Source organism: Micromonospora sp. WMMD734, from assembly GCF_049178975.1.
Lineage (GTDB): Bacteria > Actinomycetota > Actinomycetes > Mycobacteriales > Micromonosporaceae > Micromonospora > Micromonospora wenchangensis.
Genome location: NZ_JBMHMK010000001.1, coordinates 5,914,038 through 5,971,708 on the forward strand (window position 1 = coordinate 5,914,038; position 57,671 = coordinate 5,971,708).

The 57,671-nt window shown below is 68.1% G+C and carries 42 protein-coding genes and 1 pseudogene (2 of these 43 cut by a window edge); 27 read left to right on the forward strand and 16 right to left on the reverse strand.

Features of this window, described 5'->3' with window-relative positions; genetic code table 11:
- The 9 genes from ACN267_RS25735 to gap form a co-directional block, all read left to right on the forward strand.
- On the forward strand, window positions 1-91 hold the 3' end of the coding sequence (locus ACN267_RS25735) for a serine hydrolase domain-containing protein (protein ID WP_421489831.1). The gene continues 1,061 nt to the left of window position 1, outside the view; only the last 91 of its 1,152 coding nucleotides appear in the window; its start codon lies off the left edge, out of view; the stop codon is at window positions 89-91.
- On the forward strand, window positions 88-987 hold the full coding sequence (locus ACN267_RS25740; protein ID WP_421489832.1) for a diiron oxygenase: 900 nt from the start codon (window positions 88-90) through the stop codon (window positions 985-987). Before ACN267_RS25735 ends, ACN267_RS25740 begins: the two co-directional genes overlap by 4 nt.
- Window positions 984-1,835 carry a hypothetical protein gene (locus ACN267_RS25745; RefSeq protein ID WP_421489833.1) on the forward strand — a complete coding sequence of 284 codons (852 nt, stop codon included), beginning with the start codon at window positions 984-986 and terminating at the stop codon, window positions 1,833-1,835. The genes ACN267_RS25740 and ACN267_RS25745 overlap by 4 nt, the downstream gene beginning before the upstream one ends.
- A gap of 78 nt (window positions 1,836-1,913) precedes the next feature.
- Window positions 1,914-2,159, forward strand: coding sequence for a hypothetical protein (locus ACN267_RS25750; protein ID WP_204961871.1), 246 nt, complete (start codon window positions 1,914-1,916; stop codon window positions 2,157-2,159).
- Window positions 2,160-2,171: 12 nt separating this feature from the next.
- Window positions 2,172-2,990 carry an SAM-dependent methyltransferase gene (locus ACN267_RS25755; RefSeq protein ID WP_204961870.1) on the forward strand — a complete coding sequence of 273 codons (819 nt, stop codon included), beginning with the start codon at window positions 2,172-2,174 and terminating at the stop codon, window positions 2,988-2,990.
- 79 nt (window positions 2,991-3,069) lie between these two features.
- Window positions 3,070-4,290 (forward strand): MFS transporter, encoded by a 1,221-nt coding sequence (locus tag ACN267_RS25760; RefSeq protein WP_421489834.1) that lies wholly within the window; start codon window positions 3,070-3,072, stop codon window positions 4,288-4,290.
- 18 nt (window positions 4,291-4,308) lie between these two features.
- Window positions 4,309-5,109: an alpha/beta fold hydrolase gene (locus ACN267_RS25765; protein WP_421489835.1), complete on the forward strand. Its 801-nt coding sequence runs from the start codon at window positions 4,309-4,311 to the stop codon at window positions 5,107-5,109.
- A gap of 148 nt (window positions 5,110-5,257) precedes the next feature.
- On the forward strand, window positions 5,258-5,842 hold the full coding sequence (locus ACN267_RS25770) for a TetR/AcrR family transcriptional regulator (RefSeq protein WP_421489836.1): 585 nt from the start codon (window positions 5,258-5,260) through the stop codon (window positions 5,840-5,842).
- 4 nt (window positions 5,843-5,846) lie between these two features.
- A complete protein-coding gene (gap, locus tag ACN267_RS25775) occupies window positions 5,847-6,857 on the forward strand; it encodes a type I glyceraldehyde-3-phosphate dehydrogenase (RefSeq protein WP_421489837.1) in 1,011 nt (336 codons plus the stop codon).
- A 200-nt stretch (window positions 6,858-7,057) separates the two neighbouring features.
- On the opposite strand, the gene ACN267_RS25780 is transcribed toward gap, so the two are convergent.
- Together ACN267_RS25780 and ACN267_RS25785 are read right to left on the reverse strand one after the other, a co-directional pair.
- Window positions 7,058-7,993: an NYN domain-containing protein gene (locus tag ACN267_RS25780; protein ID WP_421489838.1), complete on the reverse strand. Its 936-nt coding sequence runs from the start codon at window positions 7,991-7,993 to the stop codon at window positions 7,058-7,060.
- A gap of 313 nt (window positions 7,994-8,306) precedes the next feature.
- Complete coding sequence (locus ACN267_RS25785) at window positions 8,307-8,714, reverse strand: PaaI family thioesterase (RefSeq protein ID WP_204961864.1); 408 nt, start codon at window positions 8,712-8,714, stop codon at window positions 8,307-8,309.
- A gap of 149 nt (window positions 8,715-8,863) precedes the next feature.
- On the opposite strand from ACN267_RS25785, the gene ACN267_RS25790 reads away from it, so the two are divergent.
- The gene (locus ACN267_RS25790) at window positions 8,864-10,009 is read left to right on the forward strand and encodes an aromatic ring-hydroxylating oxygenase subunit alpha (RefSeq protein WP_421489839.1); all 1,146 of its coding nucleotides are present in this window, start codon (window positions 8,864-8,866) and stop codon (window positions 10,007-10,009) included.
- 158 nt (window positions 10,010-10,167) lie between these two features.
- On the opposite strand, the gene ACN267_RS25795 is transcribed toward ACN267_RS25790, so the two are convergent.
- A complete protein-coding gene (locus ACN267_RS25795; protein ID WP_421489840.1) occupies window positions 10,168-10,761 on the reverse strand; it encodes a TetR/AcrR family transcriptional regulator in 594 nt (197 codons plus the stop codon).
- Window positions 10,762-10,866: 105 nt separating this feature from the next.
- On the opposite strand from ACN267_RS25795, the gene ACN267_RS25800 reads away from it, so the two are divergent.
- The 3 genes and pseudogenes from ACN267_RS25800 to leuS all read left to right on the forward strand — a co-directional run bounded on the left by ACN267_RS25800 (window position 10,867) and on the right by leuS (window position 14,122).
- Window positions 10,867-11,241 carry a VOC family protein gene (locus ACN267_RS25800; protein WP_204961861.1) on the forward strand — a complete coding sequence of 125 codons (375 nt, stop codon included), beginning with the start codon at window positions 10,867-10,869 and terminating at the stop codon, window positions 11,239-11,241.
- Between the two features lie 206 nt (window positions 11,242-11,447).
- Window positions 11,448-11,546, forward strand: a pseudogene (locus tag ACN267_RS25805) (IS5/IS1182 family transposase); the annotation flags it as partial.
- 110 nt (window positions 11,547-11,656) lie between these two features.
- Entirely contained in the window at window positions 11,657-14,122 is a 2,466-nt protein-coding gene (leuS, locus tag ACN267_RS25810) for a leucine--tRNA ligase (RefSeq protein ID WP_421489841.1), read from the forward strand.
- 134 nt (window positions 14,123-14,256) lie between these two features.
- On the opposite strand, the gene ACN267_RS25815 is transcribed toward leuS, so the two are convergent.
- Window positions 14,257-17,562, reverse strand: coding sequence for a non-ribosomal peptide synthetase (locus ACN267_RS25815; protein ID WP_421489842.1), 3,306 nt, complete (start codon window positions 17,560-17,562; stop codon window positions 14,257-14,259).
- Between the two features lie 845 nt (window positions 17,563-18,407).
- Here ACN267_RS25815 and ACN267_RS25820 point away from each other — a divergent pair.
- Complete coding sequence (locus tag ACN267_RS25820; protein WP_204961858.1) at window positions 18,408-20,507, forward strand: BTAD domain-containing putative transcriptional regulator; 2,100 nt, start codon at window positions 18,408-18,410, stop codon at window positions 20,505-20,507.
- Here ACN267_RS25820 and ACN267_RS25825 read toward each other — a convergent pair.
- Window positions 20,431-21,282: an alpha/beta fold hydrolase gene (locus tag ACN267_RS25825; protein WP_204961857.1), complete on the reverse strand. Its 852-nt coding sequence runs from the start codon at window positions 21,280-21,282 to the stop codon at window positions 20,431-20,433. The two genes, ACN267_RS25820 and ACN267_RS25825, sit on opposite strands and share 77 nt — an antisense overlap.
- A gap of 265 nt (window positions 21,283-21,547) precedes the next feature.
- On the opposite strand from ACN267_RS25825, the gene ACN267_RS25830 reads away from it, so the two are divergent.
- The 9 genes from ACN267_RS25830 (at window position 21,548) to ACN267_RS25870 (ending at window position 37,590) form a co-directional block, all read left to right on the forward strand.
- The gene (locus tag ACN267_RS25830) at window positions 21,548-22,561 is read left to right on the forward strand and encodes an aldo/keto reductase (protein WP_204961856.1); all 1,014 of its coding nucleotides are present in this window, start codon (window positions 21,548-21,550) and stop codon (window positions 22,559-22,561) included.
- Between the two features lie 39 nt (window positions 22,562-22,600).
- A complete protein-coding gene (locus ACN267_RS25835; protein WP_421489843.1) occupies window positions 22,601-23,716 on the forward strand; it encodes an amidinotransferase in 1,116 nt (371 codons plus the stop codon).
- 3 nt (window positions 23,717-23,719) lie between these two features.
- Window positions 23,720-24,715 carry a fatty acid desaturase family protein gene (locus tag ACN267_RS25840; RefSeq protein ID WP_239486424.1) on the forward strand — a complete coding sequence of 332 codons (996 nt, stop codon included), beginning with the start codon at window positions 23,720-23,722 and terminating at the stop codon, window positions 24,713-24,715.
- Window positions 24,712-25,575, forward strand: a complete 864-nt coding sequence (locus ACN267_RS25845; RefSeq protein ID WP_204961854.1) for a hypothetical protein — start codon at window positions 24,712-24,714, stop codon at window positions 25,573-25,575. Before ACN267_RS25840 ends, ACN267_RS25845 begins: the two co-directional genes overlap by 4 nt.
- Before the next feature lie 188 nt (window positions 25,576-25,763).
- Complete coding sequence (locus ACN267_RS25850; RefSeq protein WP_421489844.1) at window positions 25,764-30,275, forward strand: amino acid adenylation domain-containing protein; 4,512 nt, start codon at window positions 25,764-25,766, stop codon at window positions 30,273-30,275.
- Window positions 30,276-30,419: 144 nt separating this feature from the next.
- Complete coding sequence (locus tag ACN267_RS25855; RefSeq protein ID WP_421490501.1) at window positions 30,420-32,288, forward strand: amino acid adenylation domain-containing protein; 1,869 nt, start codon at window positions 30,420-30,422, stop codon at window positions 32,286-32,288.
- Window positions 32,289-32,368: 80 nt separating this feature from the next.
- Entirely contained in the window at window positions 32,369-35,521 is a 3,153-nt protein-coding gene (locus tag ACN267_RS25860; RefSeq protein WP_421489845.1) for an amino acid adenylation domain-containing protein, read from the forward strand.
- A 2-nt stretch (window positions 35,522-35,523) separates the two neighbouring features.
- Window positions 35,524-36,837, forward strand: coding sequence for an MFS transporter (locus ACN267_RS25865; RefSeq protein WP_204961851.1), 1,314 nt, complete (start codon window positions 35,524-35,526; stop codon window positions 36,835-36,837).
- Between the two features lie 9 nt (window positions 36,838-36,846).
- Window positions 36,847-37,590 (forward strand): aspartate/glutamate racemase family protein, encoded by a 744-nt coding sequence (locus ACN267_RS25870; RefSeq protein WP_421489846.1) that lies wholly within the window; start codon window positions 36,847-36,849, stop codon window positions 37,588-37,590.
- A 38-nt stretch (window positions 37,591-37,628) separates the two neighbouring features.
- Here ACN267_RS25870 and ACN267_RS25875 read toward each other — a convergent pair whose 3' ends face one another.
- The 9 genes from ACN267_RS25875 to ACN267_RS25915 all read right to left on the reverse strand — a co-directional run bounded on the left by ACN267_RS25875 (window position 37,629) and on the right by ACN267_RS25915 (window position 52,371).
- Window positions 37,629-43,673, reverse strand: a complete 6,045-nt coding sequence (locus ACN267_RS25875) for an amino acid adenylation domain-containing protein (protein ID WP_421489847.1) — start codon at window positions 43,671-43,673, stop codon at window positions 37,629-37,631.
- A 138-nt stretch (window positions 43,674-43,811) separates the two neighbouring features.
- Entirely contained in the window at window positions 43,812-44,852 is a 1,041-nt protein-coding gene (locus tag ACN267_RS25880; RefSeq protein ID WP_421489848.1) for a serine O-acetyltransferase, read from the reverse strand.
- Window positions 44,853-45,095: 243 nt separating this feature from the next.
- The gene (locus ACN267_RS25885) at window positions 45,096-46,124 is read right to left on the reverse strand and encodes an isocitrate/isopropylmalate dehydrogenase family protein (RefSeq protein ID WP_421489849.1); all 1,029 of its coding nucleotides are present in this window, start codon (window positions 46,122-46,124) and stop codon (window positions 45,096-45,098) included.
- A gap of 25 nt (window positions 46,125-46,149) precedes the next feature.
- A complete protein-coding gene (locus ACN267_RS25890) occupies window positions 46,150-47,370 on the reverse strand; it encodes a pyridoxal phosphate-dependent aminotransferase (protein WP_421489850.1) in 1,221 nt (406 codons plus the stop codon).
- Complete coding sequence (leuD, locus tag ACN267_RS25895) at window positions 47,310-47,936, reverse strand: 3-isopropylmalate dehydratase small subunit (RefSeq protein WP_204961846.1); 627 nt, start codon at window positions 47,934-47,936, stop codon at window positions 47,310-47,312. Before leuD ends, ACN267_RS25890 begins: the two co-directional genes overlap by 61 nt.
- Window positions 47,937-47,945: 9 nt before the next feature.
- A complete protein-coding gene (leuC, locus tag ACN267_RS25900) occupies window positions 47,946-49,343 on the reverse strand; it encodes a 3-isopropylmalate dehydratase large subunit (protein ID WP_204961845.1) in 1,398 nt (465 codons plus the stop codon).
- Window positions 49,340-50,551, reverse strand: a complete 1,212-nt coding sequence (locus ACN267_RS25905; RefSeq protein WP_421489851.1) for a LeuA family protein — start codon at window positions 50,549-50,551, stop codon at window positions 49,340-49,342. Before ACN267_RS25905 ends, leuC begins: the two co-directional genes overlap by 4 nt.
- 414 nt (window positions 50,552-50,965) lie before the next feature.
- The gene (locus tag ACN267_RS25910; RefSeq protein ID WP_281902070.1) at window positions 50,966-51,178 is read right to left on the reverse strand and encodes an MbtH family protein; all 213 of its coding nucleotides are present in this window, start codon (window positions 51,176-51,178) and stop codon (window positions 50,966-50,968) included.
- A 35-nt stretch (window positions 51,179-51,213) separates the two neighbouring features.
- Complete coding sequence (locus tag ACN267_RS25915) at window positions 51,214-52,371, reverse strand: NAD(P)/FAD-dependent oxidoreductase (RefSeq protein ID WP_281903336.1); 1,158 nt, start codon at window positions 52,369-52,371, stop codon at window positions 51,214-51,216.
- Between the two features lie 424 nt (window positions 52,372-52,795).
- Between ACN267_RS25915 and ACN267_RS25920 the strand changes: the two genes are divergently transcribed.
- Entirely contained in the window at window positions 52,796-53,401 is a 606-nt protein-coding gene (locus ACN267_RS25920; protein ID WP_204961841.1) for a hypothetical protein, read from the forward strand.
- 2 nt (window positions 53,402-53,403) lie between these two features.
- On the opposite strand, the gene ACN267_RS25925 is transcribed toward ACN267_RS25920, so the two are convergent.
- The gene (locus ACN267_RS25925) at window positions 53,404-53,571 is read right to left on the reverse strand and encodes a hypothetical protein (protein ID WP_204961840.1); all 168 of its coding nucleotides are present in this window, start codon (window positions 53,569-53,571) and stop codon (window positions 53,404-53,406) included.
- A 276-nt stretch (window positions 53,572-53,847) separates the two neighbouring features.
- Here ACN267_RS25925 and ACN267_RS25930 point away from each other — a divergent pair, with 276 nt between their 5' ends.
- Window positions 53,848-55,929: a serine/threonine-protein kinase gene (locus ACN267_RS25930; RefSeq protein ID WP_204961839.1), complete on the forward strand. Its 2,082-nt coding sequence runs from the start codon at window positions 53,848-53,850 to the stop codon at window positions 55,927-55,929.
- 22 nt (window positions 55,930-55,951) lie between these two features.
- Here ACN267_RS25930 and ACN267_RS25935 read toward each other — a convergent pair whose 3' ends face one another.
- The gene (locus ACN267_RS25935) at window positions 55,952-56,836 is read right to left on the reverse strand and encodes a hypothetical protein (RefSeq protein ID WP_421489852.1); all 885 of its coding nucleotides are present in this window, start codon (window positions 56,834-56,836) and stop codon (window positions 55,952-55,954) included.
- Window positions 56,837-57,027: 191 nt separating this feature from the next.
- Here ACN267_RS25935 and ACN267_RS25940 point away from each other — a divergent pair, with 191 nt between their 5' ends.
- Together ACN267_RS25940 and ACN267_RS25945 are read left to right on the forward strand one after the other, a co-directional pair.
- Window positions 57,028-57,588 carry a hypothetical protein gene (locus ACN267_RS25940; protein WP_204961837.1) on the forward strand — a complete coding sequence of 187 codons (561 nt, stop codon included), beginning with the start codon at window positions 57,028-57,030 and terminating at the stop codon, window positions 57,586-57,588.
- Window positions 57,581-57,671, forward strand: the 5' end (the start) of a protein-coding gene (locus tag ACN267_RS25945; protein ID WP_421489853.1) for a type IV secretory system conjugative DNA transfer family protein. It continues 5,078 nt past the right edge of the window; only the first 91 of its 5,169 coding nucleotides appear in the window; it begins with the start codon at window positions 57,581-57,583; its stop codon lies off the right edge, out of view. The genes ACN267_RS25940 and ACN267_RS25945 overlap by 8 nt, the downstream gene beginning before the upstream one ends.

A 57,671-nucleotide genomic window follows, 5' to 3' on the forward strand; every position in this document is an offset into this window, starting at 1 on the left:
CGACCAGTACACGAGGACCGACGACCGCATGGACCGGCTGGGCCGGCTGGCCCTGGAATCGGCAAGAACCAGGAGGGTATGTCGATCATGACGTCTACGCTCATCGACACCAGCGAGCGGCTCCGAGAAGTCCTGAACCGGCTCAGCTTGAAGTCTGTCGAGGACTACTACAACCCCTACCAGATGTTCGAGTGGCCACAAGCACTCCCGGAGCGTGCGTGGTGGATGAGTCCCGAGCTGACGACCACGTACGACACGGAGGTCGCGCGCGAGCTGAGCGAGGAACAGCTGTACCGGCTCTCGAAGTACGAGAGTCTCAACTTCTACAGCCTCAACGTGCACGGGATCCGCGAGTTGCTCATCGAGGTCACCCGCCGGATACACACCGTCGAGTTCGCTACGCCGTCGGAGTTCTTCCACCATTTCATCGGTGAAGAGAACGAGCATATGTGGTTCTTCGCCCAGTTCTGCCTGCGCTATGGCGGCAAGCTCTACAAGCAGCCGCGTGGTGGTGCCGAGACCATTCCGCCGAGCGACGCGGCGAGTCTGCTCGTCTTCGCCCGCATCCTGATCTTCGAGGAACTGGTGGACCACTTCAACGCCAAGATGGCGCTCGACGACCGCCTGGACGTCACCATTCGGAAGATCAACCAGATTCACCACCAAGACGAGTCCCGCCACATCGCGTTCGGGCGGGAGTTGGTCCGGCTGCTCTTCGACGGGTTCCGCGAGCGGGCTACGCCGGAGGAACTGGCCCAGGTCGCCGACTACCTGAGCCGCTACCTGACCTACAGTTTCGAGTCGCTGTACAACCCGCAGGTCTACAAGGACGCAGGCATCCCCAACCCCCTGGAGGTACGGCGACGCTTGCTCGACGACCCGCGTCGGGCTGAGTTCGAGGCGCAGGTGTTCCGCAAGACCAACTCGTTCCTGACCCGGCACGGACTCGTCGCGGTCGGCGCGGCGGGAACCGGGGCCGTCCGATGAGCGACGCGGGGTGCCACCGGATCACCGGCGGCCGGGCCATCCTGGGGCCTGCCGAGACCGCCCTGCTGCGGCTGCTGGACGACACCTTCCGCGGCTGGGCGACGGAGGAGGGTGGCCTCGAGCTCTCCGCGCCGCCGGTCTATGCCGTGGACGAGCTGGCGAACTTCGACGTCTACACCAACTTTCCGCATCTCGCGCTGGTCGCCGGCGGCCTGCGCGCACCGGTTTCCGGTCCCGACGGTGACCACTTCGCAGCCGACCAGGTCGCCCCTGCCCGGCTTGGGCTGTCCACGGCGACCTGCTTCGGCGCGTACCTCTACTTCCAGGACCGAATCGTGCCGGCGGACACCCTGGTGACGCTCGTCAACCGCTGCTTTCGCAGCGAGGAGCACTTCGATGGCCTACGTCGCCTACTCACCTTCCAGATGCGCGAGATCGTTGCGCTCGGGTCGTATCAGCACACGCAGGAGGTGATCGCCCGTTACCGGAGCAGAATCGAGAAACTGCTCGGCGAGCTTTCGCTGGAGTTCACCGTGGACGCTGCTTCCGACCCCTTCTTCGAGAAGGGCGGCGCTCGCGCCCTGCTCCAGCGGATGCAGCCGGTGAAGTACGAGTTCAGCGTCGACGGCCTCGCGATCGCCTCGGTCAATACGCATCGCAACTTCTTCGGCGAGCGCTGCCGCATCGGCATCGACCTGCCGGATGGCACGACCGGGAGCACGGCCTTCACCGGCTGCGTCGCTTTCGGGCTGGAGCGGTGGGTGAGCGTGCTGACCGATCGGTATAGGTCGGCCGGTCGCGCACACGAGATGGTCGAACGGACGATTCGTGAGCGGCAGTCCGTCTAGCGCCCTGCGGATCGATATGGACATCGTGCTGATCGTCGGTGGCCGCCGCCATGTCGACAGGTGAAGGGAATCTCGGAGATGACCCAGCAGACAACGACCCCGATCAACCGGATCAAGGAATGGATCCTCGCCAAGCACGAGGACCGCGTCGAACTCGCCGCCGACGAGGATCTGATCGACAATCGCCTCGTCGACTCGCTGTCGTTCGTCGAGTTCGTCTTTCTCATCTCGGAGGTAAGCGGTATCGAGATCGACATGGACACGCTCGACATCGGTGAGGTTCGCACCCTCTCCGCCATCCAGAAGCATTTCCTGGCCGCATAGAAAGGTGAACCGGTGGACCAGATCTCCTACACCGCCCAATGGACCGCCGCCGCCCGCGCACAGGAGACGGAGCGGCCCGACGGCATCGTCCGCGACGAGTACGCCCGGCAGTTGGCCGAGCCGCGCGGTTTCGAACTGCTCGAACACTACCGGGGCGCCGGGGTGGTCGACTTCGTCGCCGTGCGCACCCGCTACATCGATGACGCGCTCGTACGCCTACTCGCCGAAACCGGCATCCAGCAGGTCGTTATGCTCGCCAACGGCATGGACGTTCGCACCCACCGCCTCAGGTGGCCGCCCGGCGTCACGGTGTACGAGGTCGACCACGATGCCCTGCTCGACGAGAAACAGCGGCGCCTGGCCGAGCTCGACGCCGAGCCGCAGGTGAACATCGTGTCGATCGGGGCCGATCTGGCCGGCGACTGGCTGACGGTGCTGACGTCGGCAGGGTTCGTGCCCGACGAGCGTACGTTGTGGATCGCCGAAGGGCTGATCTTCTTCCTCACCGAGGCGCAGGCTGGGCGGCTGCTCAGGGGGGTGGCCGGCGCGAGCCAGCCGGGCAGCCGCCTGGTTCTCGATCTGGCCAGCGCAGCGCTGCTGCGCCACCCGATGACCCAGTCGTTCCTGCAGCGTCTGCGCGACGATGGCACGCCATGGCAGTTCGGCACCGACCATCCGGCGGAGTTTCTGGCCGCGCACGGCTGGACCGTCCGGGACCTGCGGCAGCCGGGCGAGCCGGGCGCCGGCGAAGGGCGTTGGCCGTACCCGGTCGCGCCGCGCGAGGCACGCGGCGTCCCACGGAGCTGGCTGGTCAGCGCCGATCTTTCCTGAACGTCTTTCCCGCTGGCCTCGAAACGGCGCGACCCCGAATCTCAGAAAATGACGTTACTTCGCTGAATATGGTAGTGAGATGACCAAGTCTGGAAATAGATCCGGTGGCCTGCCCTGGCAGGCGCGCATGCTGGTTCTGACGCTCGGCACGTTCGTCGTCGGAACCGATGGATTCATCATCGTCGGCCTCTTGCCGGAAATCCACCAAACGCTGGGGATCAGCATTGCGGCGGCCGGCCAGATGGTGAGCGCCTTCGCCATCGCGTACGCGCTTCTGGGCCCGGTCCTCGCCGTACTGACCGGGCGCTGGCCGCGTCGCCGGACCCTGGTGACCGGGATCGCGCTGCTCGCCGTCGGCAACGCCGTGACCGCCTCGGCGCACGCGTACTGGCTGGTCCTCGCGTCACGTGTGCTCGCCGGATGCGGTGCGGCGCTTTTCGTGGCGAGTGCCGTGGCGACCGCGGCGTTCCTCGCCGGCGAGGAACGCCGCGGTCGAGCGATCTCGATGGTGACCGCCGGGGCCACCCTGTCGCTGGTGCTCGGTGCGCCGCTGGGCACGCTCATCGGTGGGGCGTGGGGCTGGCAGCGGGCGATCTGGTTCGTCGCCGGGGTCGCCGCAGTCGTCGCGGTCGTACTCAGCTTCCTGGTTCCGGCGATCGAGCCCGACCGGAGCGCGTCCCTGCGACAGCGCCTCACGCCGCTGACCGACGGGCGGGTGCTGCGGATCCTGGTCGTTACACTGCTCGCGTTCATCGGGGTCTTCCTGCCCTTCACCTACATGAGCGCCGTCTTCGCGCCGGCCCTCGACGGCCACGAATCCCGGCTCGCCCTGCTGCTACTGGTGTTCGGCGTCGCCGCGACGGCCGGCAACCTCACGGCGGGGTGGCTGGCCGACCGGTACGGCCCGCGCCAGGTCGTCATCGGTGCCACCGTGGGCATCGCTGTGGTGTGCCTGCTGATGCTCGCGGTCCGAGACCAGTTCCTCCTCGTGGTGGTCGCCGAGGCGCTCAGCGGCGTCGTGTCTTACTCGGTCATCGGGCCACAGCAGTACCGCATCATCGCGTTCGCGCCGCCCGGCGGGGCACCGTTGGTCACCTCGCTCAACACCTCGACCGGCTATCTCGGCCAGTTCCTGTCCGGCGTCATCGGCGCGGGTCTGATCTCCACCACCGGCGCCGCCACCTTGTTGCCAGCCGCAGCGGGCTTCGCGGGGCTGGCCGCGCTGCTCACGTGGGCGCTGTCCCGGCCGCGATGGGAGGCCGCCGCCGAACCCGGGGCAGTCGCCACCGCCGCGAAGTAGACAACGAGAGGAAAGCGCATGTTGAGCATCACGACGCAACGCAGTGTCGACGTCGCGGGTATCCCGGTTGGCTACCACGTCGCCGGGGAGGGACCGGGCCCGGAGCTCGTCCTTGTGCACGGTGGCACCGGGCACCCGGAAACCAGTTTCGCCAGCCTGCTGGAGCACTTCACCGGGCACCGTCGGACGATCGTGCCGGGTTACTCGGGCAGCAACCTCACCCCGCTCCCCCCGCACGAGCTCACCGTCGACATGCTGGTCGACCAGGTGGCGGGGGCGCTCGAGGCCGGTGCAGAAGGCCCGGCGGACGTCTTTGGAATCTCCACGGGCGCCGTCGTCGCCGCCGCGTTGGCCGGCAAACGGCCGGATCTCGTACGCCGGGCGGTCCTGCTGGGCGGGTTCGAGCACTTCCGCCAGCCCTGGCAGCGGCTGCTCATGCGTACCTGGCTGAGTCTGGCCAAGCTTGACGGGAATGCCTTCGCCGAGTTCACCCTCCTACACGTCGTCTCGGACACGTTCATCGATTCGATGAGCCCCGGCGAGCGGCTGCGGCTACGGTCGGGCCTGATGCCGTCGGAGGGCCTGGTCGCCCTGCTGGAGCTGATCAACAGGCTGGACATCAGCGAGCACGTACGCAACATCAGGTGCCCCACGCTTGTCGTTGGTATGCGGCAGGACCAGCTCGTGCCCGTCCGCTACGCCCGCGAGTTCCGCGACGCCATCGCAGGTAGCGAGTACGTAGAGCTGGACTGCGGGCACGCCGCAGCCATGGAGAGGCCGGCAGAGCTCCTCAAGATCATCGAAGAGTTCCTCGCCTGACTCCGGGTGCTGTCCGGTTGGCGTGTAGGGACGCGCGGACCCCCGGCTGGCGCAACCGCATGGGCCTGACCGCCCTGGCTGGTCAGCGACGACGACTCCGTCGGGCCGTTCCGGAGCATGTGTACCTACTAGTAGGTACACTGGTCCGGTGGGTTCGAGAAAGCTCCTGGTCGACACGATGAGTGAACTCATGTGGGAGCGCGGCTACTCCGACACCAGCCCGCGCGACGTGCGCGAACGGTCGGGCGTCGGCCAGGGCAGCATGTACCACCACTTCCCGACCAAGCGGGACCTAGCGCTCGCCGCGCTTGAGCGTAACGTCGACGACCTGGTGCCGGCGGGGTCCGAACTCGACGGCCCGGGCGACCCGATGGCCCGGATCGAGGCGTACCTGATGCGCCCACGCGACGTCCTCAAGGGCTGCAAGGTCGGCCGGATGACCCAGGATCCGCAGGTCCGGGAGGACCCGGTGCTACTTGCCCCGGTGTCGCGCGCGTTCGCTCAGGCACACGCCAACCTGGTCGGCGTGCTGCGGGAAGCGATCGCCGCCCGCGAACTGCGGGACGACCTCAACCCCGAGCAACTCGCCCACACCCTGATGGCCGTCCTGCAGGGCGGGTACGTGCTCGCTATCGCCCAGCAGGATCCGGGCCCGTTCGACGACGCCCGCGCCGGTGCCATCGACCTGCTCCGGGCCGCGTCGCCTTCCGTGCTCAACCAAGAGAGGAACTGAAGCCATGACGGTACGCATCGGCATCAACGGGTTCGGACGGATCGGGCGTAGCTATCTGCGCGCTGCCCTGGCGAACAACGCCGACGTCGAGGTGGTCGCGGTCAACGACCTCACCGACGCCCGTACGCTGGCTGCACTGCTCGAGTGGGACTCGGTTTCCGGCCACCTCGACGATGTCGCCTTCGACGGCGACGCGATAGTTGTTCAAGGCACGCGCATCAGGGTTTTCGCACAGTCCGATCCGGCCGCCATCCCCTGGGGCGAGGTGGGTGCCGACGTCGTCGTCGAGTCCACCGGCCACTTCACCGACGGCTCCGCTGCGGCAGCCCACCTCAAAGGGGGCGCGAGGAAGGTCATCATCTCGGCCCCGGCCAAGGGGGACGTTCCCACGATCGTGCTCGGGGTGAACGACGACAGGCTCGATCCGGAAGGCCACGACGTCTTCTCCAACGGTTCGTGCACCACGAACTCGCTTGCGCCGTTGGCGAAGGTGCTCAACGACTCGTTCGGCATCGAATCAGGGCTGATGACGACGGTCCACGCCTACACTAGCGACCAGCGGCTCCACGATGGCCCGCACTCCGATCTTCGCCGGGCCCGCGCAGCAGCCCTGTCGATCGTTCCCACGTCGTCGGGTGCGGCGAAGGCTATCGGAAAGGTCATCCCGGAACTCGACGGGCGTCTCACCGGGGCCGCTCTACGCGTCCCCATTCCGGCGGGCTCAGTCACCGATCTCACCGTGGTCCTCCGTCGGAGTGCCGATGTCGAGGAGGTCAACGCGGCGTTCCGCGAGGCGGCCAACTCCCCGCGGCTACGGCACTACCTTCAGTACTCCGAGGCGCCGCTGGTTTCGGCGGACATCGTCGGCAACCCCTGCTCGTCCATCTTCGACGCGCCGCTGACGGCGGTCGTCGGCAACCAGGTCAAGGTGTGTGGCTGGTACGACAACGAGTGGGCATTCTCCAACCGTCTCGTCGAATTCTCCGAGCGGATCGCCGCGACCGCAGTGGCCTGACGCCGAAGACCACACGACGTCAGATCGGCAGGGAGGCAATTGATCGAGGCTGTGAGCCAGGCATCTGGTCTGTCGTCGCCAGGTGGTGAGGTTCCCCGGTTTACCGGACGCTCCGCGGGACCTGGACCGGCACCTGCCTCACCTGCCACCAACCCGTGAAACCCTTGCACCGCAACAAACGCCTCAGAATCTAACAACCGCTACCAGGCATGGTCATACTGCTCCCAAAACCGTGTCCGAAGCTGGTGTCGCACGGCTTCACTCAGATCGACTTCACCGAGCCGTTCCGACAGGTCGGTCAGTAGGGCTTTGTCGATGTCGCGTGGGATCGATGGTTTGCCGGCGGTGAGTTCCGCCAGGGCCTCCGGCGTGGCGGAACTGCGGAAAGTCGTCAGGACGTTGGTGACGACCGAGCCGATCTGTTCGGCGAGGTCAGGAGGATCCTCGTGATTCGTCGTGCCCGTCCTGACATCCAGGGTCCCGCTGGCGGCGGGCGCGGACGACAGGTGGGGTGCTGGTGAGCCGTCCTGTGCGGTGAAGTCCGTCAACGGGGCCTTGGCGCGCTGGTGCCCGCCCAGCGACACCGCCATCGGTGACGGCACCGCCGAGGGTGTCTCCATCTTCGTCACGGCGGTGCCGATGGCGTCCGGGAATATGATCTTGAGCCCGTCGGCCGCCCGGATCAGATGCCGGCTGATGCCATGGGGCCGGTCCTGCCCGTTGGGGACGGCGAGCAGGATGACCTGTACCCCGTGTACCTGGGCCTCCTCCACGGCCTCGGTCAGATCATCGTCGCCCGAGACGAGGACGAAGACGTCCGCAACCCCGTTGCGTGCGTGCATCACCAGGTCGAGCCCAATGCGCAGGTCGACGCCCTTCTGCTGGCCGTCCACGCCGAACCGGCCGAGCCGCAGCTTGACGTTGGGCAGTTCACCGATGAACTGCTGCGAGCCGTCGGGTACACCGTCTCTCGCGGAGTCGTACCAGTGCACGCGCAACATCGGCAGCTCCGACAGCGCCTCGGACTGCTGGACGAGCGCGTCGATCAGTGACTCGTAGTCGACCTGAATCCCGTTCCGCAGCGACGTCCCCGTCACCCGGACCGCTGCGGCGCTGAGCAGGTAACCGACGTCCACGTACAGGGAGCATTTAGGCCTCACGACCCACAGGATGCCACCCCCGTGCCGCAACCATCGAGGCCGCAGCCCGGCGGTGCCGCTGCGGTGCCCGCAGGCATGGCATCCGCGATCTTGACATCGTGCCGTCCTGGGGTCGGGGCGTAGCACCACGCATTGATCAAGGACAGGACCAAGCGGACGGCCAAGCCGGCGATGAGGGATCGTTTCAGGAACGACGCCGAGCAGCCGGCCGCCGGCGCTGGCGCAGATGACCAAGCCCCGAGCTGTTGGGCCGCCGCGGTCGTTGGTCTCCGGAACCGTCAGTCGAGAACTACGACCGGGCGGAGACCACCGTGCCCTGGGCGATCGCGCAGAGGGTCTCCTGGTCGTCCTGCACCGAGTAGATCTCGCACTGGCAGACGGCCTGCCGCTTGCCGACGCCCTTGGCCACCGCGCGGCCGACCAGGACCGCACCCGTGGCTGGCTTCAAATAGTTGATCTTGAATTCGGAGGTCAGCGCGTTGCCGCCCAGTGCCAGCCCACCGGCGAAGGTGATCGAGTTGTCGGCCAGGTAGCTGAGCACGCCGCCGTGCACGTACCCGTGCTGCTGCTTGAGCTGGTCGGTGATGGTCACCGACAACTCCGCGCTGGTCTGACCGACCCCGGTGAGCCGCGCGCCGAGGTACTGACTGAACGGCTGCGCGTCGAACACGCTGTGCGCGAACTGCTCGAGATCCATCGTTCCTCCGGACACCGGCCACATTGACAGGGTGCGCTCACCAGCGATAATCGGTGAAAAGTGTGCTGACGACTCCCGATTGGATTCTAACAGGGCACATCGACCCGCCGCCCACCGGCGGCGGGCCCCGGATCTAAGGAACGTGTCTGATGAATCACCAGGAACAGGTAGAAATTATGAAGGGCCTTTTCGCGCTGCGCGAACAGGGCCGCGATCAGGAAATGCTCGGCCGGGTCGTCGAGGTGCCGGTGAGCAACTACACGGACGCCGACATCCTCGACCGCGAACTGGCTGGCGTCTTCCGCGACTACCCTCTGGTGGCCGGGCACGTCTCGAACGTCGCCGAACCGGGTTCCTACCTGTTGAGCGACTGGAACCGGATCCCCTACGTGGTGACCCGCGATCGGCAGGGCCGGCTGCGCGCCTTCCTCAACCAGTGCCGACACCGGGGCGCCCGACTGGTGAAGGGGGACGAGAAGCAACTCAAGGCGTTCGTCTGCCCGTTCCACAACTGGGTGTACGACCTCGACGGCTCGCTACGCTCGATCAGCCGGCAGGAGGACTTCCCCGGCATCGACCCCGACCAGTACGGCCTGAAGGAGTTGCCGGTCACCGAGGCGGGCGGCCTGATCTGGGTGCACCCGGACCCGGCGGGCAACCTCGACCTGCGGGCGTACCTGGGCCGGATGCTGGACGACCTGGTGGAATTCGAGGTCGACCAACTCGTCCGGTATCGGAAGACCAAGGTGGTGAAGAATGCGAACTGGAAACTGCTGATCAAGACCTATCTTGAGGGTTACCACGTCCCGTATCTGCACCGCAGCACCCTGTCGAAGGCATTCCGGAAGGGCGTGCTCTCCTATTTTGAGGACGGTCCGCACATCCGCATGTGCGCCGCCCGGTCGAATATCGAGGAAGCCCTGACGACCGAGCCCGACTCGTGGCGGATCCTCGAATACGCCTCGGTGTACTACGTGCTCTTCCCGAACACCTTCTTCATCATGCACCCGGACTACGTCTCGATCAACATCTTCTGGCCGGAGGCACCGGACCGGACCATCTGGACCCACGAAATGATGTACCGGGCCGCCGACTTCCCGGGCGAGGAGGGACAGGCGGCGCTGGCCAAGCGCTTCGCCTTCACCAACGACGTGGTGTTCGGCGGGGAGGACTTCGCGGTGGCCGAGGACGTCCAGGAGAACCTCCGCTACGGTGCCAACGAGGTGCACACCCTGGGCCTGGCGGAGGGTCTGCTCGCCATCTTCCAGCAGAGCATCGACGACCGCCTGCGCTGAGAAACCGACGGACGGCCCCGACGCGCTGGCGTCGGGGCCGTTCGCACCGCGCTCGCCCGGCCACGGCCGCCCCTGGGGCGGAAGGGCACCGGCGAAACCGCCCCGACCTCGCGAAACCCCCACGAGAGCCGTCGATGAGGGCCTTCGGTACCCGCCCCTTATGCCGGGCGAGGCTGAACGCCGAGAAGGCCGAGGGCATCCTCGACGACGCGCGCGACGAACACCGCGTCGAGTGGCTCGCGGGAGAACCAGCGACGGTAGAACAGCGGGCCGGCGACGGCGGCGGTGACGTCAGCCGGTCCACGGTCCGCAGCGAGCTCACCCCGAGCGCGCGCGCGTTCGGTCACCACACCGAACGGAGCCAGCAACCGGGCATGCAGATCCGCATGGAGCCCGGCCAACTCGGGATCCCGCTCGGCAACATCCACGATAGAGGGAAGAACCGTCGCCCAGCGCGCACTTCGCAGCTGCTCGGCCAGTTCCTCGGTCAAAGCGGTGAGATCGCCGTCGAAGCTGCCGGTGTCGGGAACCGCTGAGGTCGACCCGATCGTCGAGCAGGCCTCAACCAGCAGCGCGGCACGCGACGGCCAGTGGCGGTAGATCGTGGTTTTGGCCACGCCGGAACGTCGTGACACCTCGTCGATGCTGACGCCGCCGATGCCGCCGGACGTCAGCAGCTCGTACGTCTGGGCGAGCACTGCCGCCTTGGATCGCTGGACGCGGACGTCGACGGAGTCCCCGGATCGGGCCACCTTGTGATCTCCCCATCTTTCATGACCGGAAACAGTACGCTACGGTAGCGTAGCGTTTCTGAGGGCTGGATGGTCCGGCTCACCGAAGATAGTCGGGAGAACGCCATGAAGTTCGCCTCGGTCCGTCTCGTTACCGACGACCTGCCCGCCCTGGTCGCTTTCTACGCCGCGCTGACGAACACCGAGCCGGTGACGCCCTTCGGGCCCGACTATGCCGAACTGCACACCGAGGGCGGCATCGTCGCGCTGGCCGACGGCACCGCGGTCAAGCGTTACAACAACGGAGCGGCCGAGGCCGCCGCCAACCGGTCCGCGATCCTCGAATTCGAGGTCGACGACGTCGATGCCGAACGCGCCCGCCTGAGCGAGCAGGTCACCGACTGGGTTCAGGAACCCACCACCCAGCCGTGGGGCAACCGGTCGATGCTCTTGCGCGACCCCGACGGCAACCTCATCAACCTCTATTCCATCGGCCACTGAACGGCCCGGGTAGATGAAATCAGCGGCAACACTCTTCATCGCCGGCGCCACCTCCGGCATCGGACTCGGCCTCGCCGTACGACTGCGGCAACGGGGTAACACCGTCATCGTCGGCGGGCCGCCGCGCCGACCGGCTCGCCGACATCCGCACCGAACGTCTGGACGTCGACACCGTGGTCGGTGCACCACAGTGGCAGTTCCGTCCAATCCTGGTCAAGCTACGCTGCTGCCCACACCGAGCGACCGCGATCATGCAGGCCGTCCTCGTCCTGCACCACGTCGAAGCCGACCGCCACGCACGATGAGAATGACTCATTGACCCTGCTCGTCAGCCCGCCGAGATACTGACCTACAGTGGCATGGGGCGAGCCGTTGCCGATCCGCGTACCCATTGAGCCGTGAGGAGTCAGCGCACGTGGAGGAGAGCTATAACCCCCATGCTTCCGTTGATAGGTGGCAGAAGGTTTGGGCTGATCAGCGCGTCTTCGAGGCGGAAGGGCTCCCCGACGATCGGCCCCGCTCCTATGTGGTGAGCATGTTCCCGTACCCATCGGGCGATCTTCACATGGGCCACGCCGAGGTGTACTCGATCAGTGACGGCATCGCTCGGTTCCTTCGCATGCGAGGGATGAACGTGTTGCATCCCATCGGCTGGGACTCGTTTGGTCTCCCCGCCGAAAACGCGGCATTCAAAAGGAATCTCGACCCGCGCGACTGGACGTATCGCAATATTGAGGTCCAAGCGGAGTCATTTCGTAAGCTGGGCGTATCGTTCGACTGGCGCACTCGCTTTCACACGTCTGACCCCGAGTACTACCGGTGGAACCAGTGGTTGTTCCTGCGTATGTTCGAGCGTGGTCTGGCCTACCGCCGTTCCGCCCCGGTCAACTGGTGCCCGGTGGACCGGACCGTGTTGGCCAACGAACAGGTCGTTGCCGGTTGTTGCGAGCGGTGCGGCAGCCAGGTTGAGACGCGTGACCTGACACAGTGGTTTTTCCGCACGACCGCGTACGCGCAGCGCCTGCTCGACGATATGAGTGAGCTGAAGGAAACCTGGCCGGCGGACGTGCTGGCGATGCAGCGGAACTGGATCGGGCGGTCCGAAGGCGCCCACATCGACTTCGCCATCGTTGGACGTGACGAGCCGGTGCGGGTCTTCACGACCCGCCCGGACACGATCTTTGGAGTTACGTTCTTCGTCGTGGCGGCCGATTCGCCGCTCGCCGACGAGTTGTGCGCGCCGCAGCGACGAGCGGAGTTCGAGGCGTACCGGGCCGGGCTGCGGACGACCTCGGAGGCTGACCGGCTCGCCACCGACCGACCCAAGACGGGGGTCTTCCTCGGCCGCTACGCTATCAATCCGGCCAACGAGGAACAGATTCCGATCTACGCCGCGGACTATGTGCTCGCCAGCTACGGCACCGGGGCGGTCATGGCAGTGCCGGCACACGACCAGCGCGATCTCGATTTCGCCCGGGCGTTGGGACTTCCGGTGCGCGTGGTCGTGGACACCGGGCAGCCCGAACCAGCCGAGACCGGGGCGGCGACCTCCGGCGGCGGCACGCTCGTCCGTTCCCGCCATTTCGACGGCATGTCATCCGACGTCGCAGCGGCGGCGATCGTACGTGAACTCGCCGAGCGGGGCTTCGGCGAACCAGCCGTGACCTACCGGCTGCGCGACTGGCTGCTGTCGCGGCAGCGATACTGGGGGACGCCCATTCCCATCGTCCACTGCGAAAATTGCGGCGAGGTGGCGGTGCCGGACGAAGAGTTGCCGGTCCGGTTGCCAGAGTCCGGTTACCAGTTGCGGTCCGATACCGGGCAGTCGCCGTTGGCCAGCGCGAAGGACTGGGTCGAGGTCGCGTGCCCCAGTTGCGGCCAGCCCGCGCATCGCGACACCGACACGATGGACACTTTCGTCGACTCGTCGTGGTACTTCCTGCGCTATCCCAACCCGCACTACCAGGACGGGCCCTTCGACCCGGCCGGCATCCAACGCTGGTTGCCGGTGCACGAGTACATCGGCGGCAAGGAACACGCCACCGGCCATCTGATGTACGCCCGTTTTCTCACCAAGGTTCTTCACGACCTGGGGCATCTGCCCTTCGTCGAACCGTTCGTAAGGCTCACCAACCAGGGCCAGGTAATCATGAACGGTAAGGCGATGAGCAAGAGCCTCGGCAATCTGGTCAACCTTCAGGATCAGATCGCGCAGTATGGCCCGGACGCGGTCCGGGTGACAATGGTCTTCGCTGGCCCCCCTGAGGAGGACATCGACTGGGCGGACGTGTCACCAACCGGCGCCGTGAAGTGGCTGACCCGGGTGTGGCGGCTGGCTGGCGAGATTGATCCGGCTACCATCGATGCCGATCCAGCTCAGGGTGACAGGGATGTACGTCAGGCAGTCCACCGCCTGATCAACGACGCGACCGCGATGATGGAGAGCAAGCGGCTCAACGTGGCAATCGCCCGCTTGATGGAACTCACCTCGGTGCTACGGCGGGCTGTCGATCGGGGATGCGGACCGGCCGACCCGGCGGTGCGGGAGGGAACCGAGTCCCTGACGCGCATGCTCTCCTGCTTTGCACCGTTCACGGCCGAGGAGGCGTGGGAGCGGCTTGGCCGGCAACCCTCAGTCTGCTGGGCCGGCTGGCCGGAGGCGGATCCGGATCTGGTCGCGACGGAAACCATCACCTGCATCGTCCAGGTGGACGGCAAGTTGCGGGATCGAATTGACGTACCGGTGGATGTTTCCGCGGATGCGCTGCGCAGCCTTGCGCTGGCTTCGCAGAAGGTCCGGCACGTGCTGCAGGGGGCTGCCGTCGCGAATGTCATCGTCCGCCCACCCCGGGTGGTCAATGTGGTGTCCGGACCGCACTGAGTCGGCACCACAGCTCGGCGTGCACGGCGGCATCCGTGTGCGCGGTATGGAGCGAGCCGCTGATGCCCGCCGGACAGCGACCGGGACACTGCTGTGGTCTCACCGCCGAATCAGGGTGTCCCGGGTGCCGTCCCTCATGCCCTGCCGTCGTGGTGGATCGGATTCGCGTCGCCGCTGTCCTCTCCGACCTCGACGAGCAGTCTCGCCACGTCGTGGTCGGAGAGTTGGTCGATCTGTTGAATGAGCCGGGCGACGTCGGTGACCCGGTCGGCTCCACCGGTCTGCCGCACCACCGTCGCGAAGGTCTCCACCGTCGACGCGTCGAACAGGGCCCGGATGGAAAGGTCGACACCGAACATCGCGTTGACCCGGGAGACCACCTGCCCGGCGAGTAACGAGTGACCACCGAGAGCGACGAAGTCGTCATGGACATCGATGTCGCCAGATTGGCCCAGGACCTGGGTCCAGGTGGCGGCGATCACCGCCTCGACGGCGTCTCGGGGATGCTGCCTGACCGTCCGGGTGGTCGTCCGGACGGGGGGCAGCGAATGCCGGTCGATCTTGCCATGCGCCGTGTTCGGCAATTGGTCCAGCGGGACGAAGGTGGAGGGAATCATGTAGTCGGGTAGACGGCTGGCGAGATGCTCGCGCAACGTATCGGTCGCGAGCCCGGCCGCGCCCGGTCCGGTGATGTAGCCGACGAGGCGGGTCTGGCCCTGCTCGTCCTCGTACGGTGTCACCACCGCGTCCTCGATGCCCGGGTGCGCACGGAGCGCGACCTCCACCTCCGCAGCCTCGATCCGGTGCCCCCGGAGCTTGATCTGGTGGTCCAGCCGGCCCAGGAACTCGATGTCCCCGGTGGGCGTGTACCGGACCCGATCGCCCGTGCGGTAGAGACGTCCGCCCGGCACCGGGGAGAAGGGGTCGGGGACGAACCGCTCGGCCGTGTGGCCGGGCCGCCCGAGATAGCCGCGGGCCAGTCCGGCACCGGCGATGTGCAGTTCACCCGGAACCCCGACGGGGGCCGGAAGTAGGTTGTCGTCGAGCACGTAGGTTCGCAGGTTGTCGATCGGACGCCCGATCGGAGGGGGGCGGTCGGGCGACGTACCGGCGCTTGCCGGCGAGACAACGGCCATTGTCGTGACAACGCTGGCTTCGGTCGGACCGTAGTGGTTGACCACCGTGTATCCGCAGTCGGGGCGAGGTCTCCCGCGCAACACGTCTCCCCCGACGAGAAGCGCGCGTAGCGCCAGACCGGAGGGCGGCGGCAACCGCAGGACCTTATCGGCCAGCGGCGTCGGCAGGAAACTGACGGTGATCCGCTGCCGCGCCAGCCAATTGAGCAGCAGGTCCGGCCGCAGCCGGTGCTCGTCGTCGGCAATGTGCAGGGTTGCGCCGGCCGTCAACGTGGGCCAGATCTCCCACACCGACGCGTCGAACCCCACTGCGGCCACCTGTGTGGTGTGGTCACCTGCCGTCAGCCCGTAGCGCCCGACGTGCCATGCCACCAGGTTGCTGAGCCCGGCGTGGGGCACCGCGACACCCTTGGGCCGCCCGGTCGATCCGGAGGTGTACAGGATGTAGGCGAGGTTGGCCGGATCGGGATGCGGACCGGGATCACCTACGGTCGGCGATTCGTCGGCAGACGCGTCCCGGTCGACGTGTAACACCACCCGGTCGGCCGGGTGCGGCAGGTGGTCATCAAGCTCGACTGTGGTTATCACGGCGCGGGCCCCGCTGTCGGTCAGGATCTGTTCCTGCCGCACGACGGGATAGCCGGTGTCCACCGGCACGTATGCTCCGCCGGCCTGAAGGACGGCCAGCAGCGCCACAACCAGGTTCGCAGTGCGCGGCAGACATACCGCCACCGGCACGTCCGGACCCACCCCCACCGTACGAAGGCGCCCGGCGAGCCGGCGGGCGCGCTCAGCGAGCTGCGCGTAGGTCATCGCCTCCCGCCCGTCGATCACGGCGATCGCATCCGGGCAGGTGGCTGTCCGGAGGGCGACGAGTTCCGGGACGGTCTGCACGGGGTGCTCCCGTGCCGTCGCTGTCCACTCCGTGATCTGCCGACGATGTTCCGCTGCGGACAGGATCGACATTTCGTCCAGCGGTCGGCGTGGATCGTCCGTGAGCTTGGCGATCAGCGTCTTCAGGTGTCCCGACCATCGGGCGACGGTGGCGTCGCTGAAGCGGGCCGCCTGATAGTCGATCGTGCCGGACACCCCGTGTGACCCTCGGCGTAGCGTCAGGGCTAGCTCGGACCGGGCGATGACATCGTCGAGATCCAGCGGCCGTACCGTGATTCCGGGAAGCCGGATCGGGTGGGGCCGCTCCGCCGCGATGTCTACCGTCACCGGAAGAATCGGCCAGGTCTCCGACGCTGCGCCCGAGAGTGAGCCGGCGGCCACACCGGCGGAGGTGGACCGAGAGGCCAGCACGTCGGCGGCCAGGTCGACGGCGTCGGCGAGACGTCTGACGCCGGACAGGTCCAGCCGGACCGGTACCGGTCCGGCCAGTCGACCGATCAACGGGGCGTCGCCGGCCTGGTTGCGGCCGTCCACCAGGTATCCGAGCAGAATGTCGCGCTGCCCGTTGAGCCGGCTCAGAAGGATGCAGACCACGGCCAGCAGCACCGCGTCGTGGTCTTCGGGCCGGGCCGCCCCGGGCTCGATCCCCGGACCGGCCGCAGCGGTCAACCGTGTCAGGGTGCCATGCGCGACGCTGAACCTACGTCGCCGACCGGCCGCGTCGGGAATGTCCCGCCGTCGATGGTCGGCGAGCAGCCGGACCGGCTCCGGTGTGCCGGCCGGCCAAGGCTGCCCCTGGTGGGGTGCGGCCGGGCGCGGGGGGACGGCAGCAGTGCCCGGGTGGAGCGTCACGGCGGCGTATTGCACCGGTGGTGGCAGGAGCGTGGCCACGTCGCGCTTCGTCCCCGCTCGGTAGAAGGTCGAGGTCTCCCTACAGATGATGTCCACGGACCGTTCGTCGGCCACCAACCCGTGCATGATCAGCAGTAGACCGTGTCGGTCGGTGCCCAGCCGTACCACCCGGGTCCGCAGAAGTGGCTCGGTGTCGAGGTTGAACGGCTGCCAGGTCGCCTGATGGGCGTGCCGGCGGAGGATCTCCTGCCACGTGCTGCGGGGGCTGCCGGCTTCGTTGATGACGGCGAAGTCGACGACGCTTTCGTCGCAGGCTATGGCGACCGGTGTACCGTCGTCGTGCTCACGAAAGGTGGTGCGCAGTATCGCGTGCCGTCGGACGACGCACCCAACTGCATCACGCAACCGTTCGATATCGAGCGGACCAGACAGCACGTAGCCGCGGAACAGGTGTTCCGCCGGGGATTGCGGAAACAGCCGAAGCTGCCGCCATAACGCTTGGAGGTGGATTGGCAGTCGCCATGTCATCGGCTGGTCGATGTCGCGCCCCTGCCCCACCGTTCCTCCCCTGCGGATCCGTGGCCCCGTTCCCATCATGGAGACCCCCACGCCCGGAAAGTTGACCGGGAAGGGACACGAGCGGCTCCGAACGGACGACTGAAAACACTGCTCATGGCGATCGGTGGCGCATCGGTACGGGCGACTTACGGACTCACTGCCGGTGCCGTACGGGAAAGCGATCCGCTGGTGCCTGAAGGTCAGGGTGAAGGCGTGCGTGGAACCGGGTCGGTGGTCAGCCGGCCAGGACGGTGTTGAGGAGGTCGGCGGCCGTGGGCCTCGGACGGGTACGCCTTGTCGGCCGGCCGGCAGCCTGTCGAGGTGGATCCGTGGTCGGTCTCCACCGGGGCGGGGCGCCGCGGGTGGTGGTCGGATCGCGGCGCTTCCCGTCCCCGGCCGACCAGCTCAGCCCTGTCCCGACAACCGGAGGACCACAAGGGGATCACGCCCACCGCCACGACAGGCGGCCCGCAGGCACGCCCTCGACCTAACCGCATCGAACAACAGCGATCAACAACGCAGGGCCGAAAGCGCCGACCTCAGCGATGAATGATCGAGGTTGGGATTTCGAGACATCCCTTTAGGTCGGTGGGGAGTCTCCTAACGCCCACCGGACCAGTCCGAGTTTACACCGTGCAGAAGGTTATGCCGCCGGCCATCGTCGGAGTGGTAGGAGCTTCCTCTCATTGACATAAGCATAGATCAACTGTAATGTCTGCAACCGAATCAGCAGAGCACGGGGGTAGCAATATGCTGAGCGCATTTCGCCATTATTCGGGCAAATCTGGTTATTCCGAATCTGAATCGCCGATAAAGGGTGTCGGGGCTCGGCGGGGTATCGGCCGATGAGCGCCACCCAACGGCGTGCCGCGGGTTCGCCGGACTCGGTCGGGCAGCGGGTCCGGGCACTGCGACGCCGGGTCGGCCGGACTCAGGAGGAGTTGGCGGCGGAGGCGAGGATCAGCCTCGGGGCCCTGCGTGACCTGGAGCAGGATCGGGTCACCCAGCCACGCGCCAGCACGCTGCGTCGGATCGTGGCCGTGCTGTGCCAGTCCCCGGCGGAAGCGCACGAGTTGATGCGGCTGGGTCAGGGCGATCCGTTGCTCGCCCACCACCTGCTCATCAGGGTGCTCGGGCCGCTGACCGTCGAGGTGGACCGGGTGCCGGTGGACCTCGGCTCGGAGCCGCAACGGATCCTGCTGGGCGCGCTGGCGGCCAGACCCAACACGGTGGTGAGCGTCGAATCGCTGGTGGAACTGATCTGGGGCGCCACCCCGCCGCCAACGGCCGTGGACCTGTTGCGGTCCCAGGTTTCGCGACTGCGGCGTAAGCTGCGGTCCAGCCGCTCTCCGGGGAGCGGCAGCGGTGTGCTGCTCGCCAACCGCGGCGGCTATCTGCTCTCGGTGGAGGACAACCAGATCGACCACCTTGTCTTCGAGAGCGAGCTCGAACGGGCCCGTTGCGATCGGTACGACGGCCAGTTGGAGTCCGCCCTCAAGGCATACCAGCGGGCGATGGCCATGTGGCGCGGAGACCCGCTGGCCGATCTGCCCGTCCTACACCTTGAGCCGCCGGTCGCTGCCCTGGTGCGCCAGCTGCATGCGGCGATCCTCGACTACGCCGACACGGCCGCCGCGATCAACCAGCACGAGCAGGCGTTGCCCCTGCTGTACCGGATGGTCGAGGCCAATGCGCTGCACGAGCCAGCGCACGCGCGGCTCATGGTCGCGCTGGCCGCCACCGGCCAACCGGCCGCCGCTCTCGGCGTCTATTCCGGCCTGCGCGAACGACTCGCCGGTGAGTTGGGCGTCGACCCGGCACCCGATATCCAAAAGGTGTACCAGGCGATCCTGAGCGGCCACACTCCGGGCGAGGACGCGCCCGCCGATCCGCCGTCGCCGATAGAGGTGACGGATCGTGCCGACGACACCACCCTGACCGTACCCACCCAACTGCCACCCGACTCGTTCGGCTTTGTCGGCCGGGCGTCGGCTCTGGCTCAACTCGACGCGATGCTGGAGGCGGCATGTCACCAGACCACGGGGACACCGATCGCGTTGATCTCGGGCACAGCGGGCGTCGGAAAGACCACCCTGGCAGTGCACTGGGCACACCAGGTGGCCCGCCGGTTCCCCGACGGGCAGCTCTACGCGAATCTGGGCGGATTCGGACCGGATGCCACCCCGGCCCAGTCCAGCCATGTACTGGAGAGCTTCATCAGGTCCTTGGACAGCCGAGCGCCGGTGCCGCCGACGCTGGCCGAGCGTACGGTGGCGTTCCGCAGCCTGTTGGCGCGCAGGCGGATGCTCGTCGTGCTCGACAACGCCCGCGACGCGGAGCAGGTCCGCCCGCTCCTGCCCGGCTCTGCCGACTGCTTCATAGTGGTCACCAGCCGGGATTCCCTGCCCGGCATGGCGGTGATCGAGGCGGCGACGCCGTTGCTGGTCGATCTGATGAGCGTGGGGGAGGCGCGGGCCCTGCTGCGCAGCCGGCTCCGCGCCGACCGGCTGGCCGTGGAGCCCGATGCGGCGAACGAGTTGATCGAGCTGTGTGCCCGGCTACCGCTAGCCCTGGCCATCGTGGCTGCCCGAGCCGCCACCAACGCCGACCTGCCCCTTGCCTACCTGGTCGAGGACCTTCGGACGGAACGTGTGCTCGACGCGCTCCGGCACGGCGACGCCGCGACCGATCTGCGTCGGGTGTTCTCCTGGTCGTACCTCGCGCTGGACGGGGCGACCGCCGGCCTGTTCCGGGCCCTGGGCACCCGTCGCGAGCCGGAGATCGGCCTGGCCGACGCGGCCGCCCTCGTCGGCGGCCCGGTCGACCGGATCCGCCAGCACCTCGGCGAGCTGACCCGTGGGCAACTCATCAAGGAGTACCGTCCCCGACGGTACGCACTGCACCGTCTGATGCATGCGTACGCTGCCGAACTCGCGGCGGCGTGACCGGTGCGGGCTCGTCCTCGGAAAGGAAGGCGAGCATGAACTGGTTCACTACGTCCGGTCTTTCCATCGGCAGGTGATGGGAGCCGTTGGGCACCACCCCCAACCGGCCCTCCGGCAGCGCCTGGTACATCGCCGCGGCGTGCGCCACGTCGACGATGTCGTTGTCGCCGATCAGGATCAGGGTTGGTGACCGCACGCCGGCGAGCCGATCCAGGGTCACCCCGGTCGGGGCGCACCACAGCCGCTTCAGCTTGTCGAGCACCACGGCGAAGTGACCGGGACCGTCGGGCGACAACCTCTCGTACGCCTCGGTGTAGGCGGGTATCGCCCTCGCGGTCAGACCGGACATGTATTCCACCGTGCCGGGCCGCAGGCCATCGAGGTTCAGCGCCTGTCCCATGAACACCAGGCGGCGGACCCGCTCGGGCTCACCCATGGCGACCAGGAGCCCGACCAGGGCGCCGTCGCTCCAGCCCACCAGGTGCGCGGTGGAGATGCCGAGCGCATCCATGAACGCTGTCGTGTCGCGAGCCATCATCTCGTACGACAACGGGCCTGGCACGTCCGGCGTACGGCCGTGCCCGCGGCGCTCCGGCACCAGCACGCGGTACTGCGCGGCCAGCGCCACGGTCTGCGGCTGGCACATCTCCGCGGTGCACAGCCCGCCGTGCAGGAACAGCAGCGGCTCGCCGCTGCCGCGCTCCTCGTAGTACGTGCGGACGCCGTTGACGACGACGTAGCCCTCCCGGGTCCCTCCACTCTCCACCCCTGGCATCGGATCTCCAATCCCTCGGAAGTGCAGGCATTGTGCCGCGGGGGCGATCCCGTACCCGGGCGGCCCTCACCCCGTAGGCGCTACAACGGCCGTACCGAACCCGCGTGCGGGCCTGCGTCGCATCACTGATCAGCGTCCCGGCGGTGGCCGGCGCATCGCAGCGCTGTCGACTCGACGTCAGGTCTCTGGTGCAGCATCGAGACAGGCGATCGAACGCTGCGCGGCTGGCTCACCGGCCGCATCTCTACCTCGTCCGGAGGCGCGCATGGAGACCAGGGTCGGCAACGCAGCACGGTCGCTCGGTCGTCAGGGTCTGTCGACCTTTCCCGTCGGCCTCGGCTGCATGGGTATGTCGCAGGACTACGGGCCGGCCGACGAGCAGGAGAGCATTGCCACGATCCAACGTGCCGTCGACCTCGGCGTCACGTTGATCGACACCTCGATGAGCTACGGGGCAGGTGGAAACGAGCGCCTGGTCGGACGCGCTCTGGCGGGGCGGCGCGACGAGGTGGTGCTGGCGACCAAGTTCGGCATCGTCCGGGACGTGCCGGGCGGCCCGGCGCGGGTTTCCTGCCGGCCGGAGGACATTCCGAAATACTGCGACGCCTCGTTGTCGCGCTTGAACGTCGACCATATCGACCTGTACTACATGCATCGGATCGACCCGCAGGTGCCGATCGAGGAGACCATCGGCGCGATGGCCGAGCTGGTCACCGCCGGCAAGGTTCGCTATCTGGGGGTGTCCGAGACCGGTCCTGAGGAGCTGACGCGGGCCTTCGCCGTACATCCGATCACGGCTGTGCAGTTCGAATGGTCGATGTGGTGGCGCGACCCGGAGGACGACGTGGTTCCGGCGGCCCGGCGTCTGGGTGTCGGTCTGGTGCCGTACAGCCCGCTCGGCCGGGGCTTCCTGACCGGCGCGGACCTGGGTACGGAGCGGCTGACCGCCGACGACGACCGGCATCTCGACCCACGACTGCACGGCGAGCACCTGGCCCGGAACCGGGCCATTCTCGACCGGATGCGGCAGCTCGCCGCAGAGCTGCAGGTGACCCCCGCCCAGTTGGCGTTGAGTTGGCTGCTGGCGCAGGGCGATGACGTCGTGCCGATTCCGGGGACGACCCGTCGCAGCCGTCTCGGAGAGAACGTCCGGGCCGCCACGATCAACCTCTCCCGCTCCGATCTGGAGCGGCTGGACGAGGTGGCGCCCCGGCACGCGTGGTCCGGCGACCGGCAGACCTTCGCGCCGTACCGCACCGTCCGCAGGCCGACGCAGTAACGGCGACCCGGCCGTGTGAGGCCGATGGAGGAGCCCCCCTTGAAGATCGAACCGTCACCCGTCCCGTATCCCGGGGCCTCCCGTTCGTGCGAGCCGGCGAACCCGGTGATGTCCCACAACGAGTGGGACCCACTGGAGGAGGTGATCGTCGGCATCGTCGACGACGCCACCTTCCCCCCGTGGCACCTCACGCTCTCGGCGGTGCTGCCCGCACAACATCACGGCACCTTCCGCGATCGGGCCGGCCGGCCGTTCCCCCTGGAACTGGTGGAAGCCGCGCGCCGTGAGTTGGACGGGCTGGCCCGCCTCCTGGAGGCGGAGGGGGTGACCGTCCGCCGCCCGGAGCCCCTGCCCCAACGACGCGGTTACACGACCCTGGACTGGACGAGCACCGGCATGTACGCGGCGATGCCCCGAGACGTGCTGCTGGTGTTGGGTGATCAGATCATCGAGTGTCCGACGGCGTGGCGGTCGCGCTACTACGAGACACTCGCCTACCGGCCACTGATCAAGGAATACTTCAGGAACGGTGCCCGCTGGAGCACCGCCCCCAAACCGGAGCTCAAGGACGAGCAGTACGACCTGGACTGGGCCGAGCCCGGTGCCGGCGAGCCGCAGCGGCTCGTGGTGACCGAGTTCGAGCCGACCTTCGACGCCGCGGACTTCATCCGGTGTGGCCGTGACATCATCGGCCAGAAGAGCCACGTCACCAACGAGTTCGGTGTGCAGTGGCTGGCGCGGCACCTCGGCGAGGAATACCGCCTGCACATCTTCGAATTCGCCGACGCGCACCCGATGCACATCGACGCGACGCTGATGCCGCTGGCCCCCGGCAAGCTGTTGGTGAATCCGGAGCGGGTGCCACAGGTGCCCGAGCTGTTCAAGGACTGGGAGATCATTCCGGCGCCCCAACCCGTCATGCCCGACTCGCACCCGCTGTACTTCACCAGCAAATGGATCAACATGAACCTGCTGTCACTCGACGAGAACCGGGTGCTGGTCGAACGGCAGGACGAGCCGATGATCTCGGTACTCAAGAAGCACGGCTTCACGCCCGTCAAGTGCGACTTCCGTCACTTCAATTCGTTCGGCGGATCGTTCCACTGCGCAACCGTCGACGTTCGCCGACGCGGGAGCCTGCAGTCCTACTTTTAGGAGATGACGATGCGGGTGTGGAAGAACTCACCGCTCGACTCGATCCTGGTCGCCTACAGCGTCGTGCACCTGCTGGCGATGTTCTGGTTCGCTGCCGCGTGGGATTCTGCCGCAACGGGCCAGCGGGCGGCGATGGCCGTCGGTACCTGTTTTCTGATCACCTACAACATCATTGTGGTCACCCACCTTTTCACCCACCAGTCGTGGTTCGTTTCCGGACGGCTCAACGCGCTTGTCTCGCTGATCAATTCGATCAACGTCGGACAATCGGTGCAGGCGTACCAGTTGACGCACGTGCGTAACCATCACCGTTTCAACAACGATGTCAAGGGTCCGGACGGTTCCACCAGAGACCTCAGCTCCACCTACCGGGATGGTAAGGCGGGTGAGCATGCGCCGTTGATCAGTTACGCCGTCGGTGGAGCAGTGTCCTCCCTGGTGGGTCGGGCCCGGGAAGTGCTGGCAGGGGCATGGCTCTGGCGAGTGCGCCGCACCGAGACGACGATCATGTCCCTGGTCGCACACCGTGAGCCGCGTCAGGGACGCGAGCTGCGGCAGGTGCAGCTCGACCGTGCCGCGCACTGTCTGTCGCTGGTGGCGTTCGCCACGCTGTCCTGGCGCTGGGCCCTGTTCGGTTACCTGCCGGCCTTCTTCCTGGCGCTGATTCTGGTGAACGTCCAGAACTACTACCGGCACTACGGCGCCGACCCGCACGACCGGGCGGCCGACTCGGTGAGTCACTACGGACGCCTGTACAACCTGCTGGCCTTCAATGACGGCTACCACCAGGAACACCACCTGAGCCCGACCACGCACTGGTCGAGGCTGCCCGCGGTTCGTGAGAAGGCGCGCAACCGGCTGGACGCCACGACGCGCATCGTCAGCCCGGTACCCGCGATGGTGGGGTTCCTCGACGTCCGCCGCGCGCTTCTGCATCGGAGCGCCGGCGTGGGCGGGGATGCCGCAGCTTCCGGACCACGGCGCAGCGGCAGCCGATGAGCGTCCAGAGCACCGGGCCGTTGAGCGGCCGTACGCATGCCCCGGAGCAGTTCCTTCTCGCGGAGAGCCACCGCGTCGTGGACGTGGACGCCGTCTTCGCCGTACTGCACGGAGAGCTTGCCGCATACCGCGTGAGCGGGTTCGTTGATCCTGCGGACTGCCGGCGGATCAGCGACAATTTCGCGGCGTCCCCGATGCGTACCCCCCGTTACGGCCAAGGGGAGGACGGTGTCGAGGGCTACTTTGTCGGGGCCTCCCACATCGAGAAGACGACCGAGAGCTATCTGGACGAGGTCGAACGGTTCGCCCACGCGGTGACGATGTTGTGGGAGGGCACGCGCGACGCACTGGGAGACTTCCTCGCCGTGCTGCGCGGGCACCAGCCCCCGGTGCCGATCAGGCCCGCTGCTCACGGCGGGCGGGCCGCAGGCAGCGCAAAGGCCGTCTGCTGGACCGGTACCGGCGAGTTCCTTCTGCTGCCGCACGACGATCTCGCCCAACTCAGCGATCCGCTGCAGGCGGGATTCGAGATCCAGACAGTGCGTCGGGTGATGGCGATCAACTTCTACCCGTACGTGCCCGCCGGCACCGGCCAGCTGAAGCTGTGGAACCTGGAGCCCGACGACGAGTCCCGACGCCGGCTGGGCCTGGCCCACAGCGGCTATCCGTACCCACCGGAACTGTTGCGGGAGGTGCCGAGCCTCGACGTGACGACAGGCACCGGGGATCTGTGTGTGATCAACGGAAATCTGGTCCACGCGGTCCTCGGCGGCCGGGCAGCGCCGGACGCCGGCCGACGCCTGTTGCTCGCCTGCTTCAGCGGGCTGAACGCCGACAACGAGATGATCTGGTGGACCTGACCCGCCCGACGGTTTGCGGTCAGCCCGAAGCAAGGAGTCGAGTGGTGGCCGTTGGGCAGCAACCGGGCCGGGAGGATGAGCACCCGCCGTACGGCGGGCAGTCCCGCCCCACACGTACGGCGCGACTGAGGCAACGGATCCGGGCCGCCCAGGACCGCGCGGTCGCGGCAAGGGGAAGCCTTCGACGGGTGTCCGGTCCGCCCGTCACCTCGTACGCACAGGAACGGCTGTGGCTGACCGAACAGCTCATCCAGGACGGCACGGACTACAACGTTCCCTATGCGTTCCGTCTACGGCACGCAACGGTCGACACCGCGGCGCTGGAGCGCGCGCTGTCGGACGTGGTCCGCCGGCATGAGGTGCTGCGGACCCGGTTCACGTCGGACGACGACGGGATCAAGCCGTTGGTCGACCCGCCGGGGCCGGTCCGGTTGCACCGGGTGGATCTGACCGGCAGGGGCCCGGACCGATTCGAGGAGGCGCTACGACTGGCCAACACCGAGGCGTTGCGGCCGTTTGATTTGCGGTCGGGTCCGATGTTGCGGGCGATGTTGATCGGGTTGGCTGCTGATGATCATGTTTTGGTGTTGGTGGCGCATCACATCGCGGTTGATGGCTGGTCCATGCCGATTCTGTTCGAGGATCTGTCGGCGGCGTACGCGGCCTATGTCAACGGGACCAGTCCCGGGTTGGCCGAGCCGGTGGTGCGGTACACCGACTTCGCCTACTGGCAGCGTGCCTGGCTGGACAGTGGTGTGCTGGACGAGCAGATGGCCTACTGGCGTGCCCAGCTAGCCCACCCGACCCGGGCCGAGGTCCCTGCGGACCTGCCCCGCCCGGCGGCGCGTAGCGGCCGGGGCGCGGTCGTGGAGTTCACCATTGACGCCGAGGTGACCCAGCGGGTGCACCTCCTGGCTCGGGAACACAGTGCCACCCCGTTCATGGTCCTGCTGGCCGGCCTCTACGCGGTGTTGACCCGCTACACCGCGAACACCGACGTCACCATCGGCACTCCCGTGGCCGGGCGTGGTCAACCCGAACTCGAACGACTGGTCGGCTTCTTCGTCAACACCCTGGTCCTGCGGCTCAACCCCGCCGGCACCCCGACCTTCACCGACCTGATCGCCCACGCCCGACGCACCGCCATCGACGCCTACAGCCACCAGGACGTCCCGTTCGAAAAGCTCGTCGAGCAACTCGCCTCCGACCGCGACCCCAGCCGTGACCCGTTCTTCCAGGTCATGTTCTCCCTCGACGACAACGACACCAGCACCCCACAGCTACCCGACATCACCATGACCCCCCTGCCACTGGACGCCAACAACGCCAAGTTCGAAATCAGCATCGCCCTGGCCCACCACGACGACCACCTCATCGGCGCGGTCAACTACGCCACCGACCTGTTCCATCCCGAAACCGCCACCCAACTGGCCACCCACTACACCCGCCTGCTCACCACCGCCACCAACCACCCCGACCAACCCCTGCCCACCCTCGACCTACTCACCCCCACCGAACAACACCACCTCCTCACCCAATCCACCGGACCTTCGGCCGCCGTGGCTCCGCCGTTGGTACACGACCTGATTCTGAACCGGTGCAGCCGTACGCCTGAGGCGATCGCCGTGGTCGACGGCGCACAGACCCTGGACTACCAGGGGCTGGCGCACCGCTCCGGCCGCGTGGCCGCCCGGCTGTCGGCGGCCGGCGTGGGTCCGGAAACGGTCGTCGGCATCATGCTGCCGAGATCCGCAGCAACCATGGTCGCCATGCTGGCGGTGCTCCGGGCCGGGGCGGCGTTCATGCTGATCGACCCGGACCAGCCGACCGGCCGCATCCGTCGGCTGCTGGAGCTGGCCAGGGCGGGGGCATTGCTGACCACCGGGGCGGTGCCCGACGGCCTCGCACCCGACACCGTGGCGGTCGTCGACGTCGACACCGGTCAGGTCACCTCCCTGCCCTCCGCTCCCGGGTCACGCCGTCAGCGGTCGGTGGCACCCGACAACCTGGCCTACATCGCCTTCACCTCCGGGTCGACCGGGGAGCCCAAGGGGGTCATGCTCACCCACCGCGGCTTGTCGAATCTCATGCCCGACGTCGTCGAGTGGTATGAACTGGCCGCCACGCACTCCATGGCCGCGCTCGCTTCGGTCGCGTTCGACGTGGTCATCCTTGAGTACCTTCCGGTGCTGACCGCGGGCGGACGGGTGGTCGTCCTTCCGCGTGAGCTGGCGGCGGACGGCCCAGGATTGGCCGAAGCGATCCAACGGCATCAGATCACCCATGTGCATGCCACGCCGACGACCAGCTCCCTTCTGCCGGACCGGTGGTCGGCTCCGCAGCTGTGTGTGTCGTCCGGTGGTGAGGCGCTGACCGCGGATCTGGCCCGCCGGCTCGTTCCCCGGGTGCGGTCGGTCCTCAACGTGTACGGCCCGGCCGAGGCCACCATCTGCACCACCTTCAGGGCGGTGACTGAGCCGGTCGCCGGCACCCCGGTGGTGTCGATCGGGCGGCCGGTACGCGGGATGATCGTCCGCATTCTGGACGACTCGCTGATGATGTGCCCCACCGGAGTGGTCGGCGAGCTCCATGTCGGCGGCACCGGGCTGGGCCGTGGCTACCTGCACCGGCCAGCGTTCACCGCCGACCGGTTCGTGCCTGATCCGTTCGGCCCTCCAGGAAGCAGGTTGTACCGCACGGGCGACCTGGCACGGTGGCTTCCGGACGGCTCACTCATGTACCTGGGGCGGCGGGACCACCAGGTGAAGATCCGGGGCCAACGGATCGAGTTGGGCGAGATCGAAGCAGCCCTCCAGAGTCAGCCGGACGTCGCTCACGCGGCGGTCGTGGTCCGCGGCGAGGCACCGCACCAGCACCTGGCCGGCTACGTGGTGTGGCACCCCGGGCGCGCCGGCACCTGGGCGAAGGTGCGTGCCCACCTACGCGCGACGCTGCCCGCCTACATGGTGCCGTCGACGCTAGTCGTGCTGGACCGACTGCCCCGGACGGCGAACGGCAAGGTGGACCGCGCCGCACTGCCCGTCGCTGCGACCGGGCACGGTGGCCCGTCGACCGGTGGTCACCGCGACGAGATCGAAGCGCTGGTGGCCAGCGTCTGGGCTGGTGAACTGGGCGTCGAGCACGTCGCCCCGGACGACGACTTCTTCGCGCTCGGTGGGCACTCGCTGCGAGCGGTACGGGTGCTGTCCCAGCTGCGCGCCCTGCTGCGGGTCGACCTGCCGCTGCGGGTGATGTTCCAGTCCTCCGTGCTCGCCGAGTTCGTAGAAGAGATCAGAGCCCACCTCGGGCAGGCGCGGACCGGGATACAGCGGTGCCCGGAAGGCGTCGACGCGCCACTGTCCGCGGCGCAGCGGCGGCTGTGGTTCCTCGTCAACCTGAGGCCGGACCGGCAGGACTACAACAGCTACGTGGCGATGCGGGCGCGCGGCCCGCTTGACGAGCCCGCGCTGAGCGCAGCGCTGTCGTACGTCGTACGTCGCCACGAGATCCTGCGGTGCCGCATCATCGGGCGGATCGACGAACCGGTCCTGGCCTGCCTACCGCCGGTCAGCGTCGTTCTCGACCGCGTGCGGTTGCCAGCGACGGTCTCCGAGGAGCCGATCGCCTGGGCGCGAACGGTGGTGACCGAACTGGCGTTGCGGCCGTTTGATTTGCGGTCGGGTCCGATGTTGCGGGCGATGTTGATCGGGTTGGCTGCTGATGATCATGTTTTGGTGTTGGTGGCGCATCACATCGCGGTTGATGGCTGGTCCATGCCGATTCTGTTCGAGGATCTGTCGGCGGCGTACGCGGCCTATGTCAACGGGACCAGTCCCGGGTTGGCCGAGCCGGTGGTGCGGTACACCGACTTCGCCTACTGGCAGCGTGCCTGGCTGGACAGTGGTGTGCTGGACGAGCAGATGGCCTACTGGCGTGCCCAGCTAGCCCACCCGACCCGGGCCGAGGTCCCTGCGGACCTGCCCCGCCCGGCGGCGCGTAGCGGCCGGGGCGCGGTCGTGGAGTTCACCATTGACGCCGAGGTGACCCAGCGGGTGCACCTCCTGGCTCGGGAACACAGTGCCACCCCGTTCATGGTCCTGCTGGCCGGCCTCTACGCGGTGTTGACCCGCTACACCGCGAACACCGACGTCACCATCGGCACTCCCGTGGCCGGGCGTGGTCAACCCGAACTCGAACGACTGGTCGGCTTCTTCGTCAACACCCTGGTCCTGCGGCTCAACCCCGCCGGCACCCCGACCTTCACCGACCTGATCGCCCACGCCCGACGCACCGCCATCGACGCCTACAGCCACCAGGACGTCCCGTTCGAAAAGCTCGTCGAGCAACTCGCCTCCGACCGCGACCCCAGCCGTGACCCGTTCTTCCAGGTCATGTTCTCCCTCGACGACAACGACACCAGCACCCCACAGCTACCCGACATCACCATGACCCCCCTGCCACTGGACGCCAACAACGCCAAGTTCGAAATCAGCATCGCCCTGGCCCACCACGACGACCACCTCATCGGCGCGGTCAACTACGCCACCGACCTGTTCCATCCCGAAACCGCCACCCAACTGGCCACCCACTACACCCGCCTGCTCACCACCGCCACCAACCACCCCGACCAACCCCTGCCCACCCTCGACCTACTCACCCCCACCGAACAACACCACCTCCTCACCCAATCCACCGGATGACAGCGACGAAGGATGGAGACGAACATGGCTGCGCCCGATCGACGCGCGCGTGTCGCCGATGACAACCCGTCCGGTACGCCGGCCGGTCCCGCGACGATCGCCGCGCCACCGGACGTCATCGCTGAGGCCAATGCCACCGAAACCGTGTTTCCGGATGCGGAGACTCTGCTCCACCTGCCGTTCCTCCGACGGGCGCGGCAGGAACCGGATCGGGTGGCGGTCATCCATGCCGGTGGCTCGCTGACCTACGGCGAACTCGCCGGACGCGCCGAGGCGTTGGCCCGGGTGTTGCGCCGAAACGGCGTGGCGGCGGGACAGGTGGTCGCCATCGTCATGGACAAGGGCTGGGAACAGGTGGTCGCCGCAGTGGGCGTACTGCTGGCCGGGGCCGTTTTCGTGCCGGTCGATCCCGGATTCCCCACCGAACGGCTGCACCATCTGTTGGATCACTCGGAGGCGGGATGCGTGGTGACCCAGGGTGCCGTGGACGATCGGCTGGACTGGCCCCGGGGGTTGCCCCGGGTACGGGTGGAGGTTCTGGAGCCGGTCAGTTCCCGCGGTGAGATCGACGGGCTCGCCCCGGCCGCGCCCGACGACCTCGCCTACATCGTCTACACCTCTGGCTCGACCGGCTTGCCGAAGGGCGTCATGATCACGCATCGTGGCGCGGTCAACACCGTCCTGGACATGAACTCGCGGTTCGATCTTGTTCCCGGCGATCGCGTGCTGGCCGTCTCCTCGTTCACCTTCGATCTGGCGGTGTACGACATCTTCGGCACCCTGGCGGCCGGTGCCACGATCGTGATGCCGGTTCGTACCCCGATCCCGGACGCGGCGGTCTGGCTCGGAGCGATCCGCGAGCACAGCGTGACCGTCTGGAATTCCGCACCGGCGTTGATGGAGATGCTGGTCGAGCTTGCGGAGGGGCGGGGCGATCGAGGGCGGATGCCGACCCTGCGGCTGGCCCTGCTCGGTGGCGACTGGATCCGTCTCGACCTGCCGAACCGGATCCGGGCGCTGGCCCCCGAGGCGTTGGTGGTCAGCACCGGCGGCGCCACCGAGGGGTCGATCTGGTCGATCCTCTATCCGATCGGCGAGGTCCAGCCCGGGTGGCGCAGCATCCCGTACGGCAAACCGATGGCGAACCAGACGTTCCACATCCGCACGGAGGACGGGCGGGCATGCGGGATCGGCGAGGTGGGCGAGCTGTACATCGGTGGCATCGGTGTCGCGGCCGGGTACTGGCGCGATCCGGCGCGGACGGCGGCCAGTTTTGTGCCTGACCCGGTCACCGGTCGCACCTTGTACCGCACCGGCGACCTCGGCCGGTACCTGCCCGACGGGAACATCGAGTTCCTCGGGCGCAAGGACTTCCAGGTCAAGATCCAGGGTTTCCGGGTGGAGTTGGGGGAGCTGGAGGCAAGTCTCCATCAACACCCTGCGGTCAAGGAGGCCGTCGCGACGGCCCAGCCGGATGCCGCCGGGGACCGGAGGCTGTTTGCCTATGCCACGGTCCGCAGCGACGTCAGCGGGTTGGACCTGCGGGAGTTCCTACGCGGCAAGCTCCCGCACTACATGGTTCCCGACGCCGTGATGGTCCTGGATGCGCTGCCGCTCACACCGAGCGGCAAGGTGGACCGGGGCGCTCTGCCGGAGGCGTCCGTGCCGGATACGGACCCGGCACACGATCAGGCCGAGGCAGGGTCACCCATCGAGGAGGTGCTGTTGAGCCTCTGGGAGGGCGCCCTGGGGCACGAGCGCCTGGGGGTGGACGTCGACTTCTTCGCCGCCGGGGGCAACTCGTTGCGGGCGCTGCGTCTGGTCGCCGCCGTCAACGCCGTGCTGGAGGTGGAGGTGGGCATCGGGCAGCTGTTCGAGACACCGACCGTCCGCTCCTTCAGCGAGAGCTTCAGGCAGGACCCGCAGACCTGGCGTCAGGTCAGCAAACTGGCCGACCAACTCGTACATGAGCAGGAGACGCCAGCCGCGGACGGCCCGACCGCTTCGATGTGACAGGAGGTCACGTGATCGGAAAGAGCGGAGATCCGCCCCCTGCTGTGGTCGGCTCGGTAGCGGCGTTGGTGGAAAACCAGGTGGCCGCGACACCGCAGGCCCCTGCGGTGGTCGCGGCCGGGGTCACGTGGACGTACCGCGAACTGGACGACCGGGCCGAGCGTGTGGCGGGGTGGCTGCGTCGCTGCGGCGCGGGTCGGGAGAGCTTCGTGGCACTCTGCCTGGACCGCTCCCCCGAGTACGTCGCCGGGCTCCTCGGGATATGGAAGGCCGGAGCGGTCGCCGTCCCGCTTCCCTCCGGCCCGCCGTCCGGGTGGATGACGAGGATGGCCACCGTGGGCGCGTTGCGCCTCGGGTTGTACCGGCGCGGCTCCGACGACGGCTCCTCCCCGTGCGGCCCACCCGAGGTACCCGGTGTCGACGACTGGCTGGACACGAACGAGGCCGAGCCGCCGGTCGCGGCCCCGATCAGGGATCCGGACCGGGCCGGCGGTCCGGACGACGCCGCGTACGTCGTGTACACCTCCGGCTCCACGGGCGAGCCCAAGGGCATCGTCGGCCTGCACCGCGGCGTGCTGAGCTACTTTGCCGACCTGCGCGCCACGGGTTGGATCAGTGCCGGGGACCGGGTCCTGCAGTTGTCGGCCGCGACCTTCGACGCGTCGCTCCGAGACATGATCTTCCCGCTGACGGTGGGTGCGCGGGTGGTGATCGCTGCCGAGGGCGGACGGAATCCGGCGGCGGCGTTGGAGGTCATCGCCACCCACGGAATCACTGCCGTTGCGGCGGTGGTCCCGCAGGTGCTGCGGGAGATGGTCCGCGAGGCGGAGCGACGCGACCTCGAACTGCCCGCAGTGGGCGTGGTCCTGGTCAGCGGGGACCGGCTATACGGCGCAGACGTGGCCGCGGCGCGACGTGTCTTCCCCCGAGCCCGGATCGCCAACATGTACGGACCGAGCGAGTGCACCATGACCGCGACCAGGTACGAGGTCGAGGGTGTCCCGCCGGCCGAGGTACCCGTAGGTTGGCCGATCAGGGGCATGACGGCGTACGTCCTCGACGGCGAACTCCGTCCGGTCCCCACCGGCATGGCAGGCGACGTCTACCTTGCCGGGCCGGGGTTGACCCGCGGCTACTGGAATCGCCCGGCGGCCACCGCCGAGCGGTTCGTTCCGAACCCGTTCGGCGTCGACGGTGAACGGATGTATCGGACCGGGGACCGGGCTCGCCTCCGCCTGGACAGCGGTCTGGAGTTCCTTGGCCGCGTCGACGATCAGGTGAAGGTCCGGGGTCAGCGGGTGGAACTGGGCGCGGTCGAGGCCGCCCTACGCCGGCTGCCCACGATTCGGGAGGCCGCCTGCCGCGTCTGGGACGACGAAGCCATCGGCGCGGTTCTGGCGGCGTACCTGACAGCCGACAACGGGCGACGGCTCGATCCGACCGACGTGCGCGCCGCGCTGGCGGCGGAGCTGCCGGAGCACCTGCTGCCATCCGTGTTCGTCCAGGTCGATGCGCTGCCGCGGACAGCGCACGGGAAGGTGGATCGCCAGGCACTGCCGACGCCGTCCGCGGCGCGGTTGCTGGCGGTCGACTCGGCGGTCAGGCCACGGACCGAGACCGAGCACGCCATGGCCCGGCTCTGGTGCGAGGTGCTCGACGTGTCCGAAGTCGGCGTCCACGACAGCTTCTTCGCCCTCGGTGGCCACTCGCTGCTCGTGCTTCGTCTCGTGGCCCGCATACAGGACGTCTTCGACGTGGAGCTGGCACTGCGTGCGGTCTTCGACTCGCCGACCGTCGCGGCGCTGGCGGCTCAGCTCGACGAGGAACTGGCGGCACCGGCGGCACCGGCCGCACCGGCGGGCACGGCTGCAGCGACGTCGGCACCGGCCACCGGACCGCTGTCACCCGCGCAGGCCCACGTATGGCACACCGAGCATCTGGCACCGGGTGGTCCCGCCTTCAACGTGACCGGCCTGCTGCGGCTGCGGGGGAGGCTCGACGTGCCGGCGCTGGAACGCGCGATGACCGAAGTGGTGCGGCGGCATGAGCCGCTTCACACGAGGTTCCCGCTGGTGGAGGGGGAACCGACCGCTGTGGTGTCGGACGCCGCCCCGGTCGGACTGCCGGTGGATCCCGTCGCGCCCGGGGAGGACCCGCACCAGGCGGTACGCGAGCGCCTACGGCTCGCGGCGCGATCGGGCTTCGACCTGATCCGCGGTCCGGTCTTTCGCGTGGGCCTCATTCGGGTCGACGACCAGGAACACTATCTCTACCTGGTCGTCCACCACATCGCCTTCGACGGCTGGTCGATGCGCAACTTCGTCACCGAGCTGACGTCGCTGTACGAGATGTTCGCCGATGGCCGGAGCCAGCCGCTTCCCGCGCTCGCCACGCGCTACCGGGACGTCGTCGCCGGTCAGCTCGCACAGTTGCGGGCTGGCGCCTGGGCGAAGGACATCGACTACTGGCGGGGCCGGTTCGTGGGTGCGTCTCGGCTCATCGACCTGCCGGCCGGATACCCGATCACCTCGCAGCGGCACCAGCACCGGGCCCTACGGCGTCTCGTGCTCGACGCGCACCGCACCCGGCGGCTGCTTCAGGTGGCGGCAGAGCACCGGGCGACGCCGTCGATCGCGCTGCTGACGGCTTACCAGGTGGCCCTGTTCCAGGCCTTCCGCGAGCCGGTGTTCCTGGTGGCCACGCCGGTCGCGAACCGGGTCAGGCCCGAGGTCGCGGAGTTGATCGGGTTCGTGGCGAACACGCATCTGCTCCGGGCGGACATGTCCGGTGACCCCACGCTCACCGACCTGCTCCAGCTGACCAGGGACACCGTCCTGGACGCGTACACGCATGACGGGCCGCCGCTGGAGGCGATCCTGGACGGCCTGTCGCACCAGGATGATCACACGCCCGATCTACGACTGGCCCAGGTCATGTTCAACATGCAGGAGGCGCTGGTCGAGTCGGTGAAGGTGGGCCGGCTCACGGTGGAACCGGCGGACACCGCAGACGCCTGGGCGAGATATCCGGTCGCGCTGTACGCGACCCGCCGATCGGAGCAGATCGAGCTGTTGTTCGTCTACGACTGCGTCCGTTTCCACCAGGACTGGGCTGACACGCTGATGACGGTTCTCGATTCCGCTCTGGTTTCCATGATGGACTATCGTGGCCCCTCGGTATCCGCGCTGTGTCGGCTGGGCACGCCGTCGCAGGCCAATTCCGAGGAGACCTGACCATGGCCCCGACGAACAAAGCGCGTGCACCACTGGCCGTCGTGCTGTCGGCTCACGGCATTTCGCTGACCGGCAATGCGATGACCTACCTCGCCGTACCCTGGTTTGTGCTGGACACGACGGGCGATCCCACCCTTACCGGCATCGCTGCGGCGGCGTCGTTCCTGCCGATCATCCTGTCGATGGCATTTGGTGGGGTTCTCGTCGACCGGATCGGCCACCGCACCGCCAGCGTGCTCGCCGACGGGGTCAGCGCGGTGATGATCGGCCTCATTCCGCTGCTGCACGTGCTCGACGCACTCAGTTTCCCGCTGTTGTTGATTCTCGTGTTCCTCGGGGCCCTGTTCGACGCGCCGGGTAACGCCGCGAAACATGCCCTGATCCCCACCCTGGCCGACCGCGCGGGGATCCGGATCGAGCGGGCCGCCAGCGCACTGGACGTGGTGGAGCGCTGCGCCCGGATGGTGGGGGCACCGCTCGCCGGCGGGTTGATCGCCCTGGTCGGGCCGGTCAACGTCCTGATCATCGACGCTGCCACGTTCGTTGTGTCCGCGCTGCTGATGCTCACGGCCCGGGTCGTCCACCAATCCACGGACACCAGCCGGACCTCCTACGTGCAGGGCTTGCGCGCGGGATTCACGTTCCTCTGGCGTGACCCGCTGCTCCGGTCGATCGCGCTGCTGCTGGCGTTCACCAACCTGCTCGACGTCGCGTACAGCGCGGTGATCATCCCGGTCTACGCCGACCGGGTGCTCTCCGGCGCCGCCTCCGCCGGGTTGCTGCTGGGCACGGCTGCGACGGCGGCGGTGGTCGGAGGGATCACCTTCGGCGCAGTCCTTCACCGGATGCCCCGCTGGCCGGTGTTCGTGATCGCGTTCACCCTCATCGGGTTGCCCCGGTGCATCGCGTTCGCCCTGGAGCCGGGGATGGCGCTGCTGCTGCTGGTGGTGGCCGCGACCGGCTTCTGCGCCGGGATGATGAACCCGATCCTCAGCGTCGCCCAGTTCACCCGGATCCCGGAGCAGCTGCGGGCCCGCACGCTGGGCGCGGTCTCCACCGGCGCCTACGCCCTCGTTGCGGTCGGCCCGGTCATCGGTGGCGGGCTGATCGCCGCAGCCGGGCTCGACCGGACCCTGATCATCCTCGCCATTGCGTACGCGGTGGCTGCGTCGAGTGTCATCTTCTTCCCGGTCTGGCGAGGGATCGGCAAACCCGCCGGGCCGGAGAACGATCCCGAGTCGACCACGCCGGCACCGGTCCACTCGGACGAAGCGGCCGGCTCGGGCGAAAGCAGGGCCACGACCGGCGACAGATAGGTCATAGTCGTGCCTAACGGGGAGGGCAGGCGGGCGGTGCACAACAACCACGCCACCATCGGGATCATCGGCGGCCTCGGACCGCGTGCGGGCGCGTACGTGTACGAGCGTCTCGTGCGGATGACCCCGGCGCGGAGCGACCAGGAACACCCCGAGGTCGTCCTGTTGAGCCGGCCGTTTCCCAGCCGGATCGCCCATCTCGTCGGGGCCGCTGAGTCACCCGAGCCACACCTGGTCAACGCGGTCCGTTCGTTACAGGCAGTAGGTTGTCGGGTCGTCGCCCTGGCCTCGGCGACGACCCACGCGTACCGGGAGGCGATCCAGCGCCAGACCGACGCCACGGTGGTCGACGGCGTGCGTACGGTCGCTGATCTGCTCGCTCGTAGCGACACCGTCCGAACGGTCGTCATCTGCACGATCGCCTCGCGGCGGATCGGTATCTTCGAGCGCTCGTGGCCACGGGAACTCGGTGTCGCCTACCCCGACGAAGCGGACCAGCCGGTGATCGACGGGCTGATCGACCGGGTGAAGAGTGGGAACAGCCACCCGTCGGACAGCGCAACGCTGCAACGACTGGTCCGACGGTATACGGCCGACGGTGCCGCATGCGTACTCGGTTGCACCGAGCTGCCGGTGCTGTGGCAACCGGAGGGGTCTACGTCGCGGGTCGTCTCGGTGTCGGATGCCATCGCCGTTGCTGCGCTCGCCGCCGCCGGCTACCTGCGGCTCGACGACCACGCCGTCCAGAGGTAGGCACGCTCAGCCCTGCCGGGCCGGGTCGCGCGAACTGGTCAGCGATAGGGGCGCAGGCGAGCGCGAAGGTCGCCGGTCCGCTGGTCCGCCGCGGTCACCATCCCGGTCAGCACGATGGCGAGATTCTGTGCGATCCGGGCGACCTGCTCCGGCCGGACCCGCCGCCTGTCGTATCGCAACTGGGCCTCGAACGGTGGACCGGGATTCACGACGCACCGCAGCGGAAAGTGGATGATCTCGTCGACCCTCAGCACGGTCGACGACAGCCCACCCAGTGCATCGCGGGTCTGCTCATCGACCGGGTAGTTCTCGTACACCAGGATGCTGTCGAACAGCGGCTGGCGGGGTGGCAGCTCGCTCCAGCCGGTGATGTCCGCCAGCGAGGTGTGCTCGGAGGGCAGCTCGGCCCGGCTCGCCTGGAGTCCTCGGAGCCACTCGTCCAGTCGCCCGTCGGTTGGAATCCGGACCCGCAGGGGAAGGGTGTTGATCAACAGGCCGATCATGTTCTCCATGCCGGGCATGCCACTGCGGCCGGAGACGGTCACGCCGAAGACCACGTCGTCGCTTTCCGCATGCTGGCCGAGCAGCAGGGACCACGCGGCTTGGAACACCGTGCTCGGGGTCACGCGAACCTGCCGGGCGAACCTGTCGAGGTCGGCCGCGAAGCTCGATGGAAGGCTCAGGGTGTGTGCGCCCTGTCCCTCGGCGGCCGGATCCGGACCGCCCAACGGCAGCGGGGTCGGCGATCGGAAACCTGCCAGCTGTGCGGTCCAGTACGAGCGGTCGGCGGCGGCGTCCCGACCGCCGTGCCAAGCGATGTAGTCGCGGAACGGCCGGCGCACCGGCAACCGTAGCCCTGAGCCGGCCAGGATGGCGTCGTAGACCGCTCGCACGTCGGCGAGCAGCATCACGACGCTCCAGCCGTCGAGCAGGATGTGGTGGCACTCCAGCACGATGCGCCAGGCGGTCGAACTGGTCCGGGCCAGGGTGATCCGGAGCAGTGGGGCCTGTTCCAGGTTCATGCCGGCGCGTACACCCTCACGCAACAGGCGGTCCAGGGCGTGCTCCTGTTCGTCGGCGGGCAGCGCCGACCAGTCCACGAACGTTACCGGGATGATCGCCTCGCGTTGCAGCACCTGGAGCGGCTGGCGCACCCTCTTCCACGTCAAACGGGTGCGCAGGATCGGGTTGCGCCGGACCACCTCCTGCCACGCCTGCGCCAGCACCGGCGCGTCGACCTGACCGACGTCCCAGCTGGCCTGGGTCAGGTACATCCCCGGTTCCCGCCCGGCAAGGGTCTGGAAGAGAAGCCCTTCCTGCACGGAGGAGAGCGGGTAGATGTCCTCCACGTCGCGGGCCGCCCCGAAGTGGCGACGCAGGTCCGCGGCGGACAGCCCGGCCAACGGGAAGTCCGAGGGGCTCACCGCCCCGGCATCGGAACGGTGGGCCAGCTCCACGATCTCTCGGACGGCGGCGACCAGCTGCTTGCCGAGCTCGACGAGCGTGCTCGGATCGTGGACGCTCGGGTTGACCGCCCAGCGCAGTAGCAGCTTCCCACCGTCGACGTAGGCATAGACCTCGATCGGATACCGGCGCGGGCGTCCGGGGGCCACGGCCAGCCCCAGTGGCTCGCCTTCCGGGGTGAACAGGGAGGCTCGTTCGCCCTCCGCGTCCAGCCGTCCCAGGTAGTTGAATTGGATGTCCGCAGTGGGTAGGTCGCCGAGATTCCGCGAGGGTTCGCCGGCGTCGCGCAGCAGACCGAAGCTCAGCCCGCGGCCGGGCAACGCACGGATGGTCTCCTTCACGGTGAGCAGGCACGCCTCGACGTCGTCCAGATCAGACAGAGCGACGTGAACCGGGAACACGGAGGTGAACCAGCCGACGGTCCGGGTGACGTCGAGGTCGGCGAAGATCTGCTCGCGCCCGTGCCCCTCCAGGTCGATGAGCAGCCCCGGGGTGCCGGTCCAGCGGTGGCAGGCCAACACGAGGGCGGCGAGGACCACCTCGTGGGCCTGCATCCGGTAGGCGACGGGCACCTGCCCGTGCAGGGCTTCGGTGTCCTTGCGGGACAACATCGTGTCGACGTGGACGACATCACCGTAGCGGTCGTTGACCTCCGGTTCGACGCCATCGCGTGGCAGCGGCTGCACGGTCCTGGGCAGAAGCTGCCGCCAGCGTTGTGCGTCGAGGGCCAGCTCGTCCGAGCCCGCCAGAGCGTCCAGGCGTCGGGCCCACCGGGAGAACGACGTGGTGCCGGCGGCGAGTTGTGGTTCGGGCACCCCGTCGGCCAGCTGCCGGCAGGCCGACTCCAGGTCCTCGCGCAGGATCCGCCACGACACGGCGTCCACGCAGAGGTGGTGGATGACGAGCAGCAGCAACGGGCTGGCGGTAGGCCGGTCGAACAGCACGGCCGTGAGCAGCTCACCGCGTGCCGGGTCGAGGCTGTCGAGCAGCCCCGGCAATTCGGCGTCGAGCAGTGGCTGGACGCCGTCGGTCGGTGCGACGGCGCGCCTGAGCCGACGCCCCGGACGGTGCGGCTCGATGATCGGCCGCCATCCGTACGTTGGCTGGTAGCGGTAGCGCAGTGCCTCGTGGTGGCGGACCAGACTGTCCAACCCGCGGTCGATGACCTCCGGATCCAACGCTCGGTCCACCGCCAGCGTGACGTACTGCGCGAGGTGGTCCCGCTCGGGGTCACCGGTGTCGAAGAACGAGCGCTGGATCGGGGTGAGCGGGACCGGGCCGGTGGTGTCCTCCTCGCCCACTGTCGCGGTGCCGGCGCGCGGGTCGGCATCCTCCTCCTCGCTGGCGACCGCAGCCAGTTCGACGAGCGTCTGGTGCTGGAACATCTGGTTGGGGCTGACCCGCAGCCCCACGGCCGCCGCCCGCGACGACACCTCGATGGCCCGGATGGAGTCGCCACCGAGGGCGAAGAAGTTGTCCTGGATGCCCACCGCGTCGAGCCGCAGTACTGCGCACCACACCTCGCCGAGGGCCTGCTCCGCCGGGGTGCGGGGGGCCTCGAACGTGGGGCGGCCGGTGGGGGCGGGGTCGGGAAGTGCGGCGACGTCGACCTTGCCGTTCTGGTTGAGCGGCAGCGAGTCCAGGACCACGATCCAGGTGGGCACCATGTAGCGAGGTAGGCGCTGGGCGAGATGCTGACGCAGGTCGGTCGTGAGGTCGGCGTCGCCGCTGACACCGTGCGGGACCACGTACGCGACCAGTTGCTTGTCGACGCCGCCAGGGGGCCAGGCCACCACCACGGCCTCGCGCAGCGTGGGGTGCTCCATCAGCCGACCCTTGATCTCCGAGGGTTCGACCCGGAACCCTCGGATCTTGAGCTGGTGGTCGGTCCGGCCCAGGTACTCCAGCGTGCCGTCCGCCAGCCAGCGAACCAGGTCCCCGGTCCGGTACATGCGGGTGCCGGCGGAGCCGAACGGATCCGGAACGAACCGGTCAGCGGTCAGCCCCGGCTGATGCAGGTACGCCCGGGCGAGGTGCACCCCGGCGAGGTACAGCTCGCCGGGGACTCCGCACGGCACCGGCCGCAACGCGTCGTCCAGTACGTACATCCGGGTGTTCCACACGGCCCTGCCCAGCGCGACCCGGGCGCTACCCGCCCGCAGTGGCCAGGCGGTCACCTGCACGGAAGCCTCGGCTGGCCCGTACTGGTTGTGCAGGACGACGTCCATGCCAGCGAAGGCGGTGTAGAACCCCTCCACGAGGTCGGTGGTCAACGCCTCCCCACCGCAGATCACCCGACGCAGGCTCGTGCACCGTCGGGCGGCCGGCTTGGTCATGAAGGCGCGCAGGACGGTGGGCACGAAGTGCGCTGTCGTCACGTTGTGCCGCTGGATCAGCTCGGCCAGGTACCGCAGATCGCGGTGCCCGTCGGGGCGTACGAGCACGACGGCCGCGCCGGCGGTCAACGGCCAGAAGACCTCCCATACCGACACGTCGAAGCTGAACGGCGCCTTGTGCAGCATGCGGTCCGCGGGCGTCAGTTCGTACTCGTGGCGTGCCCACGCCATCAGGTTGACCACACCCTCGTGCGGCGTGACGACGCATTTCGGCCGGCCGGTGGAGCCGGACGTGAAGATCGCGTACGCCAGATGGCTGGGCCCTGCGACTGGCGGTGGCGGGCCGGCCGGCGTACCGTCCACCGGCGTACCGCCCACCGGCAGCTCCCGCACCGGTGTGCCCAGGCTCGCTGGCAGCGTGTGCAGTACCGACCGGCCGGCCAGCAGTAGCACCGCGCGCGCCTCGGTGAGCAGCTCGGCCACCCGCTGGATCGGCTGGTCCGGATCGATCGGGAGGAACGCGCCACCAGCGACGAGCACGGCGAGCTGCGCCACCACCGTGGCGACGGAGCGTTCGGCGCAGATGCCGACGATGGCATCCGGACCGACGCCATGGCCGCGCAGCTCGAACGCCAGCACATCGGCGCGGTGCATCAACTGCCGGTAGGTGAGGTGCTCAGTCCCGTCGCCGATCACTGCCAGGGCGTCTGGCGTCCGGGCGCACTGGGCGCGGACCATGTCGTGCAGGCAGGGGCCGTCCGGCACCCTCCGAATCTCGCCGCTCCAGCCGTCGACCACCTGCCGGAGCTGCGTCGTGGCCATCGCCGGCAGATCGGAGAGGCGACTGCCCGGGGCGGCCGCGGCACCCTCCAACAGGGCTACGTAGTTTTCGGTGAACCGGGCGATCGTCTCCTCGTCGTAGAGCTCGGTGGCGTACTCGATTGACCCGGTCAGCGCGCCGCCCTCCTCGGTGATGATCACGGAGAGGTCGAACTTGCTGGTCGCGGTGCTGGTGGGCAGCGGCTCGACGGCGAGCCCGGGCAGGGTGAGGTGGTCGTCGGGCACTGCCGCCACTGCGGTGCTGAGGCCGACGCTACCGAGGTTCTGCGGTTCGTAGACCTGGAAGTTCACCTGTGCCAGCGGGTGCACGCTCAGCTGGCGCTCCGGCTGCAATTCGTCGACGAGACGCTCAAACGGCAGGTCCTGGTGCTCGTAGGCGTCCAGCGCCACCCGCCGGACCCGCTGCACCAACTCGGTGAACGACGGGTCGCCGGCAAGGTCCGTCCGGAGCACCAGGTTGTTCACGAAGAACCCGATGAGTGGTTCCACCTCGACCCGGTGACGGCCGGCCACCGGGGAGCCGATCACGACGTCGGTGGTGCCGGCGTAGCGGGCCAACTGTGCCGTGAAGCCAGCCAGCAGCACCATGAACATGGTGGCGCCAAGCTCGGTGGCCAACGCGCGGAGCCGTCCGGCCAGGGGTGACGGCACCGTGAACGAGAGCTCCGCGCCGCTGAACGAGGGCTCTGTCGGTCGCGGTCTGTCCGTCGGGACGGTCAGCACTCCGGGTGCCCCGCGTAACCGGTCGGTCCAGTAGTCCAGCTCGCGGCCCAGACGATCACCAGAGAGCACCTGGCGCTGCCACACCGCGAAATCGGCGTACTGCACAGGCAGCTCGGGAAGGCCCCGAGGCGCCTGCCGGTCACGCGCCGCCTCGTAGAGAACCGTCAGCTCACGGAACATCACCCCGACCGACCACGTGTCAGTCACGATGTGATGCATCGTGATCAGCAGAACGTGCTCCTCCGGCGCGAGCGCAACGATGGTCAGCCGCAGCAGCGGCCCTCGTGCGAGATCGAATGGTCTGGTCGCCTCCTGACGTACCAACCGGTCCAGCTCGCCGTGCGTCGTGGACCGCATCGGGACGACATCGGCGTGGACCGCGTACGGCGCGCCGATGACCTGGACCGGGCCGCCGTCCCGTTCGGCGAAGGTGGTACGCAGCGCCTCGTGCCGGGCGACGAGCCGGGTGAACCCGTCCTCCAACGCCTCCACGTCCAGTGGGCCGCGCAGCCGGTACGCCAACGGGGCGTTGTAGAGGCACCGCTGTCGCAGCAGACGGTCCAGCACCCAGATGCGTTGCTGGGCAAAGGACAGGGGTACGTCTGCGGTGCGGTCGGCTTGAGGGATACGTCCCCCGTCAGGGACCCGGTGCCCCTGCTGCGTCAGCAGCAGCTTGAGCAGTCGCTGTCTCCTGCTGGCGGATTCGTCAGCGGACCACATCACCGGCACCTCAACTCCGCTCACCCGGCACGCCGAGATTGTTCTGCGCCAAGGAACGCACCGCAGCGGCGTACACCTGCGTCGGTTGCTCCCGGCTCGACCGGACGAACGGGGCCGGTGCCGTGGGCACCCGCCCGCTCACTGGTCCGTCCCGGTACGTGGGGCGGATGCCGGTCCCGGCTCGGTGGGCCACACGTTCGGTAGCACCAGGCCCACGCTGCCGCCGTCGCGGCCGTTCAACCGCACCGGGGCCCGCCGGTTCACCGCCATCCCGGGCACCTGCAGCAGCAGGTGGTCGCCGCCGCGCCCGACGATGGCCACGGGCAGTTCCCCGTCACCTGCCGCGAACTCCGGCTCCACTCGCAATGTCGGATCGTGCAGACCTTCGCCGTACACCCGGAACCGGTCCTGGCTCACCGCCTCCACGCCGGTGATCGCCAGATCGGTGCGGCCGGCCGTGACCTGGTAGGCGTTCAGCACACTGACCCGGGACTGGGGAGGGACGTCATCGCGGACCAGGGCGTGACTGCCGATGATCGTGTCGTCGCCGATGGTCAACGGACCGAGGATCCTCGCGTACGCGCCGACCTCCACCCGGTCGCCCAGGGTCGGGTGACGCCGGTGCGGCAGATTGTCGGCGATCTTCAGCGAACCCAGCACCACGCACTGGAGGAGGTAGCAGTCGCTACCGATCACGACGCCCTCACCGACGACGGTCCCGGACCCGTGGTCGACCACGAACCGCGGCCCTATCCGCGCCGCCGGGTGCAACTCCACCCCGGTCTCGACCTTCGCCTGTTCGGAGATGCGTCGGGCCAGCAGGTACGCGTGCTGGTTGCAGGCGCCGCGGTGCCGGGCCGTGGTGAGCACATGGTGAGCCAGCCGGTACGCCAGCACGGCGTGGAACGAGCGGTAGGAGCCCAGCGCCTCCCGCCACGAGCCATGGGTGGCAGGGTCACGTGTCGTGAGCGCCAGGAGGTCACCGTCGACCAGGTCGATGAGTTCGTCTGCGGCCGGGTCCCAGGTGTAACCGCACAGGGCGCGGATCTGCCGAATCCGGGGGAGTGCCAACTCCCAGAGACAGGACGCCAGGTCTGCGCGGCGCTCAACGTTCTCGGTCATGTCGTTGGTGGCCACCGTGTGGCAGCTACAGAGTTGCGCGGCGTCATCAACGCTCATCAAACCTCCACGTCGCCTGCTGATCGATCGACCGTGGCTTCGGTGTGCCTCTCACTATCGACAAGCACCCTTGTTACGGGATGACACATCGGTTTCGCGGCAACCGGCTGCCGCGTGGCTGATCCGGGGTCCTGCCGGTACTGCCTGAGTCGCCGCTACGGTCTCGACTACGGAGTCGCTCCGGGCGACCAGGGACTGCGGCGATCGCGACCATGACCAGGCCGGCCCGAGCCCTGCCCCGGGTTATCGCAGTTCGGCGCGGATAGCGGCGCCAGCCTCCCGAGTGCTCAACGAGCCACCGATGTCGGGGGTGCAGCGTCCGGCCGCCAGCGCCGACGACACCGCTGCACGGATCGCCGCCGCAGCCTTGCCGAGGCCGATGCCCTCGCAGAGCAACGCCGCGCTGAGGATCGCACCGACGGGATTCGCCCTTCCTTGTCCAGCGATATCCGGTGCGCTGCCGTGGACCGGTTCGTAGACGCCGAAGCCGGTCTTCGGATTGAGGTTCGCCGACGCCGCCATGCCGAGGCCACCGGCCAACTGGGCGGTGAGGTCGCTCAGAATGTCACCGTAGGAGTTGTTGGTCACGATGACGTCGAAGGCCGACGGGTCGGCGATCAACTTCATCGCTGCCGCGTCCACGTACAGGTGGGAACAGTCGATGTCGGGCCGACCCTCGACCGCGTCACGCCAACAGCGCTGCCACAGCCTTCCGCCGTTGGGAACGGCGTTCGACTTGTCGACGAGGCATACCGACCTTCGCGCTATCGAGAATGCGTAGTCGAGCACGCGGGAGACACCGTGGTAGGTGTTGATCTCCTCGTCGATCGCGATTTCGTCCGGGGTGTCGGCACGGACCCTGCCGCCGACCCCCACGTACAGTCCTTCGGAGTTCTCCCGCACGATCACGCAGTCGACGTTCCGGCGACGGTCGTCCCGCAGCGGGCTCAGCCGAGCGTCCCACAGAAACGCCGGTCGATGGTTCACGTAGAGGTCCAGCGCGAAACGCATCTTGATCAGCACGCCCCGGCCGTACTCGGAGTTGTTGATGCCGGGAGCCCCGATGGCGCCGAACAGTACCGACCGTGCGGAGCGGATCCGTTCGAAATCGCTGGGAGACAGGCCCGTCCCGGTTGTCTGGAACGTGGTGGCGTTGACCGCGTCGAGGTGGTCGAAGTCGAGCCCGAGTTGCATCTCGTCGAGGACCTTGACGGCCTCGTCTGTCACCTCCGGGCCGATGCCGTCACCAGGAACAACAGCTATTACCGTCACTATGGGCTCCTCGGATGCGTAGCGGTCAGCGTAGGGGTTCCAGGGTCGCCAGTCGTCCCTGCGCGGTGTCGAGATAAGCCGGCGGTTTGTTGAACGCGATACGAACGAAGCCCGAATCTGCTGATCGGTCGGACATGAAGAGCCGGCCCGGGGCGAGGAGAACACCCAGATCTGCCGCGAGCCTACGGACGAAGGACTGACAATCCTCCCGGCCGTACGGCCCGAGCTCGGCGACGATGTAACAACCGCCGCGGGGCACCGTGCAACGGAGTCCCACACTGCGAAAGACGTGTAGCGCCCTGTCGCGCAGTTGCTGAAGCTCCGGCCGTGGATCCCAGTCCTGCCCGGCGACCAACCCCGAACGGGCGACGGCCTGTTGCAGGGGCACCGGAGCCCCTCCCGTCAAGCCGGTCTGAATGCCGCGCAACGCGCGGGTCAGTGCGGGAGCGGCGCGCAGGTAGCCGATGCGCCAGCCGCTGATGGCGTGGCTCTTCGAAAAACTCCCCACCACGACCACACGGTCCCGCAGTGCGGGCACGTCTGCCGCTGAGATGTGCGTTCCGTCGTCGTAGACGTACGCCGCATACACCTCATCGGAGATGACCATCAGGTCGTGCCGCTCACAAAGCTCCGCGATGACCGCCCACTCGTGTTCCGTCAGCACCTGACCGGTGGGATTGTGGGGCGTGTTCACCAGGATCGCCCTGGTACGGGGGCCGATCGCGGCGGCGAGTGCCGTAACGTCCCACCGCCACCCCGGTGGCCCGGCCCGGACGAACCTCGGCACGGCCGACGCCGCCGCGATCGAGACGAGATAGGGCTCGAAGAACGGCTCGACCACCACGATCTCGTCACCCGGGTCGACCAGGCCGAGCAGGGCGACGGCCAGCGCTCCGGCCGTCCCTACCGTGATGGTCACCTCGGCGTCCGGATCGGCCGGTGTACGGAACGACTGGCCCAGTGCCGCCCGGAGTTCCCCGTTACCGCGCATGTCGCCGTACTGGTTGTTCCCGTCCCGGAGGGCGGCGCACGCCTGATCGATCATCGCTTTCGGCGGCCGGGGCCATCCCGGGCTGCCCAGGGCGAGGTCCACCGCGCCCATCAGGCGTCCCGCCTCGACCAGCTCGCTGAGACCGTCGGCGGGAATCTGTGCCAGACGACGCGCGCCGGGGAGCGCCGCGTCCGTCACCGGTTGCCCGCCGCGGCCTGCGTTGGCCCACCGCTGCGCCGAGTTGTGGGCAGCCACGAAGGCCGACCCCGCTCGTAGTCCGCGATGTCCGCCGCATCGCGCAGCGTCACCTCGATGGTGTCGAGGCCGTTCAGCAGCAGCCAACGGGCGCGCTCGTCGATGCTGAACGACCAACGATCCGCGCCAGCGGTCAACTCGCAGCTCGTCAGGTCGACACTGATCTCGAACGCCGGGTCGGCTTCGGCCCGGTCCATCAGCGAGGCGACGGCATCGTCCGGCAGGGTGATCGCCAACAGGCCGTTGCGTAGGGCGTTGCGGTGGAAGATGTCGCCGAAGCGGGTCGAGAGGACGACCACGAATCCCCAGTCACGCAGCGCCCAGACCGCCTGCTCACGCGAGCTTCCGGTGCCGAAGTTCGGGTCGGCGATGAGCACGGTCGCACCTCGACGCTCGGCCGAGTTGAGGACGAAGGCGGGATCCTTGCGCCACCGTGCGAAGAGAGCATCCGAGAGACCGTGTCTGGAGATCCGCTTGCCGAACTCGGCCGGAATGATCTGATCGGTGTCGACGTTGCTTCGCCGGAGCACCATTGCCCGGCCCGTGTGTGTGGAGAAGGGTTCCATTGCCTACTCTCAGACCAGGTCTCGTGGGGCGGCGAGCCTGCCGGCCACTGCGGTCGCCGCCGCCACGGCGGGCGAGACGAGATGGGTACGGGCCTGACCACCCTGGCGGCCCTCGAAGTTCCGGTTGGACGTGGACGCCACCCGGTCCCTGCCGGAGATTCGGTCCGGATTCATGCCGAGGCACATCGAGCAGCCGGGCAGCCGCCATTCGGCCCCCGCGGCACGGAAGACCTCGTGTAGGCCCTCCTGCTCGGCTTGGGCCCGCACCCGGCCGGAGCCAGGGACCACGAGCATCTTGACCCCGGGCTTGACCTGACGGCCACGCAGGACCTCGCTCGCCGCCCGTAGATCCTCGATCCGCCCGTTCGTGCACGAGCCGAGGAACACCGTGTCGATCGGTATGTCACGCATCCGGGTGCCGGGTCGTAGGTCCATGTATGCGAGAGCGCGCTCGGCGCTTGCCCGTTCGACGGGGTCGGTGAACGATTCGGGCGACGGCACGGCTGCGTCGAGCGCAACCGCGTGCCCCGGATTGGTGCCCCAGGTGACGTGCGGGCTGAGCTCGGCGAGATCGATCCGGACGACCCGGTCGAAGGCGTCCGGATCGTCGGTCACCAGCGTCTCCCAGTCCGCCACCGCCTGCTGCCAGTCCGCGCCGGACGGCGCGCAGGGCCGACCCCGCAGATAGGCGAGCGTGGTGTCGTCAGGTGCGATCATTCCGGCTCGCGCGCCGGCCTCGATGCTCATGTTGCACATGGTCATCCGGCCTTCCATCGACAGGGCTCGTACCGCTTCACCGCGGTACTCGATGAGGAAGCCCTGGGCACCGTTGGTGCCGATGGCGCTGATGAGCGCGAGGATGATGTCCTTGGCCTCGGTTCCCGCCGGCGGCAGCCCGGTGAACTCGACCGCCATGGTGCCGGGGCGGGCGACTGCCAGCGTCTGGGTGGCGAGCACGTGCTCCACGTCGCTGGTTCCCACACCGAAGGCAAGCGCGCCGAGAGCGCCGTGGGTCGACGTGTGGCTGTCGCCGCACACCACCAGCATGCCGGGTTGCACCAGGCCGAGCTCGGGTCCGACAACGTGCACGATGCCCTGGCTGGCGTCACCCATGGAGTACAGCTCGATGCCGTGCTCAGCACAGCTGTTGCGCAACGCATCGATCTGTGCCCTGCTCGCGGCGTCGGAGATGGTCAGCGAATGCGTCGGCACGTTGTGGTCTTCGACCGCGAGCGTCAGTTCCGGACGACGGACCCGGCGACCGGACAACCCGAGGCCCTCGAACGCCTGGGGCGACGACACCTCGTGGATCAGGTGCAGGTCGATGTAGAGCAGATCGGTCCGGTCGTCCAGCTCGCGGACCACGTGGCGCTGCCACAGCTTCTCGGCCAGCGTCCTACCGGTCATCGGGCGAGCCCCGTGGTGCCCGCCATCTCGCTGAGGATCTCCTCACGCAACACACCCAGTTGGACGCACTCGCCGTCGGCACGACCGAGGACGTACTTGTCGTAGAGCAGGTCCACCGTGGCGTCGTCGAGGTCGAGCCCGGACTGGACGGCCACGTGCCGCAGCACCGCGCGACCGGAGTGGCGCGCCACCAGCAGTTGCGTCTCCCGGCCGAAGCGGCTCGGCTCGACGTACTCGTAGGTCAGCGGGTTCTGCAGCATGCCCTGCTGGTGCATGCCCGCCGCGGTGGCGAACGCGTACGTGCCGAACAGCGCCTTGTTGCGGGGCTCCTCGAGTGCGATCGCCGCGCGGATCGCCGTGTACACCTCGTACATCCCCTCGGTCTTGACGTCGGTCGTGGCTCCGTACACCTCGCTCTTGTAGGCCAGCAGACCGACGACCTCCTCGAGGGCGGTGTTGCCCGCCCGCTCGCCGATGCCGCCCAGTGTCACCTGGACCTCGTCCGCGCCGGCCTCGATGGCTGCCATCGTGTTGGCCAGTGCGAGTCCGAAGTCGTTGTGGCAGTGCACGGTGAGGCTCGCCGATGCCGGTGCCCACCCCCGGACCGTCGCGACCAGCGCGCCGAACTCGCCCGGTGTCGAACAGCCCATCGTGTCCCCGACACCGACCTGGGTCGCACCTGCCTCGAGTGCGGTCTCGACCGTGGCACGCAGCAGGTCGAGTGAACCGCGGCTGGAATCCTCCATCGCCAGGGTGATGAACGGGACACCGAGTGAGGAAGCCAGCGAGATGGCTTCGCTCAGCTCGCGCAGCGCGGCACGCCGGGTGATACCTCGCTTGTGTTCGAGGTGGATTTCGCTGGCGGTGGCGATGACCTGTAGCTGGTGGTTCCGCGTACCCGCCGCCTCGACCGCGGTCTCGACATCGCTGCGGACCGCCCGGCACAGGGTCGCCACCCGGGCGGTGGTCAGTGCCTCGGAGATCAGTCGGGTGGCCTCGACGTCCTTCGCCGAGGAGGCGGGGAATCCCGCCTCGACGGCGTCGACGCCGAGTGCCTCGATCCGCAGGGCGAGATCGAGTTTCGTGCGTGGACTCATCGCGTTGCGCGGAGCCTGCTCGCCGTCCCGCAGACTCGTATCGAAGATGGAAATTCGCCGCGGCGCGCGGCTGGTGCTGTCAGTCATTCCAAGCTCCTCGTTGCTGGTCACACGACGGTCGACTCGCGCCGGCTCGTGGCACCGATGGAATGTCCGCTCGGGCGGAAGTGACGCATCACGGCCCCTTTCGCGGGCTTTGCTGCCTACTCATCATGGGACGCGCACTTGCTTATGGCATGGACGCTCGGTGGCCATCGATCCCCACATCCCGGCACCGGTAACTGCTGATAGCCGCGCCATATGCCGGATGAGGTACGGGTCGCCTACGGAATGCATGTCCGGGCGGCGGGAAGGGAGCGGTGATCATCGGTGATCTCGTCTCTGTCCCGCGCACCGCTACGGTGTGCGGAACTGGCCCACCGCCGGTCGTACACCGTGATCGCCGAGTGAGTCACCGACGTTGCCGCGGCGACCGCGCTCGCTCCGGGTACGGCTTTCGAACCGGCGACGTGCTGGGTGCCTGGCTCAGTCCTGTTCTGCCATGGCGCGCCGCAGGCTCAGCGGGCGCATGTCAGTCCAGTGTTCATCGATGTAGGTCAGGCACTCGACCTTGGGGCCCACTTTGCCGACAGCGCGCCAGCCGGCCGGAATCTCGCGATCCGCCATCCAGATCGAATACTGCTCTTCGTCGTTGATGACGACCGTGTAGTCTCGGCCGTCCTCATCGTCAAACGCCATGATCCGCTCCATTGGTGTTGTGGCGGGATGTCGACTCAGACCACGTTGCGTTCGGGTCTGACGTCGGCACTGGCGAACCGGCCCGCCCGGAATCCCGTGACGTCGGTGAAGGGCTCGGCATCTAGGTAGAGGTCGCGAACGACCTCGCCCACGGCAGGGCCCATCATGAAGCCGTGGCCGGAGAATCCGGCGGCGTACAGGAAACGGGACGTCTCGGCTGCCTCCCCGACCAGGCCATTGTGATCCGGGGTCACCTCGTACAGGCCGGCCCAGCCGCCGGCGATTCCCACGTCGACAAGCCGGGGGGCACGCCGATGCAGGGCGCGGCCCAGCGCCGGCAGCCATCGATCAGTCGGGGACTGGTCGAACCCCGATTGTTCGTCCGGGTCCGGGTATCCCAACAACAGCCCCCGGCCCTCGTTGCGGTAGTAGAACGCCGTGCCGAAGTCGATGGTGAACGGGAGGCCCGGCCGACATCCCGGCAGGGGCTCGGTGTAAACGACCCCGCGGCGCAGCGGCGTCACCGGCAACGACACACCGACCCAGTCGCCGACACTTCCAGACCAGGCACCGGCGGCGCAGATGACGGTATCGGTGCGGATGGTGCCGGCCTCGGTACGCACAGCGCTGATCGTGGTGCCGTCGGTCTCGATGCCGGTGACCGCGCAGTGTGGAATGAGCTGGGCACCGTGACGCCGCGCGGCAGTGGCGAATCCGAGCACCACGGACTCCGGTGTGCAGTAACCGTCGTGCGGGGAGTAGGAGGCGGCGAGGAGGCCGTCCGTGACTATGTACGGCGACAGTTGCTGGGCCTCAGCCGGTGACACCATCCGGTTGGGTAGGCCGAGGTCGTTCTGTAGGCGAAGGTGCCGTTCGAAGTCGGCGACCGTGTCGGCGGAGTCCAGCAGGAAGAGATAGCCCACCTGCTGGAGGTCGATCTCCTGGTTGAAGCGCTGCGGAAAGGACTTGAGGATCTCCATGCTACGCATGGCCAAGTCGATGTTGAGCCGGTCAGAGAACTGGGTACGGATACCGCCGGCGGCGCGGCCGGTGGAACCACCACCCAGTGGGCCCATATCGAGCAGCACCACGTTCCGTACGCCGGCTGCGGCGAGGTGGTACGCGGTACTGACGCCGATGATGCCGCCGCCGATGATCACGACTTGAGCGGACGACGGCAGCGTCAAGCTCATGCTGATCCCTCCTCGTGTTCGGCGAGCCAGTCGATCCTGCTGTCGGGGACGGCTGGCGATTCGGCGCGGCCGGGTCGCCAGTCCCCGCGCGGCCGGCGTGACGAGGGCGCCGGGGGCAGTCCAGACCACTCGGCCGTTGCCGCCACACCTATTTCTCCTCGTCCGGTTATCGGTTGGCGTTCATGGTGGCAAAGCCGCCTGCTCTGCGACGAACCGGTTGGGGCGCCCGCTCGGTCAGGTGAAACAGGTGGTCTACTTCGGGCCGCGTGGCATGTCTCAGGTTGCCTACTGGCTTCCTACGGGTCTGCTACGGTCGGACACGTCGATGTGTCGATCTCAGCCAGGCTGCCTGGATCGCGGTAGCAGGTGTGGGCCTGCTGTAGACGGATCCAGTCGCTGTTCGAGCCCGGGAGGCTCCACCCTCGTGAACGCCTTGGACATCGGCCACCCTGTTTTCCAGCTCGAACTAGGTATGGACACAGCCGCCGTCGTCAGGTTGCTTGGCGAAAAATACCTGTCGATGGGCGCTTGCTGGCTCTACTCCGATACGCCGGCAGGATGTGACATTCAGCTCGTATTCCGCTTCGGGGCGCTCGCTTCGGTCGAGGTGAAGACCAGAGCGGCGCAGAGCGCCACGACTGTGCTCATGGTGATGGACCGCGACAGAATCGCAGCGGCCCCGCCCTACCAGGTGTTTGTGGACCGCGAAATACAACGCCGGGCCCGCCGAACAGTTGAGAAGATAGTTGTCCTGCATCCGGATGACGAGCTGTCACCGGAAGACTTGCGGGTCGTGGTGAGTTTCGTCGAGGTTAAACTGGGCGTCAATGCCAGTGGGGTACTTCCGCGGGTCATGTCCTACGACGTGGTGCCCGAGAGCATCACCCTGAGCTTCGGCATGGCAGTGCTCGCTAAACTGGTGAGCGAAGGTGAGATCGCATGTCATCCCGCCAACCCGGCATGGGTCGGCGAATTTAGCATCAGGGGAAACCCGCGTGTAGTCCTCGTTTGCTACGAACAAGATCTGTGACGTCAGCTGCCATGCGGTGACAGTTGTGCGGCGAGTGGGACAACCACGCTCACCTCATCCGTGATCTGCTGTAGAACACCTTTGCCGCCCGGCTTGAGTTCGAATGTGGAGAGCTGCCCGTCGAGCACGGTGTCGAGGTGGAACACGCCGTCTACCGGTAGCTGCAGCAACGGCCCACCCCGCTCCTGGTGGCCGCGACCCGGTCCGTTCGTCACTCCCCTGGTGACCGTGGAATTGTGGACACGACCTACGTCAGGGCCGACTGCCGGCACCTCGATCGGCCGGCGAGCAGCATGATCGGTTGATCGGGCCGCTGTTGAGGAACCGGCCCGTGTTCCAAATAGACTGCGCCACTGTGCCCGTCCGTCGGCTCGCCAGTAGGACCGGAGGGATGCCCGTCTTGGACGGATCAGCTGTTGGTGTGCCTGTCCCGACGTTGGTGACTGATGCCGACGCGTGACGACGACGGGTCGATGCCGCGCCCCGGGTCAGACCGGGCAACAGGGCCGGATCGGCTTACGGCGCTCCAGGCGATCCGGAGGTCGGCCCGTCAGCAGCGGCGCGACTTCGCCCTCGATCCCCGACCGATCGCCGTCGGCGGCCAGGCGCAGGTCTTCCGCGCCCGTCACAAGCCCACCAGCCTACCGGTGGCGTTCAAGAAACTCAGGGGGCGTTCCGCTGACGATGTCGCCCGGATGAAACGGGAGATCGAGGCTGCCGACCGCTTCAGTGAGAACCCCAACGTGTTGCCGGTGCTCGACTGGAGCCCTACACACGACTGGTTCGTCATGCCGTTGGCGGACGCGACGGCCCACGACCGCGCCGGTGAGTTGCGCGATTCCGTCGCCCTGCGGGCCCTGATCGAATCGGTGTGCAGCGGACTGCGGGAGCCTCACCGGCTTGGCTGGATCCATCGTGACCTGAAGCCGGAGAACATTCTCTGGTACGACGGGCGGTGGGTGGTGGCGGACTGGGGCCTCGGCAGGCGACCCCGAGGTGAGACCACCAACCCAGGCCGTACGCGGGCGGGCCGGTCCTTGGGAACCGAGGGATACGCGGCACCCGAACTTGGTGTCGACGCCCACATGGTCCTACCGGCAGCCGATGTCTACAGCATCGGGCAGATCATCGGCTGGGCGGTAACCGGATCCGTCCCTCGACAGAACGTGCCGCTCGTGCCGCCGTCCGGGCCATGGCGTTCCATTGTCCGGGCAGCAACGCAGGCGGATCCGGACCGGCGCCTCCCGACCATCGACGACCTCCTGGCGATGATCGCAGCAGAGTTCGACACGCCCACCGAGACATCAGCCCGAGGACGGCGACTCGTCGCCGCCGTACGCACCGGGGAACGGGCGGCTCTCGTTGATCTTGTCCGTCTGGCGGCGCGGTCTGACCTCGACGACGATCTGCTCCGGGACATCCTCGTCGCTCTCGACGGGGAACGGACGAGGATCGCGGTTTCTGGCTGTCCCAACGAGGTAGGCGAGCTGGTGCACAGCATCCACCAGCGGTATCCCGCCAGTACGGCGGCACGACCGGAAGCGGGCGACCCCGGGCCAGCGGTCAGGTGGTTGCTCTCCGTCGCTGAGCATGCAGAGGACCTGGACCTGTGGGAGCTGTTCGAGACCACCTCCGACGGCATCCTGCACCTCGCCGCGAGTGGCCGGTTGGACCCGGACGACGACCGCCGGATCGTCGGATGGCTGAGTGGTAGGTCCGGTGACGCGGCTGGTGCTGTCGCGGGGGTGCTTCGTCGGGCTCGACCAGTTCCATGGCTGACCGCGCTGGCGGACGTCCCCGCGCTGGACCGGCGGGTCAAGATGGCCGTGAGCTCTCACATGCGGGCCGGTGGCACCGGCCCGGACCGTCTGGCCGGTGGCACCGGCCCGGACCGTCTGGCCGGTCCGCCGGTGCCGGAGGCGTCGAACAAGCCGGGTTCCCGCCGACGGACGCGTTGGATCCTGACGGTGGCCGCGCTGTCGACGCTTGCCAGCGCCGGGGTGATCGTGGGAGTCGTGCTGAACGGCCAGGGGTCCAAAGGCGGAGCAGGCAACTCCGATGCCGGGGACAGCGTCGTCGGCGGCCTTCCCGACCGACCCAGTGAACTCGCCAGGTTCGATCTGGCGGAGTTCGTCGACGGCTGGGATTCCTATCCCAGTTGGAGCCGGTGCGTCACGGGCACCGGTAGCTTTGCCCTTACCGGCAGCTTCCCGGCTCGTCCGAGCGAGGTGGGTCTACCAACCCAGAGTGTGCACTGCACTAACGGGGCCAGCCTCAATGCGATGTTCGCCGAGTACAGACCAGGCACCTACAACGACGTGTCGCGCGTGTACCTGACTGCGCCACCGCCAGAACAACCGGTAAGAGGCGAGATTGAGCCTCCACCAGGCCTGCATGTCTTTGCCTGGAGCGCCACCGAACGAGCCCTCGTCTGGACCGACGCGGAGTCGGGACTAATCGGGGTGATCGTCACCGATAGTCCGGGAACCGACCTGGTCAAGCTCTGGAACACGTACCAGCCGGCGTAGGGTCAGCTCCGCTTTCGTTCCGCTAACCCCTCCGGATCAGCGTTGATTCCGCCCAGCCACAGATTCGGTCTTCGCCCCGTAGCGCCACGACGAGGGTCCACCTGCCCGTCAATTCCGAGTAGTCGGTGATGAGCGCGTCATAGCGGGCTGCTGGTTCCACCACCGGGGAGCGACCGTCCGGCCAGGTGTGCAGGAGGACCTCGCTGGTCGGGACGAGGTGTTCTGCGAGTTCCCCCGGTGAGCAGGTGGTGATCGGGCCGAGGCGAGGGCTGATCCGAACGGGCCATCCCTGCCGGACCGCCGCGACGTAGGCGATCGGCACCGAGCCACCGCCAGCGCAATCGTCCTCGGGACCCCACACGAAGCCTTCCACTGAGAAGCCCGTCGGAACAGGATCGACCGCCTCGATCAGCCCGTCGCACCGCGAGGCCTCGGCAATCGGCCGCCGGAGCTGCTGAGCGTCGCCCTCGTGCCACAGCCAGATGTACCACGAGACTGAGGAGGTCTGGCCACCCTCGACGGCCAACCCGACTGCGGCATCGGTGTCCCCGTCGCCATCAGCGTCGGCATAACGGGGTGGACCGGCCATTTTCCAGCGGTACGCGTCCATGCCTTCGTCGCCTCTCCGCTCGGCTTTGCCGTCGCGGAGCTGCACGGTCGAGTTCGTCACCGCGTCGAACCACTCCCGGCCCGCAAAGTCGATCGCGCGGATCTCCTGTGACGACGGACCGGTGGGCGCCGACGACGGGCCGCGCTCCGACGGCCGGTCGTCAGACTGCGCCGGACAGCCGGTCAGTGTGGGAATCGCCGCCATGAGGATGGCCGCCGCGACGCCCGCACGTTGCCGCACGAAGCTGCGGCCCTGAGCCGAGCGGGGCCGACCGGCCGCCGGTTCGAGCGTGCTCACGGGTCCGCCCCTCCGGGACTTCCGACGCCACAAGCCATCGAGAATATCTGATTCACCGCGCGGATGTCCCCTTTCCGACTACGGCGCCATGCGACCTTGAAGCCTGCGCCGATCACCGAAAGGATGCGGTGAACGGACCGGTTCCCCGTCAACGGAGGACGCGGTCCGATTCCGATATGGATGGTGCGGTGATGGCACGGTTCTGGGAATTGGTGCTGCGCGCCTGGGCCCTGGTCCTGGTTCTGCTCGTGCTCAGCTGGATCTGGGGAGTCAGCCGAAGGGTGGTCCGTTCCGTCCGCGCGACACTCGGCCTCCTGCGGGAGACGGCGCAGGCCCTCACCGAGACGGCCCGCGCGGTGGAGGAGTACCAGCGGGGGATGCAGGAGGACCGACTGCTCGGCCAGGCCCGGCGGATCGGCTTCGAACTCACCGGTCTCTTCGAGGGCAACGCCGACACCGGCCAGCCGGGCGCGGTCGTGGTCCGGGCCGAGAACTTGAGCGTCGACTACATCTACAACGTGGAGGTTCGATACGCCCCGGCGGAGGGCGAGGCGCAGTCGTCCCGAGGTATACAGCTCGCGCCGCAGATCCGCCAGGAGTGGACCTTCGAGATCTCCCCGACCGGGCCGGGACCGCTCCTGTCGGAGCTCACCCTCACCTTCTCCGACCTGCGGGGTCTGCGCTGGACCCGGAGCGCGGCCGGCTACACCCCACTGCTCGTCGAGCCGACGGAGGACAAGGACAGTGACTGACGACCGTCGGACCGTGGAAGTCAACTGCGCCGGGCAACCTCCCAGCCGGGGCTCCGGCTATCTGGTCGCGCCGGGGCTGGTCC

Excerpts from the sequence above, each read along its gene's own strand:
- ACN267_RS25830 (WP_204961856.1), top strand. The coding sequence starts at position 21,548 with ATGGAGACCAGGGTCGGCAACGCAGCACGGTCGCTCGGTCGTCAGGGT.
- leuC (WP_204961845.1), bottom strand. The coding sequence starts at position 49,343 with ATGACCGGTAGGACGCTGGCCGAGAAGCTGTGGCAGCGCCACGTGGTC.
- ACN267_RS25750 (WP_204961871.1), top strand. The coding sequence starts at position 1,914 with ATGACCCAGCAGACAACGACCCCGATCAACCGGATCAAGGAATGGATC.
- leuD (WP_204961846.1), bottom strand. The coding sequence starts at position 47,936 with ATGGAACCCTTCTCCACACACACGGGCCGGGCAATGGTGCTCCGGCGA.
- ACN267_RS25845 (WP_204961854.1), top strand. The coding sequence starts at position 24,712 with ATGAGCGTCCAGAGCACCGGGCCGTTGAGCGGCCGTACGCATGCCCCG.
- ACN267_RS25790 (WP_421489839.1), top strand. The coding sequence starts at position 8,864 with ATGAATCACCAGGAACAGGTAGAAATTATGAAGGGCCTTTTCGCGCTG.
- ACN267_RS25930 (WP_204961839.1), top strand. The coding sequence starts at position 53,848 with ATGCCGACGCGTGACGACGACGGGTCGATGCCGCGCCCCGGGTCAGAC.
- ACN267_RS25875 (WP_421489847.1), bottom strand. The coding sequence starts at position 43,673 with ATGTGGTCCGCTGACGAATCCGCCAGCAGGAGACAGCGACTGCTCAAG.
- ACN267_RS25940 (WP_204961837.1), top strand. The coding sequence starts at position 57,028 with ATGGCACGGTTCTGGGAATTGGTGCTGCGCGCCTGGGCCCTGGTCCTG.
- ACN267_RS25760 (WP_421489834.1), top strand. The coding sequence starts at position 3,070 with ATGACCAAGTCTGGAAATAGATCCGGTGGCCTGCCCTGGCAGGCGCGC.
- ACN267_RS25820 (WP_204961858.1), top strand. The coding sequence starts at position 18,408 with ATGAGCGCCACCCAACGGCGTGCCGCGGGTTCGCCGGACTCGGTCGGG.
- ACN267_RS25915 (WP_281903336.1), bottom strand. The coding sequence starts at position 52,371 with ATGAGCTTGACGCTGCCGTCGTCCGCTCAAGTCGTGATCATCGGCGGC.
- ACN267_RS25825 (WP_204961857.1), bottom strand. The coding sequence starts at position 21,282 with ATGCCAGGGGTGGAGAGTGGAGGGACCCGGGAGGGCTACGTCGTCGTC.
- ACN267_RS25740 (WP_421489832.1), top strand. The coding sequence starts at position 88 with ATGACGTCTACGCTCATCGACACCAGCGAGCGGCTCCGAGAAGTCCTG.
- ACN267_RS25910 (WP_281902070.1), bottom strand. The coding sequence starts at position 51,178 with ATGGCGTTTGACGATGAGGACGGCCGAGACTACACGGTCGTCATCAAC.
- ACN267_RS25785 (WP_204961864.1), bottom strand. The coding sequence starts at position 8,714 with ATGGATCTCGAGCAGTTCGCGCACAGCGTGTTCGACGCGCAGCCGTTC.
- gap (WP_421489837.1), top strand. The coding sequence starts at position 5,847 with ATGACGGTACGCATCGGCATCAACGGGTTCGGACGGATCGGGCGTAGC.
- ACN267_RS25840 (WP_239486424.1), top strand. The coding sequence starts at position 23,720 with ATGACGATGCGGGTGTGGAAGAACTCACCGCTCGACTCGATCCTGGTC.
- ACN267_RS25800 (WP_204961861.1), top strand. The coding sequence starts at position 10,867 with ATGAAGTTCGCCTCGGTCCGTCTCGTTACCGACGACCTGCCCGCCCTG.
- ACN267_RS25765 (WP_421489835.1), top strand. The coding sequence starts at position 4,309 with ATGTTGAGCATCACGACGCAACGCAGTGTCGACGTCGCGGGTATCCCG.
- ACN267_RS25745 (WP_421489833.1), top strand. The coding sequence starts at position 984 with ATGAGCGACGCGGGGTGCCACCGGATCACCGGCGGCCGGGCCATCCTG.
- ACN267_RS25880 (WP_421489848.1), bottom strand. The coding sequence starts at position 44,852 with ATGAGCGTTGATGACGCCGCGCAACTCTGTAGCTGCCACACGGTGGCC.
- ACN267_RS25865 (WP_204961851.1), top strand. The coding sequence starts at position 35,524 with ATGGCCCCGACGAACAAAGCGCGTGCACCACTGGCCGTCGTGCTGTCG.